Annotated in this window: 50 protein-coding genes and 1 pseudogene; 21 read left to right on the plus strand and 30 right to left on the minus strand. The window is 69.9% G+C overall.

Annotated features, from left to right (window positions below):
- Positions 1 to 287: 287 nt before the first annotated feature.
- The 5 genes from E1284_RS01460 to E1284_RS01485 all read right to left on the minus strand — a co-directional run bounded on the left by E1284_RS01460 (position 288) and on the right by E1284_RS01485 (position 6,994).
- A complete protein-coding gene (locus E1284_RS01460; protein ID WP_131936171.1) occupies positions 288 to 911 on the minus strand; it encodes a DUF6082 family protein in 624 nt (207 codons plus the stop codon).
- 34 nt (positions 912 to 945) lie between these two features.
- The gene (locus E1284_RS01465) at positions 946 to 1,542 is read right to left on the minus strand and encodes a DUF6879 family protein (RefSeq protein WP_131936173.1); all 597 of its coding nucleotides are present in this window, start codon (positions 1,540 to 1,542) and stop codon (positions 946 to 948) included.
- Between the two features lie 525 nt (positions 1,543 to 2,067).
- Complete coding sequence (locus tag E1284_RS01475; RefSeq protein WP_131936177.1) at positions 2,068 to 3,252, minus strand: restriction endonuclease subunit S domain-containing protein; 1,185 nt, start codon at positions 3,250 to 3,252, stop codon at positions 2,068 to 2,070.
- Positions 3,253 to 3,317: 65 nt separating this feature from the next.
- Complete coding sequence (locus E1284_RS01480; RefSeq protein WP_131936179.1) at positions 3,318 to 5,351, minus strand: type I restriction-modification system subunit M; 2,034 nt, start codon at positions 5,349 to 5,351, stop codon at positions 3,318 to 3,320.
- The gene (locus tag E1284_RS01485) at positions 5,348 to 6,994 is read right to left on the minus strand and encodes an N-6 DNA methylase (RefSeq protein ID WP_131936181.1); all 1,647 of its coding nucleotides are present in this window, start codon (positions 6,992 to 6,994) and stop codon (positions 5,348 to 5,350) included. The genes E1284_RS01480 and E1284_RS01485 overlap by 4 nt, the downstream gene beginning before the upstream one ends.
- A 179-nt stretch (positions 6,995 to 7,173) precedes the next feature.
- Here E1284_RS01485 and E1284_RS01490 point away from each other — a divergent pair, with 179 nt between their 5' ends.
- Positions 7,174 to 8,835, plus strand: coding sequence for a DUF6119 family protein (locus E1284_RS01490; RefSeq protein ID WP_131936183.1), 1,662 nt, complete (start codon positions 7,174 to 7,176; stop codon positions 8,833 to 8,835).
- A 239-nt stretch (positions 8,836 to 9,074) separates the two neighbouring features.
- Positions 9,075 to 11,411: an ATP-binding protein gene (locus E1284_RS01495; RefSeq protein WP_207923492.1), complete on the plus strand. Its 2,337-nt coding sequence runs from the start codon at positions 9,075 to 9,077 to the stop codon at positions 11,409 to 11,411.
- Here E1284_RS01495 and E1284_RS01500 read toward each other — a convergent pair.
- The 4 genes from E1284_RS01500 to E1284_RS01515 all read right to left on the minus strand — a co-directional run bounded on the left by E1284_RS01500 (position 11,315) and on the right by E1284_RS01515 (position 13,547).
- Positions 11,315 to 11,887 (minus strand): GNAT family N-acetyltransferase, encoded by a 573-nt coding sequence (locus E1284_RS01500; RefSeq protein ID WP_243714187.1) that lies wholly within the window; start codon positions 11,885 to 11,887, stop codon positions 11,315 to 11,317. The genes E1284_RS01495 and E1284_RS01500 overlap by 97 nt on opposite strands.
- Entirely contained in the window at positions 11,884 to 12,717 is an 834-nt protein-coding gene (locus E1284_RS01505) for a phytanoyl-CoA dioxygenase family protein (protein ID WP_131936189.1), read from the minus strand. The genes E1284_RS01500 and E1284_RS01505 overlap by 4 nt, the downstream gene beginning before the upstream one ends.
- Positions 12,690 to 13,289: a DUF6879 family protein gene (locus tag E1284_RS01510; protein WP_131936191.1), complete on the minus strand. Its 600-nt coding sequence runs from the start codon at positions 13,287 to 13,289 to the stop codon at positions 12,690 to 12,692. Before E1284_RS01510 ends, E1284_RS01505 begins: the two co-directional genes overlap by 28 nt.
- Positions 13,290 to 13,352: 63 nt before the next feature.
- On the minus strand, positions 13,353 to 13,547 hold the full coding sequence (locus tag E1284_RS01515) for a hypothetical protein (RefSeq protein WP_131936193.1): 195 nt from the start codon (positions 13,545 to 13,547) through the stop codon (positions 13,353 to 13,355).
- 520 nt (positions 13,548 to 14,067) lie between these two features.
- On the opposite strand from E1284_RS01515, the gene E1284_RS01520 reads away from it, so the two are divergent.
- Together E1284_RS01520 and E1284_RS01525 are read left to right on the plus strand one after the other, a co-directional pair.
- The gene (locus E1284_RS01520; RefSeq protein ID WP_207923493.1) at positions 14,068 to 14,922 is read left to right on the plus strand and encodes a GON domain-containing protein; all 855 of its coding nucleotides are present in this window, start codon (positions 14,068 to 14,070) and stop codon (positions 14,920 to 14,922) included.
- 92 nt (positions 14,923 to 15,014) lie between these two features.
- A complete protein-coding gene (locus E1284_RS01525; protein WP_131936195.1) occupies positions 15,015 to 15,353 on the plus strand; it encodes a TraR/DksA family transcriptional regulator in 339 nt (112 codons plus the stop codon).
- A gap of 66 nt (positions 15,354 to 15,419) precedes the next feature.
- Here E1284_RS01525 and E1284_RS01530 read toward each other — a convergent pair whose 3' ends face one another.
- A complete protein-coding gene (locus E1284_RS01530) occupies positions 15,420 to 15,644 on the minus strand; it encodes a hypothetical protein (RefSeq protein WP_131936197.1) in 225 nt (74 codons plus the stop codon).
- Between the two features lie 200 nt (positions 15,645 to 15,844).
- On the opposite strand from E1284_RS01530, the gene htpG reads away from it, so the two are divergent.
- From htpG to E1284_RS01545, 3 genes are all read left to right on the plus strand, one after another.
- Positions 15,845 to 17,716 carry a molecular chaperone HtpG gene (gene htpG / locus E1284_RS01535; protein WP_131936199.1) on the plus strand — a complete coding sequence of 624 codons (1,872 nt, stop codon included), beginning with the start codon at positions 15,845 to 15,847 and terminating at the stop codon, positions 17,714 to 17,716.
- Between the two features lie 192 nt (positions 17,717 to 17,908).
- Positions 17,909 to 19,282: an FAD-binding oxidoreductase gene (locus E1284_RS01540; RefSeq protein WP_131936201.1), complete on the plus strand. Its 1,374-nt coding sequence runs from the start codon at positions 17,909 to 17,911 to the stop codon at positions 19,280 to 19,282.
- Positions 19,283 to 19,296: 14 nt separating this feature from the next.
- A complete protein-coding gene (locus E1284_RS01545; protein ID WP_131936203.1) occupies positions 19,297 to 20,838 on the plus strand; it encodes an acetolactate synthase large subunit in 1,542 nt (513 codons plus the stop codon).
- Positions 20,839 to 20,901: 63 nt separating this feature from the next.
- Here E1284_RS01545 and E1284_RS01550 read toward each other — a convergent pair whose 3' ends face one another.
- The 3 genes from E1284_RS01550 to E1284_RS01560 form a co-directional block, all read right to left on the minus strand.
- Positions 20,902 to 22,455, minus strand: coding sequence for a xylulokinase (locus E1284_RS01550; RefSeq protein ID WP_131936205.1), 1,554 nt, complete (start codon positions 22,453 to 22,455; stop codon positions 20,902 to 20,904).
- A gap of 17 nt (positions 22,456 to 22,472) precedes the next feature.
- Complete coding sequence (locus tag E1284_RS01555) at positions 22,473 to 23,861, minus strand: pyridoxal phosphate-dependent decarboxylase family protein (protein ID WP_131936207.1); 1,389 nt, start codon at positions 23,859 to 23,861, stop codon at positions 22,473 to 22,475.
- Positions 23,862 to 24,025: 164 nt separating this feature from the next.
- Positions 24,026 to 25,168, minus strand: a complete 1,143-nt coding sequence (locus E1284_RS01560; RefSeq protein ID WP_131936209.1) for an acyl-CoA dehydrogenase family protein — start codon at positions 25,166 to 25,168, stop codon at positions 24,026 to 24,028.
- A gap of 78 nt (positions 25,169 to 25,246) precedes the next feature.
- Between E1284_RS01560 and E1284_RS01565 the strand changes: the two genes are divergently transcribed.
- Entirely contained in the window at positions 25,247 to 25,948 is a 702-nt protein-coding gene (locus tag E1284_RS01565) for a MerR family transcriptional regulator (protein ID WP_131936211.1), read from the plus strand.
- A gap of 86 nt (positions 25,949 to 26,034) precedes the next feature.
- Here E1284_RS01565 and E1284_RS01570 read toward each other — a convergent pair whose 3' ends face one another.
- The 8 genes from E1284_RS01570 to fdxA all read right to left on the minus strand — a co-directional run bounded on the left by E1284_RS01570 (position 26,035) and on the right by fdxA (position 32,494).
- Positions 26,035 to 26,982 carry a DUF1259 domain-containing protein gene (locus tag E1284_RS01570; RefSeq protein WP_131936213.1) on the minus strand — a complete coding sequence of 316 codons (948 nt, stop codon included), beginning with the start codon at positions 26,980 to 26,982 and terminating at the stop codon, positions 26,035 to 26,037.
- Positions 26,983 to 27,116: 134 nt separating this feature from the next.
- Positions 27,117 to 28,613, minus strand: coding sequence for a polyamine aminopropyltransferase (locus E1284_RS01575; RefSeq protein WP_243714188.1), 1,497 nt, complete (start codon positions 28,611 to 28,613; stop codon positions 27,117 to 27,119).
- Between the two features lie 128 nt (positions 28,614 to 28,741).
- The gene (locus tag E1284_RS01580; protein WP_131936215.1) at positions 28,742 to 29,185 is read right to left on the minus strand and encodes a DUF350 domain-containing protein; all 444 of its coding nucleotides are present in this window, start codon (positions 29,183 to 29,185) and stop codon (positions 28,742 to 28,744) included.
- A 10-nt stretch (positions 29,186 to 29,195) separates the two neighbouring features.
- Positions 29,196 to 29,630: a DUF4247 domain-containing protein gene (locus E1284_RS01585; protein WP_131936217.1), complete on the minus strand. Its 435-nt coding sequence runs from the start codon at positions 29,628 to 29,630 to the stop codon at positions 29,196 to 29,198.
- Positions 29,627 to 30,142 carry a DUF2617 family protein gene (locus tag E1284_RS01590; protein ID WP_243714189.1) on the minus strand — a complete coding sequence of 172 codons (516 nt, stop codon included), beginning with the start codon at positions 30,140 to 30,142 and terminating at the stop codon, positions 29,627 to 29,629. Before E1284_RS01590 ends, E1284_RS01585 begins: the two co-directional genes overlap by 4 nt.
- Positions 30,129 to 30,746 (minus strand): DUF4178 domain-containing protein, encoded by a 618-nt coding sequence (locus E1284_RS01595; RefSeq protein ID WP_243714190.1) that lies wholly within the window; start codon positions 30,744 to 30,746, stop codon positions 30,129 to 30,131. Before E1284_RS01595 ends, E1284_RS01590 begins: the two co-directional genes overlap by 14 nt.
- 195 nt (positions 30,747 to 30,941) lie before the next feature.
- Positions 30,942 to 32,027, minus strand: a complete 1,086-nt coding sequence (gene dapC, locus E1284_RS01600; RefSeq protein ID WP_131936221.1) for a succinyldiaminopimelate transaminase — start codon at positions 32,025 to 32,027, stop codon at positions 30,942 to 30,944.
- Positions 32,028 to 32,167: 140 nt separating this feature from the next.
- The gene (gene fdxA / locus E1284_RS01605; protein ID WP_067632891.1) at positions 32,168 to 32,494 is read right to left on the minus strand and encodes a ferredoxin; all 327 of its coding nucleotides are present in this window, start codon (positions 32,492 to 32,494) and stop codon (positions 32,168 to 32,170) included.
- A 112-nt stretch (positions 32,495 to 32,606) separates the two neighbouring features.
- On the opposite strand from fdxA, the gene E1284_RS01610 reads away from it, so the two are divergent.
- A complete protein-coding gene (locus E1284_RS01610; protein ID WP_131936223.1) occupies positions 32,607 to 32,876 on the plus strand; it encodes a putative acetyltransferase in 270 nt (89 codons plus the stop codon).
- Between the two features lie 19 nt (positions 32,877 to 32,895).
- Here the strand turns inward: E1284_RS01610 and E1284_RS01615 are convergent, their stop codons facing one another.
- From E1284_RS01615 to E1284_RS01625, 3 genes are all read right to left on the minus strand, one after another.
- Complete coding sequence (locus E1284_RS01615) at positions 32,896 to 33,852, minus strand: polysaccharide deacetylase family protein (RefSeq protein WP_243714191.1); 957 nt, start codon at positions 33,850 to 33,852, stop codon at positions 32,896 to 32,898.
- A gap of 148 nt (positions 33,853 to 34,000) precedes the next feature.
- Positions 34,001 to 34,873 (minus strand): crotonase/enoyl-CoA hydratase family protein, encoded by an 873-nt coding sequence (locus E1284_RS01620; RefSeq protein ID WP_131936225.1) that lies wholly within the window; start codon positions 34,871 to 34,873, stop codon positions 34,001 to 34,003.
- A 47-nt stretch (positions 34,874 to 34,920) separates the two neighbouring features.
- On the minus strand, positions 34,921 to 35,262 hold the full coding sequence (locus E1284_RS01625) for a hypothetical protein (RefSeq protein WP_131936227.1): 342 nt from the start codon (positions 35,260 to 35,262) through the stop codon (positions 34,921 to 34,923).
- A gap of 40 nt (positions 35,263 to 35,302) precedes the next feature.
- Here E1284_RS01625 and E1284_RS01630 point away from each other — a divergent pair, with 40 nt between their 5' ends.
- The 3 genes from E1284_RS01630 (at position 35,303) to E1284_RS01640 (ending at position 38,132) form a co-directional block, all read left to right on the plus strand.
- Positions 35,303 to 36,115 carry a class I SAM-dependent methyltransferase gene (locus tag E1284_RS01630; protein ID WP_131936229.1) on the plus strand — a complete coding sequence of 271 codons (813 nt, stop codon included), beginning with the start codon at positions 35,303 to 35,305 and terminating at the stop codon, positions 36,113 to 36,115.
- Positions 36,116 to 36,157: 42 nt separating this feature from the next.
- Positions 36,158 to 36,817 (plus strand): hypothetical protein, encoded by a 660-nt coding sequence (locus E1284_RS01635; RefSeq protein WP_131936231.1) that lies wholly within the window; start codon positions 36,158 to 36,160, stop codon positions 36,815 to 36,817.
- A gap of 139 nt (positions 36,818 to 36,956) precedes the next feature.
- Complete coding sequence (locus tag E1284_RS01640; RefSeq protein WP_131936233.1) at positions 36,957 to 38,132, plus strand: alpha/beta hydrolase family protein; 1,176 nt, start codon at positions 36,957 to 36,959, stop codon at positions 38,130 to 38,132.
- A 10-nt stretch (positions 38,133 to 38,142) separates the two neighbouring features.
- Here the strand turns inward: E1284_RS01640 and E1284_RS01645 are convergent, their stop codons facing one another.
- Positions 38,143 to 39,096, minus strand: coding sequence for a zinc-binding dehydrogenase (locus E1284_RS01645; protein ID WP_131936235.1), 954 nt, complete (start codon positions 39,094 to 39,096; stop codon positions 38,143 to 38,145).
- A gap of 157 nt (positions 39,097 to 39,253) precedes the next feature.
- Between E1284_RS01645 and E1284_RS01650 the strand changes: the two genes are divergently transcribed.
- From E1284_RS01650 to E1284_RS01660, 3 genes are all read left to right on the plus strand, one after another.
- Entirely contained in the window at positions 39,254 to 39,850 is a 597-nt protein-coding gene (locus tag E1284_RS01650; RefSeq protein ID WP_131936237.1) for a hypothetical protein, read from the plus strand.
- Between the two features lie 248 nt (positions 39,851 to 40,098).
- Positions 40,099 to 40,635: a hypothetical protein gene (locus E1284_RS01655; RefSeq protein ID WP_131936239.1), complete on the plus strand. Its 537-nt coding sequence runs from the start codon at positions 40,099 to 40,101 to the stop codon at positions 40,633 to 40,635.
- Positions 40,632 to 42,392, plus strand: a complete 1,761-nt coding sequence (locus E1284_RS01660; protein ID WP_165965085.1) for a serine/threonine-protein kinase — start codon at positions 40,632 to 40,634, stop codon at positions 42,390 to 42,392. The genes E1284_RS01655 and E1284_RS01660 overlap by 4 nt, the downstream gene beginning before the upstream one ends.
- 83 nt (positions 42,393 to 42,475) lie before the next feature.
- Here the strand turns inward: E1284_RS01660 and E1284_RS01665 are convergent, their stop codons facing one another.
- Together E1284_RS01665 and E1284_RS01670 are read right to left on the minus strand one after the other, a co-directional pair.
- Positions 42,476 to 42,676, minus strand: a complete 201-nt coding sequence (locus E1284_RS01665) for a hypothetical protein (protein ID WP_131936243.1) — start codon at positions 42,674 to 42,676, stop codon at positions 42,476 to 42,478.
- On the minus strand, positions 42,673 to 43,053 hold the full coding sequence (locus E1284_RS01670) for an ATP-binding protein (protein ID WP_131936245.1): 381 nt from the start codon (positions 43,051 to 43,053) through the stop codon (positions 42,673 to 42,675). Before E1284_RS01670 ends, E1284_RS01665 begins: the two co-directional genes overlap by 4 nt.
- 140 nt (positions 43,054 to 43,193) lie before the next feature.
- Here E1284_RS01670 and E1284_RS01675 point away from each other — a divergent pair, with 140 nt between their 5' ends.
- The 5 genes from E1284_RS01675 to E1284_RS01695 all read left to right on the plus strand — a co-directional run bounded on the left by E1284_RS01675 (position 43,194) and on the right by E1284_RS01695 (position 45,303).
- On the plus strand, positions 43,194 to 43,976 hold the full coding sequence (locus tag E1284_RS01675; RefSeq protein ID WP_131936247.1) for a helix-turn-helix domain-containing protein: 783 nt from the start codon (positions 43,194 to 43,196) through the stop codon (positions 43,974 to 43,976).
- Positions 43,973 to 44,143, plus strand: a complete 171-nt coding sequence (locus tag E1284_RS01680; RefSeq protein WP_341770363.1) for a DUF397 domain-containing protein — start codon at positions 43,973 to 43,975, stop codon at positions 44,141 to 44,143. Before E1284_RS01675 ends, E1284_RS01680 begins: the two co-directional genes overlap by 4 nt.
- Before the next feature lie 89 nt (positions 44,144 to 44,232).
- A complete protein-coding gene (locus E1284_RS01685; protein WP_131936251.1) occupies positions 44,233 to 44,445 on the plus strand; it encodes a DUF397 domain-containing protein in 213 nt (70 codons plus the stop codon).
- Positions 44,446 to 44,448: 3 nt separating this feature from the next.
- Entirely contained in the window at positions 44,449 to 44,649 is a 201-nt protein-coding gene (locus E1284_RS01690; RefSeq protein WP_131936253.1) for a DUF397 domain-containing protein, read from the plus strand.
- 42 nt (positions 44,650 to 44,691) lie between these two features.
- On the plus strand, positions 44,692 to 45,303 hold the full coding sequence (locus E1284_RS01695) for a DUF1707 SHOCT-like domain-containing protein (RefSeq protein ID WP_131936255.1): 612 nt from the start codon (positions 44,692 to 44,694) through the stop codon (positions 45,301 to 45,303).
- Between the two features lie 167 nt (positions 45,304 to 45,470).
- Here the strand turns inward: E1284_RS01695 and E1284_RS01700 are convergent, their stop codons facing one another.
- The 3 genes from E1284_RS01700 to E1284_RS01710 form a co-directional block, all read right to left on the minus strand.
- Entirely contained in the window at positions 45,471 to 45,881 is a 411-nt protein-coding gene (locus E1284_RS01700) for a RidA family protein (protein WP_131936257.1), read from the minus strand.
- A 64-nt stretch (positions 45,882 to 45,945) separates the two neighbouring features.
- Positions 45,946 to 46,551 (minus strand): DUF6461 domain-containing protein, encoded by a 606-nt coding sequence (locus E1284_RS01705; RefSeq protein WP_131936259.1) that lies wholly within the window; start codon positions 46,549 to 46,551, stop codon positions 45,946 to 45,948.
- Between the two features lie 105 nt (positions 46,552 to 46,656).
- Positions 46,657 to 47,484: an SAM-dependent methyltransferase gene (locus E1284_RS01710; protein WP_243714193.1), complete on the minus strand. Its 828-nt coding sequence runs from the start codon at positions 47,482 to 47,484 to the stop codon at positions 46,657 to 46,659.
- Positions 47,485 to 47,935: 451 nt separating this feature from the next.
- On the opposite strand from E1284_RS01710, the pseudogene E1284_RS01715 reads away from it, so the two are divergent.
- Positions 47,936 to 48,405, plus strand: a pseudogene (locus tag E1284_RS01715) (hypothetical protein); the annotation flags it as partial.

Here is a 48,405-nt window from a genome sequence, read left to right on the forward strand (position 1 = left end):
CGTGTTGCCCTATGGCTGGGGCGCGAAGGGGCAACACGCCGCCCCCAGGTAGCTGCCGACCGTGCAGCGCCGTTGATCTCCCGGAGCGGTTGCCGTCCCGGTGCCTGCGCTCCCCCAACCCCGCGCAGGCCACCGACCGTCCCCCAGACCGGCAACCGCTCCAGGGCACTCGGCTCTGGACGATCGGCCTATTGAAGGCACAGGCCGTACGGTCGCCGCACCCACCGCATGACGACCGCCCGCCGCCGCTGCTCCCGCGGTTTCGGAACTCTCACGAGGGACGTCCGCTATGGCGCGATGGTGGCGGCGTATGCGGCATCAACTTCGGCCGTGAATTCTTCCTCGGGACCGTCGCTGTCGGTGATGGAGACGTGGGCCGAGCGAGTACGCGACCAGAAGGCCCGCATATCCGGGCTCGTCATGAGAAAACGAAGAGCGCCTCGAAGCTCGGGCAAGTCGATCGTGTGGGTTTCGTAGGCAACCTTCTGCAGGTTGAGAATCAGATTGCAGTAGTGATCCTTGCGCGTGGTCTCGTGCCCGGGTGCGGGCGCCGGCCACACGGAACGAAGCTCGGGATCATCGATCGCCATCTTGATGAGATCGGTGTGCAGCTCGCGCATCGCCAACTCGCTGCTCCGCTGTTGCTCCTCACGGGCGATCGTCAGCTCTTCTCGCTGATTCCTCAGCTCTCGTCCCTGCATGAGGAGAGCAGCGGAAATACCGATGAACGCGACGCCAGAGAAGAAGATTCCGATCGGACTTACGGCTTGGCCTATGTCCGACCACCTGGCCAGTTCGTCCTTGTCGAGCTGCAAGAGCAGAAAGATCGGAACCAGAATGCAGGCGAACACCAAGACAAGCCCCGCCGCAACAAACAACCCCACCCGGACGAACCCACCGTACTTGTTCATTGGCGCACCATGCTCGACTTCCGCCCCTGGACGGCTAACTGCCGGACACGTCCGACATCAAATCGGCCTCCGCCATCGGAGTTCCCTGGAAACGCAGGTCTTCGACGATTCGCGCGAGGGCGTCCAGCGTTTCCGGAACACGCGTGAACCAGCCGCCAGTTTGAAACCCGATGGGCCCGTCTCCGTAGTCGTGAATGAGAGCAGCCTTCGTGTCAAAAAGCAGGAAGTCGAAGTACTCTTCCACGGGAGACGCCGGCGAGATGAACTCGACGCTCTCTCCGAGACGACCACGGATCTCGTAGTTGATCATTTCGTAGCGAAGATAGTCGGTGAGTGGCGGTGTCACCAACCGGACGCGGGTGAACTCCAGGCCGCGCGCCTTCACCTCGTCGCGGAGTGGCTGATCGCCCTTCGCCTCTTCCGCGAGGAAACGCCTGGCCGCCTCGACGTCTCCCTCCTGGAATGCCTCCTGCGACCGCACACCTTCGGCTTCCTTGTACGACTGCCAGCACTCGACCTTGATGAAGCGCCGCTCGATCTGTGACCACGCTTCACCAAACCGAACCTGAAATTCTTCGAGCGAGACACGTTCGCTGCCGGCGAGGGACCATGCAGGCGGCCGATGCATCATATGTCCGGAATATCCTTCTTTGCGGCAGTGAGGGTAGCGCGCGTGATTTGAACAATACGTTCGTTCGGCGCACAACGCGCGTCTTGGAGAGGGTTCGATCCGAGCTGATCCGTAATGTCGACGCCGATAACAGCAAAGGAGCCGTCGTCAAGAGTCAGGATATCCGGAGAACCGGTCGTGGAGGTGGTGTCGCCACGTTCCGTAGGAGTCTTACCAAGTCGGCCAGTCGCCCTCATGATCATCCTCCGAGATGCGGTCACTGGAACGCCTTCAAGTTGCCGGGTCATCCCAGTCTGCGATGACTAACTCATTGAAGCAACGCGCATTCCAGCAACGCGCACGCCAGCAACACCCACGCCGATCAGCGACGCAGACCCGACCGAAACCCACCGAGTTGCGCACTACCAGCACTTACACACAATGGACGTTTGCCCATGGGCTTCGGCCTGTCGCCGCTCCAAGCACCAACCACGTGAGACGCATCCCAACGTCGTCACGTCCATCTTCGGGCCGAGACCACCTATCTCACGACACGCGCCGCGCGGTCGTCACGTCCAACTCCCCTGTAACAGCCGCCGTAACAACCGCCCGCCGCCGCTCCTCCAACAACTCCACCTGCCTTCGTAGCGTCTGCGTCACGCCCTCCGCTGCTGTCCGCATTTGCTCGCAGGTAGCGATGATTTGCTTCTGCCTTGGCAAGGCCATCAAGGGAAACGGCATCGCCGCAATTTTTGAACTGCTAGTTGTTGCGATCCCCACCTGGCTAGATGTCGCCCGAAAGTAGGCTCTCCCATGAAGTGAGGCCAGGGTTAGTGCCAGAAACTCAGGCATGAGGCGTCGACGATCCGCGCGAAGCGCAAAGATGTGGTTCTGGTGAACCATTCCTTTGATTTCACCACGCCACACTGCCCCGCGCCCAAGGTTGTCTGGATTTCCATTAGCTTCCGTGATTACAACATCGCCCTTGATAAGAGTCGCGCGCCTGGCCATTGAGGGCGAGACTTCAATCTCCTTGACCTCGGCAAGGTCAATCTGGCCATCCTGAACGTTAGCTACCCGAAGATATGGTCGCCGAACCGAATCGGCAGCAATATCCCTAGAACCGTCTACTGTGATCCCGGATTGAATTTTTATGAAGTGGCCAAGTCTTGCTGTGCGCAACGTGCCAGGCAACCAGGGGTAGCTGGGGCTCCGTACTGCGCTTGGATCACCGATGCCCGGGGTTACAGCCTCAGAGAGGAAGGCCACATACCGCTCAGCAAATAGGTCAAGCTGCTCACGGCGCAGAGCGACAAGCTGATCGATGCGGGCGGTCTCGGCGTCGAGGAAGTCCGCGATCCGCCGCTGCTCCTCCACCGGCGGCAGGTCAATCGATATTTCAGCTAGGTCTTCCCAATAGAGACGCCATTGAGAGGGCCGTATCCCCTTCGACCTCTTGCCGTATTCGGCGATCATCATTGACGAGCGAAGCAGGTGATGCAGGTAGCGGCCATGGACTGCCGACGATAGGGCGCAGACTAGGTAGTCCGGACTTACAATCCCATGGTAGTCCGATATCCCTAGCGAACCTTGCCATGCCTTCATCTTATTTATAACCAGATCTCCTGCTCGCACCTCTTGATAGCGAGATAGGTCGAGCGGAGTCTTGTTGAAGTTGTCGTCTCGCGATTCTTTGGGAACGATTCCGTGATCCCGGTAGACCGACAACACCCTCGCGTCGTTAAGGCCAGTCACCTCTCGTGGCCGCAAGAGATAACGAAGCCTCATGCTAGAACTCACGCGGTCACCTGGCCGAGGAGGGTTTGGATCTGGGCTTCGATGGCTTTGAGGTCGGCGTCGATCTCTTCGAGGGGGCGGGGTGGGGTGTAGGTATAGAAATACCGCGTGAAGGGGATCTCGTAGCCGATTTTGGCGCGGATCGTTTCCTTGGTCTTGGGGTCCTTGGTCTCGGCGATCCAGGCGTCGGGGACGTGCGGGAGGACCTCGCGGGCGAAGTACTCGTCAATATCTTCGGTGAGGGGGACGTTCTCGAAGTCGCGGAGGTCGGGGTCGTGGACGACCTTGCCCTTGGCCTTCTGGACCTCTCCGTCTGGGTCGGTGACAGAGAACGCCGCCATGACGGCCTTCTCGACCTTGTCCGGCGGGACGGTGACCGAGTTCTCGATGTAGGCCGCGAAGAGCTTCTCGCGGAACTTCGTCCGGTCGGTCTCGGACGTGCCGATGAGGGTCTTGAGACCGGTCAGCAGCTCGTCCCGCAGGTCGGGGTCATAGCCCTGGACGGCCTTCGCCTCGGCGACGGCGGCGAGGGTCTCCTCGCTGACCTCGAAGCGCTGGCGAAGCGGCCGGTCGATGGTGATGCGCTGGTAACCGAACTCTTCGTTGCGGAACACCTTGACCTTGGCGTGGTCGGGGTGGTCCGGGTCGGCGGCGATGGAGAACGCGTCCCGGTAGATGGTGCAGATGTGGGCGCGCTGGGCCTTGCTGATCTCCTTGCGCTTCTCGCCGAGGGACTTGCGGATCTTCGTCCACTGGTCGCGGGCGTCCAGGAGGATGACCTTGCCTCGGTTCTCCGGCCCCTTGTTGTTCGTGACGATCCAAAAGTACGTGGAGATGCCGGTGTTGTAGAAGAGCTGGTCGGGCAGGGCGACGATCGCCTCAAGGTGGTCGTTCTCGATGATCCAGCGGCGGATCTCCGACTCACCGGACCCCGCGCCGCCGGTGAAGAGCGGCGAGCCGTTGAACACGATGGCGATGCGGGAGCCCTTGAGGTCGTCGTCCCCCACGTCGGCCGTCGTGGGCCGCATCTTGTGCATCATGTGCTGGAGGAACAGGAACGAGCCGTCGTTGATGCGCGGCAGGCCGGCGCCGAAGCGTCCGGCATGGCCGAGGTCGTTGTGCTCGTCCTTGACGGCCTTCTCGACCTTCTTCCATTCCACGCCGAACGGCGGGTTGGCGAGCATGTACCGGAACGGGTACGCGGTGTGCTGGTCGTCGCTGAACGAGTTGCCGAACTTGATCGCCGCGCTCTTGTCGTCGTACCCCTTCATCAGCATGTCGGAGCGGCAGATCGCGTAGGACTCGGCGTTGATCTCCTGCCCCGCCAGGTTGATGCGGATCTCCGGGTTCATCTTCCGGATGTGCTCTTCCGCGGTGGCGAGCATCCCGCCCGTCCCGCAGGCGGGGTCGAGAATGTCGATGACCTTCCTGGTGCCGGTCAGCGCGTCGTTGTCGGGGGCCAGCAGCAGCTCGACCATCAGCTCGATGACCTCGCGGGGCGTGAAGTGCTCACCGGCCGTCTCGTTCGACAGCTCCGAGAACTTCCTGATCAGTTCCTCGAACAGGTAGCCCATGTCGTGGTTGCTGACCTTCGACAGGCTCAGGTCGAGCTTCGGGTCGGCGAACTTCTGCACGACCTGGTAGAGCAGCCCGGCCGCGTCCAACCGCTCGATCTGGGTGTGGAACGCGTACCGGTCGAGGATCTCGGCGATCTCGACCGAGAAGCCGTTGACATAGTCGGTGAGGTTCTTCCGCACGTTCGCCGGGTCGGCCCCGATCGTCCGGAAGCTCTGCCGGGACGTGTTGTAGATCGGCAGCCCGGCCGCCGCCTTCAGCAGCGCCGGCGGGGTGTCGCCCGGATACGCCTCATCCCGATCCCACACGACCTGGCGGGTCGGCTCCATCACGCAGTCGAAGCGGCGCAGCACCGTGAACGGGAGGATGACCTTGCCGTACTCCGACTGCTTGTAGTCGCCTCGGAGCAGATCCGCCACCGACCAGATGAAGGCGGACAGGTTCTGGTCAACGCTCACTCGTCATCCTCTTCCTCGCGTGCGGGGGGCGGTTCCAGTGTCCCGCTCGTCAGGCCGTCGTGGGCCAGTTGTGCGGCACGGCGTCCCATCTTGGCCGCCTCTTCGAGGCGCTGTACGAAGGTTTCCAGTTCTCTGAACGCCGCCCCGTACGTCCGCTGCCGGTCCGGGTCCATTTGCGGGACGCGGGCTCCCCTCGGATCCGCGCGGTGGGTGCCGGAGCCGGACGTGTTCCGGCGCGTGTTGACGGCGCTCTTCAAGAACCCGAGCAGGAAGTCGGTATCGAGCTGGTCGGTGGTCGAACTGGCGCGCCCGTCCTCGACCCGGACGAGGCCGCCGCGGATCAGCTCGGACACGTTCACGGTGGCCGCGATGTCCTCCGCACCCTCCGGCAGGCGGGGCAACGCCCCCCTCAGGCCGTCGAGCAGTTCGTCGAAACGGGCGCGTGCCCGGTCGTAGGCGGCGGCGCCAGGCTGACCTGCGGCGACGTGGCGGCCGGGGGTGAGGTCGGCGTCCTCGTCCAGCAGGGAGATGACGGGCACGTCGGCGACGCGGTCGGCGTCGGGAGCAATGGACCCCCCGAGGTCGGCGTCCGTCAGATCGATCATGCGGACGACCGCATCCGGGCCCGGCTGCCGGGTCGGACGCCGCAGCACCCACAGGTGGACGGGCGCGGAGTGCCCCGCGGCGAGGCCGCCCGGTAGCGCGACGAGCGTGTCGAGAAGGCCGCCGCGCACCAACTCGGCACGGATCCGGCGGCCCGACCGGCGGTACGCGGCGGACGCCGGCAGCACCACTAGGGCGCGTCCGCCCGGCGCGGTGTGGAAGTGGCAGTGCTGGAGCCAGGCGAGATCGCCCTCCGCCTTCGGCGGCAGCGCGATCTCCCAGCGCGGGTCGAGCAGCAGCTCGTCGCGCCCCCAGTCGGCCTGGCCGGACGGCGGGTCGCACACGACCAGATCGGCCTTGAGCCGGGGGAACCGGTCGTCGCGGAGCGAGTCACCGCGGGCGGTCTCGATCGTGCCGGGCCGCTCCTCCAGGGCCGCTCGCAGCCGGACGAACTCGGGCAGGTCGCCCGCCGTGTCCTGCCCGACGCGGGTCTTCACCTTGGCGCCGCCGACGGACAGCAGCAGGTCGCCGATGCCGCAGGCCGGGTCGTACACGACACCTTTAACGTCCCCGGCGAAATGGCGGATGACGCGGACGAGCGCCGGTGTCGACACATGCTCACCGCCGCTGTGGGTCGCTGACGCGACGAACCGCTTCGCCAGGTCGCCGACGAGATCCCCCGGCGTCCGCTCCCGTGCCAGTTCGGCGACCAGTTCGGCGGTGGGGGCCGACAGCGGCCGCTCGGCGGGTTCGCCGCTCAGCTCGGCCGCGACGGCGGCGAGCGCGCCGGCCATGTCCGCGCCCCGCTCGGCACGGAGCGCATGCCACAGCCTGACCTCGTCCGCCACCGCCTGGCCCTTGCCCTGCCGCTCCAGCCAGCGGCGGACGTGAGACAGCGGGAACAGCGGCGCCGACGCCGTGCCGCCCGCGGGCTCGGGGAAGTCCGCGTGGCGGCGCCGCCAGTTCGACACGGCCGCGCGGGTCACCCCGGCCATCCGGGCGATCTCCGCCGGCGGAACCAGCGGCTCTTCATCAGGCATAACGGCAACGTACACGGGCGTGAGCACCTGATCAATATTCAAACGCGTTGACAACGCTAACAATCTACCCGACTCTGTTTACGGAGCCAGTGAGGCGCGGACTCCGCGAGGCCCGCGCATGTCCTTTTTCATCCGACCCCGGCCGCTCGTGCCGGGACGTCTTCCTCCGGAGGTCCGCCATGACCGTCCCCACTCGCGAAGTGACCATCTACCGCCGCTCCGAATCCGGAGACGACCTGGCGACGTTCTTCGAACGGCTCGCGGAGGACTTCATGGAGAAGACGATCCGCAACGACATCGTCGACCTCGACCTGCCCGGGGCGTCCGGCGTGATGATCATCTGGCGGTACGGGCCGGAGCCTGCCACCTGGTTCGATGCCGCGACCCGGCTGGCCGGGCCGCTCCCCGCTGACTATGAGACACAGGACTGCGGGGCACTGCTCTGGGTCGAAGTGGACGGCGTCACCTACGTGATCGGTTTCGGCAGCGGCTTCCGCGCCGTCCCCGACGACTTCAAGGACCACGGTTTCGGGCTCGGCTTCACCATCCGTGCGGTGGACGCCGACATCCGCGGCATCGTCCGGCGGTCCATGACCGGGCTCGGGCGGCAGGACGCCACGCGGGTCCCGGGCGGCATCCCGATCGGGCACGTGGGGCTCAGCGAGTACGCCGAACTCGTGCGCAGCCTGGCCGGACGGGTCGATCCGGCAGATCTCGGCCTCGACGGGGACAAGCCCGTGCGCGTGGAGGGTGCGGCCGGACTGCGGATGGCCATCCCGCTCGCTCCCGACCTGCTCGTGGCGCTGCTCCGCCGGATCTCGGAGATCTGCGCGCGGGACGTCCGGGACGAGTTCGCCTTCATCGAGGCCATCGTGCCCGTCCGAGACAAGGCCCGGAGCAAGGAGCTCGACGAGCAGCTCAACGCCTACCTCCGCAACGACCTGGACGCCGACGACACGGTCACGCAGCTCGCACCCGCCGTCCCGCTGGAAGTCACCGAGGCGGCCGGCGAGGCGCAGAGCCTCGTCATCAAGGTCGGCCGCCGCGAACTCCTCCGCCGGACGAGCGAGCCCGATCTGGAGATGCTCCTCACCCAGTGGCGCGGCGGGCGCGAGATTCCGCCGATCGAGGCGCTTCGGCGAGGCGAGGTGCGACTCTGCGAGGACGAGCACGGGCAGCACGCCATCGCGAAGGCGTCGGCGGACCGGTGGCTGGCGGTGTCGACACGCCTCGACACGCGCGACTACTTCCTCATCGAAGGGAGCTGGTACGAGGGCGGAGTCCGCTATCACGACTCCATCCAGCGGCAGATCGCCGGGCTCTTCGCGGACACCCCCGGCGTGCCCCTCCCGAAATGGCCGGAGGGCGATGAGGAGAACTACAACAAGCACGTCGAGAAACTGCTCGGCCCGGAACGCGTTCTCAAGCTGGACAGGGTCATGGTGCCCAGCCCGTACCACGGCAAGAAGGGCTTCGAGGCGTGCGACCTGCTCGGCCCGGACAACGAACTCATCCACGTCAAGGCCGGCCAGGGCACTGGCCCGTTCAGCCACCTGTTCAACCAGGCGCTCATTTCCACCGAGGCGCTCTGCCTCCTGCCTGACGCCCGGGAGGAGTTCGCCGGGCTCGTCCGCAGGACCAGTAACCAAGCACGGACCCTGCCGAAGGGCTGGCGTCCGGAGAAGGTGGTATTCGGGATGATGGTCAAGCGCAAGACCCCGCTGACCGCCGACACGCTCTTCCCGCACGCGCAGATCGCCCTCGCCCGCATGTCGAGCATCCTGAAGGCGAACTACGGCGTAGAGGTTGAGGTGATCCCGATCGCGCGCGAAGCCGACTGACATCGCCGCGTTCCCGTGCCTGGCGTGTGCCTGCGCGCGGCGGTGACATCCCTGAACCGGCCGCGGATGGCCACTGGCGCGCGTTTGCCGGGGGGCGGGGGCGTCGTAGGGTGGGGAAAGGCGGAAAGGGCAGGTGATCGATGCCGGAAGATCAGCATGATCCCACTGCCCACGACACCTATTCGACCATGTCGGGCAGCGCCGGAGATGTCGTACAGGCTCGCGATATCGACGGCGGAGTGCATTTCCATTACGGTCGCGGAACGCCGCGTTCCGCGCCGTGGCAGCTGCCCAGGGGCGTCCGGGTCTTCGTCAACCGGCGGGACGATCTCCGGCGGCTGGACGCCCTCATCACCGGGCCGCAGGCCGACGCGGCGGACGGCCTCGTCGCCTACGTGATCGCGGGAACAGCCGGGGTGGGCAAGACATCGCTGGTGCTGCACTGGGCGCATCGGGTCCGCGACGCGTTCCCGGACGGGCAGCTCTACGTGGATCTGCGCGGCTACGATCCGGGGCCGCCGGTGACGCCGGGGCAGGCGCTGGAGCGGTTCCTGATCGCGCTCGGCGTCCCCGCGACGGCCATTCCTCCCGAGGTGGACGACAAGTCCGCCCTATATCGGTCAATTCTCGCCGATCGCCAGATGTTGGTAATTCTTGATAATGCCGGAACAACTGGGCAGGTCAGGCCGCTCATTCCTGGGGCGGGCCGCAGCCTGGCCATCGTGACGAGCCGCAGCCGGCTCTCCGGCCTGCTCATCCGCGACGGCGCGCAGCGCACGATCCTGGAGACCCTGTCCGAAGCGGAGTCGGTCGCGCTGCTGACCGAGACGATGGCGGCCTACCGGCCCGGCGACGATCCCGCGGACATCGCCGAGCTGGCCCGGCTGTGCGCCAACCTCCCGCTGGCGCTGCGCATCGCCGCCGAGCGCGCCGCGGGGCGTCCGGGCATGCCGCTGGGCGAGCTCATCGCCGACCTGCGGGACGAATCGTCCCTGTGGGACGCGCTGTCCACCGGCGACGACGACGAGGCCGAGGCGGTCCGGACGGTCTTCGCCTGGTCCTACCGCGCGCTTCCCGAGCACGCCGCCCGGCTGTTCTGCCTGCTCGGGCTGCATCCCGGCGGCGACTTCAGCGAGGCCGCCGCGGCCGTCCTCGCCGATCCCGGGGAGGAGCGGGTGCGCGCCTGCCTGGACGTCCTCGCCGGCGCCTACCTGCTGGAGCAGCGGTCACCGGGGCGCTACCAGTTCCACGACCTGCTGCGCGCCTACGCGGTGGCGAGGGCCGGGTACGAGGTCTCGCAGCAGGACCAGCTGGCCGCGGTCGAGCGGATGTGCTCGTGGTACCTGCACGGCGCGTACCAGTGCGCGCTCTCGCTCGCCCACGACACGACACTGCTGTTCGAGCTCGAACCGCCTCCCGGCTTCCCCGCGCCGGCCTTCCGAGACCGAGAGCAGGCCGCCCGGTGGTACGCCGAGGAGAAGGCGAACCTCCTGGGCGCGGTGCGCGCCGCCGCCGAGACCGACCGGCGGGAACTCACCTACCGGCTGGCCGTGGTCCTGGAACGGATCTACGCGACCTACAACCACTTCCAGGACTGGCGGGTCACGTCCGAGCTGGGGCTGGAGGCGGCGCGGGCGCTCGGTCACCGGGAGGGCGAGGCCGTGCTCTGCGAGAGCATCGGCCGGCTCTGCCGGATGACGCTCCAACTGGACGAGGCCGCCCGCTACCACCGGGCGGCGATGGAGATCCACCGTGAGCTGGGCGACCGTCTCAGCACGGTCAAGGCACTGAACGGGCTCGGCTGGGTCGAGCTGTTCGCGCACCGGCCGGCGCGGGCGCGTGCGGGCCTGGAGGAGGCGCTGCCGATCATCCAGGACCTCGGTGACCCCTACTGGACGGCGACCGTCCGCTACAGCCTCGGCTACGCCCTGATCCAGCTGGAGCTGCTCGACGAGGCCGAGCCCGTCCTCGCCAGGTCGCTGGGGGCGTACCGGGACATGGGCGACCACCGCCTCTACGAGTCGATGGTGCTCACCGCGTTCAGCCTGCTGGCGCGCAGGCGCGGGCAGAGCGCGCGGGCACTCGCCACGGCGGAGGACGCGGTGGCCATCGCACGCGACATGGACAACTCGCTGTGGGAGGGCACGGCGCTGCTGTACCTGGGCAAGGCTCAGTTGGCGGAAGGACGCCCCGAAGACGCGCTCGTCACCACCCAGCGCGCCGCCGTGATGTTCCGCAAGGAGGGCGACCCGAGCCGCGAGGCGATGGCGCTGGACGGCACGGGCCGCGCGTACCGCGCACTCGGCAGGCTCCCGGAGGCGGCGGACTTCCATCGCCGTGCCGCAACGGTGCACGGCAGGCTCGGTGACCGCTGGAAGCGCGCGAAGAGCCTGGTACGGCTCGCCGACGCGCTGGCGGCGGGCGGGGAGCGCGGCGAGGCCGCACCATACCTGGCCGAGGCCCAGGCGATCTTCGCCGACTACGACGACGCGCGGTCGGTGGCGCTGCGCGCGGAGGCCGCCGCGGCCGCCGCCGGGCCGGACCCGGGCAGCGAGTCGTCGCGCAGCAGCGAGTAGAGCACCTGGTCATGCCGGCGCCCCTCCCGCCACTGCGCGGCGCGCAGCAGGCCCTCCCTGCTGAAACCGGCGCGCGCGAGCATCCGCTGCGAGGCGGTGTTGCCGGCGTCGGCGATGGCCTGGACGCGCCAGGCCGTCGTGTGGTCGAACAGGTACCCGGTGAGCTGGTTCAGCGCCTGCGTGCCGACACCGCGCCGCCGCTGTGCCGTGAGGACGTGCAGGGCCACCTCCCAGCACCACGACGTCTCGGGCGGCCCCCAGGAGCGGCGGAACCAGAAGGCGCTTCCGGCGACCCGGCCGCCGGCGGTCACGGTCAGCCTGCCGCCCTCCGGGCCCAGCGCCCCCATCTCCGCGAGGCCCCGGCCGGGCGGACCGAACCCGAACCACTGGTGCTCTCCGGAGCCGTCCCGGGTGGCGTAGGCGCGTTCGAAGACCGGGAGGTCGGCTTCTTCGAGCGGGCGCAGACTGACGGTCACCACTGGAACTCACCGAGCAGCTCGCGGGTCTCCGCGTCTCCGTCCCGCGCGAGTTCCTCGGTGAGCGGGCGTTCGGCGCGCACGCCGCGGCCGGTGTCGGCCCTCTGCCAGGACGGGACGAAACCGAGCAGCAGCAGCCGGCGGTAACCGGCGGCCGCCTCGGACGGGACGGTCCGGTGCCACAGGCCCGCGTGGATGAGGACCGCGTCGCCCGGTTCGAAGAACAGCTCGACCTGCCCGTCCCGGTCGCTCCGGTCACCGAGCGGGATGCGCACCGCGCCGTCGCGATGCGATCCGGGCAGCAGGCACAGGGCGCCCTCCCGCTCGGTGACCGGATCGAGGTAGATCAGGCAGTGGATCTGGTGCGGGTGGCTGAAGAGGGGCGGCAGGGGGTCGGGGATGACCGGCAGATGGGCGTGCCAGGGCACCGCGACACCGGGGCGGCCCGCGTGGTTCAGCCGGGCCTCCAGGTCGATCCACACCTGCGGGCCGAGCAGCGTCCGCGCGATCGACAGCGCCGGCTCCAGGCGCAGGAGCGGGTGGAACAGCGGGTCCTTGTCGAGCAGCGACCGGATGTAGGCGCTGTCACCGGGAAGCTCTTCGGCCTCGGGCCGTCCCTCCTCGGCTTCGGCCAGGCGCAGCACGGCGTCCGCGAGGACCCCGGCCGCCGCCTCGTCCAGCAGGCGCCTGCGCACGAGGTAGCCCGACCGGACGAGCGCGTCGAGGTCCTCGGGCGTCGCCGTGGTGGTGACCGTGCGGCGGGGGTATCCGGCCGCCTGGTCGCTGATGACGAACTCGGTGCTCAGGTGCGTCCGGCCCCCGGCGCGCATGCCTCCTCCTCCGCCTGTGGGGTGCCGAGGACCATCGGCGGGCGCCGCGGCACCGTCAGCTCGTTACCGCGGATCTTGGCCAGGAGGTCGGCGAGTGGGAACGAACGGTCGTGGAACTCCCGCCAGGCGGCCCTGGCCTCCGCCAGACGCGCCGGATCCTCGTTCTGGTTGACGTACAGCAGCCGGCCCTCGTCGTCATAGCTCAGGTCGACGACGGTCTCGTCGTCGAAGAGCCACGTGTCGGTGTGGACGACGTCCGGGACGTCCTCGCGGAAGATGAACCGGATGTCCTCCCCGGCCGCGCCGTTGATCGCGTAGTACCAGTCGATCTCGAACTGGAGGTACGGCGTGAGCACGTGGTCGATGATGTGCACGCGCCCCATGTACTTGCCCGCGGCGGCGCACTCGCGGATGTTCCGCGCCCATTCCTCGTTCCGGTCCGGCGGGAGCGGCGCCCCCGACAGGTAGAGCTCGAAGTGCTCGCGCTCCTCCGGAACGGTGTAGACGGCGAGCGTTTCGATCCGGGTCGCCGACGACCTGAACTCCGCGAAAAGCCGACCGAACTGATCCATGTTGAGAATAATGAGAATTCTCCCATTTTCGGGCCGGCCCGCCACTGGCCGCCGGCCTCGCGGTCATTCGGCGGCGAGCGCCCGCTCCAGGATGTAGCGCGGGATCTCCACGGCGGCCTCGCCGGGCGGCAGCGAGAGATCCACCCTGTCGGGGTCGACGACGAAGCCCTGTACGACGATCGTCTTGTTCTCCGTCTCGTACACCGCGGGACACGGACCGTTGCCGCAGCCCGAACCACCGATCAGTTTGAGTGTCATGACGCGGACCTCGCCTCGCCGATATGCATCTGTACGGTCTATATATATCGATCAAGTGAGAGCGTCAAGCGGCTTCTCACGGAAAGCATCCACCGCAAGGACCGCATGGCGGATTCTATCGGTCCATAACCAGTCTAGTTACTTCTCATCCGGCACACGGATGGAATTCCAGCACTCATCCAGTGATCATCCTATGGCCTTGACCGGATACGGACGCCTTCCCCGCGCCATGGGGGCGGGGCGGGGATCGGGCTCGCGGGACGGAGCCAGGCCACGGCGAGCAGTACGCGTCGTCCGGGGCCGTATGCTGCCCGCGGCCCCGGGTTCCGGCGGGTTCCTGGGCGGGATCGCGGCCGCCGTTTCGCGGGCAGGATACGGGCTTTAATGGAATTAGTCCTATTTGCCGGTCGATGATTCTTACCGCTTAGTTCGTTCGTCGTGCCGGATATTGCCCGGAACGCCGAGGGCACTGTTGGCTTGCGGATGCCCGCTCTCCATCCCGATCCGACGGGGGAATTCCATGGCAAGATTGCCATTCCGGACGTCCGTGGTTCTGGCGGCCCTGTGCGCCGCGGTGCCGATGGCCGCGGCGGTTCCCGCCCATGCCCAGCAGCCGGGCCTCCTGCCCGGCACCTGCCAGAAGGTGCACGAGCGCATTCCGATCGCGCCGGACGGCAATTACCTGCTCGCCGGCGGCGGCCGGCTCTTCACGGTGTACTGCGCCGGGATGAAGAGCACGCCCCGCGAATACATCACCCTCGTGAAGACCGGCCAGTCCGCCAACTTCTCGCAGTACACGGCCGGCGGCGCGTCTCCCGGCACGAACGTCCGGACCGCGTTCACCCGGCTGCGCATCGACCCCGCCGCATTCACCGTGGACATCGGCGACCTGACCTACGCCTCGTCCACCGGCTCGCTGAGCCACGCCGGATCGGACACCGTGACGAGCATGCCCTACGCCGTCGCCATGGCGTGCACCAGCGCCCCGGACGGGCTGGCCAACATCGACCTCCAGGGGACGGCCGTCCGCGTGGACAACCCCTTCGCCCTCGGCGGCGCCGGTCCCAGCGGGACGGCCACCGTGAGCCCGTCCGGCCAGGTCGCCGACCTCACCGGCGGCGGCTTCTGCGGCTGGAACATGCCGACCCCGGTGCAGTACAACCCGTACAACCCGTCCCCGGGCATGGCCAACCTCAAGCTGGCCTGCGCGAAGCCGAGCGTCGCGGGCGCCGGCCTCTGCGTCGACCTCAGCACCGCGGCCAGAGGCACACCGCAGATCGAGCGCCACGGCGACCGGCGCGAGGTACGCCTGCGCCCCGGCGCCCGCCCGATCGCGGTCCTGGACGCCTACGGACGAATCACATCCGCCAACTGATCCGTGCACCCGGCGACCGCCTTGCGGGCACACGTCCGCAAGACGGTCGCCCCAGCGGAATTCGGCCCGGCGGGATCGGCGTTGAACCTGAGATGACCACGGCAGAAGAACGTCTGATCACGGCTCGCGCCGGCACGCTGGAGCTCATCGCATCGCTGAACGGCGACTGGGACGGCGTCGTCGAGGCGTCGTCGCAGGCCAACGTGGACGACGAGCACGACCCGGAAGGCGCGACCATCGCCTTCGAACGCGCCCGGATCGAGGCGTCCCTGCAGCGGGCCCGCGCGCAACTGGCCGACATCGACGACGCACTCGGCCGGCTCCGCGACGGCACCTACGGCACGTGCGAGCACTGCGGCGGCCCCATCGCGGCGGAACGCCTGGCCGCGCGCCCGGCAGCCCGCACCTGCATCACCTGCGCCTCACGCTGACTTTCGGACGAGGCCCGGCGGCGCCCCGCCCGGGCGGTCGCGGCCCGGACGGGACGGGATGCCGCGTCAGAGGCGCTGTTTGAGGAGTTCCTTGCCCTGCTCGGCGCCCTTGCGGCTCTCCCCCTGCGCCCGGCGGAAGAAGTCGGCGAGTTCGACGTCCCCGTCGCGCTCGGCGTCCTCGATGAAGGTGTCGAGCCGGAGCGCGTTGCTCAGGCACTGCTCGACGAACCAGGTGATGTCGTAGTCCTTGTCCTTGGTCCCCGTGACGTGACCGGTCTCCTGGACAGGCATGTTTCCTCCCCGATTGTGGTCGTCCTCCGGCGCGTACCCCATATGTCCGGAGCCACACGACCGGCCGCCATCTCCTGGACGACCTGCGGGAACGCGGCGCGGCGGCGGCCCGCTCGGCCTCCGGGCGCGCGGTCGGTTGACCGGTGGGCGACGGCATTTCTATTCTGATGGGTCGTCCGGACGGCTAAAGGAGGTAAACGGTGACCCTGCCCGCGGAGGAGACGTTCAGCTTTCAGGCCGAGGCGGCCCAGATCCTCGATCTCATGGCCAATTCCCTGTACAGCGACAAGGAGATATTCCTGCGCGAGCTGATCTCCAATTCGTCCGACGCGATCGACCGGTTCCGGATCGAGCGCTTCACCGCCCCGGAGGCGACCGGGAAGGAGACGGACGACGAGCCGCGGATCCGGGTCGGCTTCGACCGGGACGCCCGCACGATCACCATCGCCGACAACGGCATCGGCATGAGCCGCGACGAGGTGATCGGCAACATCGGCACGATCGCCCGGTCCGGCACCGCCGAGTTCCTCCGCGCGATGAGCGGCGACAAGCGCGGCGACACCGCGCTGATCGGGCAGTTCGGCGTCGGCTTCTACTCGGCGTTCATCGTCGCCGACCGGGTGACGCTGACGACCCGGCGCGCGGGGCTGCCGCCGGACGAGGGCGTGCGCTGGTCGTCCGGGGGCAGGGGCGAGTACACCGTGGAGTCCGTCGAGCGCGCCGAGCGCGGCACGACGATCGTCCTGCACCTGCGCGACGGCGAGGACGACCTGCTGAACGAGCACCGGCTCCGGACGATCATCAAGCGGTACTCCGACCACATCGGGCGGCCCATCCTGCTGGGCGACGACGACACCCCGGTGAACCGGGCGACGGCACTGTGGGCGCGTCCCAAGAGCGAACTGAAGGAGCAGGACTACACCGACTTCTACCGGCAGCTCACCAACGATTTCGCCGAGCCGCTCGCGCACGTCCACGCCAAGGTGGAGGGACGGTACGAGTACACGCTGCTGCTGTTCGTCCCGTCGCAGGCGCCGTACGACCTGTGGCTTCCGCAGTCGCTCCAGGGCGTGCGGCTCCACGTGCAGCGCGTCTTCATCCTGGAGGACACCGACCGGCTGATGCCCCGGTACCTGCGGTTCGTGCGCGGCGTCATCGACTCCGCCGACCTGCCGCTGAACGTGTCGCGCGAGATCCTGCAGGGCGGCCAGGCCATGGACCACATCCGGTCCAGCGCCGTGAAGCGGGTGCTCAAGCTGCTCAAGGACATGGCGGACGGCGAGCCCGAGAAGTACGCGACCTTCTGGAAGGAGTTCGGCGCCACCCTGAAGGAGGGCGTCCCCGACGACCCCGCGCACCGGGACGACATCGCGCGGCTCCTGCGGTTCACCTCCACCGAGCGGACCGGGATCTCGCTGGCGGACTACGTGTCCCGCATGAAGGAGGGGCAGGACAAGATCTACTACCTGCTCGCGCCGGGCCTCTCGGACGCCGCGTCCAGCCCGCACCTGGAGGCGTTCCGCGAGAAGGGCATCGAGGTGCTGCTGCTGGACGACCCCGTCGACACCTTCGTCGTCACCGCCCTGCCGCGCTTCGAGGACAGGCCGCTGCAGTCGGTCGCCCAGGGCGCACCCGACTTCGGCGGCATGGCGGACGCGGCGGACGAGGAGGCCGCCGAGCAGGCCGGCGCCGACTACGCCGCCCTCGTCGGCCGGCTCAAGGAGCACCTGGACGGCAGGGCGTTCGACGTGCGCGTGAGCAGCCGCCTCACCACCTCGCCCGCCTGCATCGTCGGGGACGGCGCGGAGACCGAGTTCGCCCTCGCGCAGCGGCTGCGCGGCTCCGGGCTGCCGGGCCGGCCGGTCCTGGAGATCAACCCGCGCCATCCGCTGGTCGAGCGGCTGAACGGCGGGCAGGACGACCCGCGCCTGGCCGACTGGGCGCACGTCCTGTTCGACCAGGCCGTCCTCACCAGCGGGGCCCGCATCGAGGAGCCCGGCGCGTTCGTCTCCCGCCTCAACGACCTCCTCGTCTCCCTCACGTCCCGAGCACCGGAGGCGCCCGGCCGTTGACCGCACCTTGCGCACGGCGCCGAGCCGTACGACCTTGTCCTCAGATGCGTTCACGCCGCCGACCCGGCGCCCACCGGGTTTCCGCGAGGTGAGCGCCGGGACCTTCGGCCCTCAGATCAGGGGCGGAGGTCACCCCGCCGTCCGTGGGCGGCGGGGCCAGACTTGGCCGGGCGGGGCACCTGGAGGGAAGCCATGGCGGATGTCCGGACGGCGCTGGCGGAGGTCGTCGGCGAGGAGCATGTGCTGGCAGGTGACGCGGTGCCGCCGGAGTACGGGCGGGACGAGTCGCTCGGCGTGACCGGCGTGCGGCCCGATCTGGTGGTGCGGCCCGCGGACGCCGGGCAGGTCGCGGCCGTGCTGCAGGTGGCCGGTGAGCACGGGCTGCCGGTGACGGCGCGCGGATCGGGGACGGGGCTGTCCGGAGCGGCGGTGCCGCGTCCGGGCGGGCTCGTGGTGTCGTTCGAGCGGATGAACCAGATCCTGGAGATCGACACGGACGGCCAGGTCGCGGTCGTGCAGCCCGGCGTCACGCTCGCGGAACTTGACGAAGCGACCGCCGCGCACGGCCTCGTCTACCCGATCTTCCCTGGCGAGGGCAGCGCCAGCATCGGCGGGACGGTCGCGACCAACGCGGGCGGCATGCACGCGGTGAAGGAGGGCGTGACCCGCCACCACGTGCTCGGGCTGGAGGCGGTGCTCCCCACCGGCGAGGTGATCCGAACGGGCGGCCGGTATGTGAAGACGTCCACCGGATACGACCTGACGCAGCTCATCGTGGGGTCGGAGGGCACGCTCGCCCTGGTGACCGAGGTGACGCTGCGGCTGCGCGCCCGGCTGCCGCACCGGGCCGGGGTGCTGGCGCCGTTCCCCGACACGGAGGCGGTCACGGCGGCCGTGCCGCGGCTGACGGGCGGCGGGCTCGACCCGCTCGTGCTGGAGTACGTGGACCTCCTCGCGATGTCGGCGATCATGCAGAACGCCGGACTGGACCTCGGCGTGCCGCAGGAGATCCAGGACGCCGCCGGCGCCTACCTGCTGGTGGTGCTGGAGAACCGTTCGGCGGACCGGCTGGACGAGGACGTCCAGACGCTCGGCGAGCAGCTGGCCGGGCTGGGCGCCGCCGACGTGTACGTCCTCACCGGCGACCCGCTCCGCAAGCTGATCACGGCGCGGGAGGGGGCGTTCTGGGCCGCGCGGAACGCCGGGGCGAACGCGATCGTGGACGCCGTCGTGCCCCGCGCCGCGCTGGCCCGGTTCTTCGCCGCCGTCCCCGCCATCGCCGACCGGCACGGCGCGCTGATCGGCGGCTGCGGCCACGCCGGCGACGGCAACGTGCACCTGTCGGTGTTCCAGCCCGACGAGGACGCCCTGGCGAAGGTCATGGACGAGCTGCTCGCCGCCGCGGCGGAGCTGGGTGGGACGATCAGCGGAGAGCACGGTATCGGACGAGAGAAGATCCGCCATTTCCTCGCCCTGGAGGACCCGGCGAAGGTGGCGCTGATGCGGCGGATCAAGACATCCTTCGACCCGGACGGGATACTCAACCCGGGCGTCCTGTTCGGCTGAGATCGGAGTTGCGTATGAACGGCGCGCAGGCCATGGTGCGGACGTTGGCGGAGGCCGGCGTCGGGGTGTGGTTCGCCAATCCGGGTACGTCCGAGCTGCATCTGGTGGCGGCGCTGGACGGCGAGCCGCGTGCGAGGGGCGTGCTGTGCCTGTTCGAGGGCGTCGCGACGGGTGCGGCCGACGGGTACGGGCGGATGGCGCCCGATCCGGCCGCCGTGCTGCTGCACCTCGGGCCGGGGCTCGGGAACGGGCTCGCGAACCTGCACAACGCGCGGCGGGCCGGGACGCCGGTCGTGACCGTCATCGGCGACCACGCGACGAGCCATGAGCGGTTCGACGCGCCGCTCCAGTCGGACATCGCGGCGGTGGCCGGGTCGGTGTCGGCCTGGATGCGGCGCCCGGTGGACGTGGCCGAGGCGGGCAAGGCGGCGGCCGAGGCCGTCGCGGCGGCGCGGGCCGCGGGCGTCGCCACCCTGGTGGTGCCCGCCGACGTCGCCTGGTCGGAGGGCGGCGACGTGGCGGTGGAGCCGCCCGCCCTTGCCCGCGAGCCGGTGGCGGAGGGCGCGCTCGAACCGGCCGCCGCCGCGCTCGCGAGCGGCGAACCCTGCGTCGTGCTGATCGGCGGCGACGCGACCCGGCGCGGCGGGCTGGAGGCCGCCGGGCGGATCGCGGCGGCGACCGGGGCGCGGGTGCTGTGCGAGACGTTCCCGGCGCGGCTGGAGCGGGGCGCCGGGCTCCCGGCGGTGGAGCGGCTCGCCTACCTGGGCGAGATGGCGGCGGCGCAGCTCGACGGCGCCCGGCACATCATCCTGGCGGGCGCGCGGCGTCCCGTGACGTTCTTCGCCTACCCCGGCAAGCCGGGCGACCTGGTACCGGACGGCTGCCAGGTGCACGACCTCGGCGCGGACGCGCTGGGCCCGCTCGCCGACGCGGTCGGCGGGGACGCGGTTCCGGCGCTGCAGGTGGCGGCGCGGCCGGACGTCCCGACCGGGGCGCTCACCGGGGAGAGCGCCGCCGCCGTCATCGGCGCGCTGCTGCCCGAGGGCGCGATCGTGTCGGACGAGGCCAACACGTCCGGGCTGTGGCTCCCGGGCGCCACCGCCGGCGCGCCGCCGCACGACTGGCTGTCGCTGACCGGCGGTGCGATCGGGCAGGGCCTGCCCGTCGCGACCGGCGCCGCGATCGCCTGCCCGGACCGCCCGGTCGTCTGCATGGAGGCCGACGGCAGCGCCATGTACACGCTGTCCGCGCTGTGGACGCAGGCCCGCGAGGGGCTCGACGTCACGACCGTCGTGTTCAACAACGGCTCGTACGCGATCCTGTCGATGGAGACGACGCGGGTCGGCGCCGTCCCCGCGCCGCCCGAGGAGGGGACCATCACGCGGGACATGGTCGACCTGTCGCGGCCGGCCCTCGATTTCGTCGCGCTGGCGTCCGGGATGGGCGTGCCGGCGTCCCGCGCGCACACGGCCGAGGAACTCGCCGACCAGTTCGGCAAGGCGCTCGCCGAACCGGGCCCGCACCTCATCGAGGCGGTCGTCCCACCCCTGGGCTAATTCCGCGTTGACCTGCGGCGTGTTGTTGTTATCCGCCTTGCCATAACAACAACACGCCGCAGGTCAACGCATTGCGAGGCGGCGGAACATGCGGCGCTGGCTCCGGTAGAGGCCGGGGAACTCCCGGTAGAGGCGCTCGTACTCCGCCCCGGCAGTGGCGTCGGGGCGGAAGACGCGGTCGACGCGGGTCCGGACGTCCTCGCGGCGGACGGCGCCCAGCGACAGCGCGGCGAAGACCGCCTGGCCGCGCAGCGTCGCGTTGATCGGGTCCTCGACCCGTTCGACGGTGCGGCCGAGCACGTCCGCGTGGATCCGGCACCACAGGTCGGACCGGGCGCCGCCGCCGATCATCCGGACCGGGTCGAGGCGCCGCCCGGCGAACCGCTCGACCGCCTCGTGCAGCCACCGGCTGTTGTAGGCGACGCCCTCCAGCACCGCGCGGACGAGGTCGTCCTGCGTGGTGGTGAGCGACAGGTTGTGGAAGCCGGCGCGGGCGTCGCGGTCGTCCACCGGGGACCGCTCGCCGTCCAGCCAGGGGGTGAAGATGACGCCGTGGCTGCCCGGCGGGACGGCGGCGGCGCGGGCCACCAGGCGCTCGTAGTCGGAGTCGCCGGTGGCGGACGCGCCGAGCACGGTCTCGTTCAGCCATTGCAGGCACCGGCCGCCGGTCTCGTGGTTGTCGGCGACGACGTAAGAGCCCGCCGCCAGCCCCGGCACGCTGGCGATGGAGCGCAGCACGTCGGTCTTCTTGAACGGCACCGACAGCCCGATCCAGGATGTCGTGCTGATCGCGAGATGGGCCTGGAAGTCGTCCAGCGTCCCGGCGCCGCAGACCGCCGCGTGCAGGTCGGGCAGGCCGGTGACCACCGGCAGGCCCTCCGGCACGCCGAGTTCGCCCGCCGCCCGGGCGGAGACGGTGCCGACCACCGAGCCGATGGGGCGCAGCGGCGGGAGCCTGCCGGTGTCGATCCCGGCGCGGCGGGCCAGTCCGCCGTCGTAGCGCAGGACGTCCGGGCGCCGGTTGTCGGTCAGCCACGCCGCCGTCATGGACGCGTGCGTGGCGGCCGGGACGCCGGTCATCCGCATCGTCAGGTAGTCCACGGGCTCCAGGAACCAGCGCGCCGCCGCGTACACGTCCGGCATCTCGTGCCGCAGGAACAGCAGGTGCCCGATCGGGTCGGCGCCCGACGGCGACGGGGCCCCGCCCGTCCGCCGCACCCAGGCGAGGGCGTTGCGCGGCGCGAACCCGGCGACCGGCCCCGCGATGACGTCCCGGGAGTAGGGCGCGCCGCGCGTGTCGTCGTACAGCAGGCAGTCGCCGACGGGACGGCCCTCGGCGTCCACCGGCACGGTGCTGGCCCACTGCCCGGTGCAGGACGCGGCGACGACCTGCTCCGGCCGGACGCCTCCGGCGGCCATGGCCTTCCGGGCGGCCTCGGTGAGCAGCCGCCACCACTCCTCCGCGTCCTGCGTGGACGCGCCGCCGCCCGGCCGGCGGGTGGTGAGCAGGGCGAACTCGCAGCTGAGGATCTCGCCGGTCAGCGAGACCAGGCCGGCCTTCAGCCCGGTCGAGCCGAGGTCGGCGGTGAGGACGCAGCGCTCGCGCGGCGCGGACATGCCCCTGCCCCGCCTCGTCAGCGGGCGGACGGCGGCAGCGACTGCTGGGTGTCGAGCATTCCGGCCATGACCTGCCGGATGAAGTCGTCCGCCTCATGGGTGAGCCCGCCCGGCACTCCCCCGTACACCGCGCCCGACATGGGCGCCTCCCCCGCCTTCTCCTGCTTCAGTGCGTATTCGACGGCTTCGGCGAGGTCGGCGGCGAAGGCCTCCGCGACGCCCGGCCGGGTCTGCGGCCGGGTCACCGCCATATGGACGGCGTTCGGGTACTGCTGCCCGTTGAGCCGCCAGCCGCGTCCCGCCATGGAGTCGTACACGTGGTAGATGTCGAACTCGTCCGAAGTGAAGCTGAACAGGAACGTCGGCTCGCCCAGCACCCGCAGTTCCGGGTGCGACCGGACCGCGCCGATCATCCGGCGGGCCGTCTCGAAGATCCGCGCGGCGTGGCGCCGGTACCCCGAGCGCCCGAGCCTGACCATCCCGGCCCAGGTGGCCGCGAGCAGGCCGCCCGACCGCGAGCCCTCGATGCCCGGCGAGAGGTACTTCCCGCCGCTCCATCCCGTGTCGAGGAAGTAGAGCGCGTTGCGCAGCGCGCCGTCGCGGAACAGCAGCGTGGACGTGCCCTTCAGCCCGTACCCGTACTTGTGGGTGTCGGCGGAGATGCTGGTGACGCCCGGCAGCCGGAAGTCGAACACCGGGACGTCCAGGCCCAGTTCCTCACCGAACGGGAGGATGAACCCGCCAAGGCAGGCGTCCACGTGCAGGCCGACGCCCCGGGACAGGGCCAGTTCGGACAGCTCCGCGATCGGGTCGATCGTCCCGTAGCCGTAGTTGCCGGCCGAGCCGACCAGCGCGACCGTGTCCGCGTCGATGAGGTCCGCCGCGGCGTCGACGTCCACCAGGGTCGTGCGCGGGTCGACCGGCGCCCGCCGCACCTCGATGCCGAACAGGTGCCCGGCCTTGTCGAACGCGGGATGCGCGGTCTCGGGCTTGACGATGTTCGGCCGTTCCAGGCCGGCGGCGTCGCGGTAGGCGAGCATCGCGTGCAGGATGCTGCCGGTGCCGCCGGTCGTGACGATCCCGGCAGGCTCCGTCCCGGTGACGGCGCCGGCGTGCATGAGGTCGAGGGTCATGGCGAGGATCTCGCCCTCGAACTTCGTCGCGCTGGGGAACATGTCCCGCTGCAGGACGTTCGCGTGGCCGAACAGCCCGTACGTCTCCGCCATGAAGGCGTAGTGGCGGTGGTCGCCGCAGTAGACCGTCCCGGACGCCTTGCCGGTCTCCCAGAAGGCGTCCTCCGCGCCCGCCATCTCCCGCAGTTCGGCGAGGATCTCCTCCGGGGGCCGGCCGTCCTCGGGGAGCCGCTCGTGGACCTCGAACCGGTCGGCGTAGGGGTAGTCCGTCACGTTTCCCGCCCTCCGTGCCCGCGCGTCCGCCTCGGCACGGCGCGCCGTGCCCACGATCGTCGGCCGGACGGAAACGCGAAGGTAGGGGCTTTCGTCCCCCCGGCCGGTGCCGTTCGGCCCGGCCGGAGGGACGCCGTGACGCGGGACGCCGTGACGCGGGAGGGTCAGACGCCGAGGCCGCGGCCGATGATCTCCTTCATGATCTCGGTGGTGCCGCCGAAGATCGTCTGGATGCGGACGTCCTGGTACGCCTTCGCGATCGGGTACTCGGTCATGTAGCCGTAGCCGCCGTGGAGCTGGACGCAGCGGTCGACGACCCGCTTGAGCAGCTCGGTGTTCCACCACTTGAGCATCGCGGCCTCGTCGGCGGTGAGCTCCCCCTCGCTCTCCTTGAGGATGCACTCGTCGGTGAACGAGCGGGCGATGGTCAGCTCGGTCTTCATCTCGGCGAGCGTGAAGCGGTTGTGCTGGAACTTGCCGATCGGGCGGCCGAACGCCTCGCGCGTCTTGCAGTACTCGAGGGTCTGCGCGAACGCGTCCTCGGCGGCGGCCATCGCGGTCGCGCCGATGGACAGCCGCTCGCGGGCGAGGTTCGTCATCAGGTAGATGAAGCCCATGCCCTCCTCGCCGAGGAGGTTCGCCTTCGGGACGCGGACGTTGTCGAAGAACAGCTCGGCGGTGTCCTGCGCGTGCATGCCGACCTTGTCGAGGTTGCGGCCGCGCTCGAAGCCGGCCATCCCGCGCTCGACGGCGAGGAGGCTGACGCCCTTGGCCCCGGCGGACGGGTCGGTCTTCGCGACGACGATGACGAGGTCGGCGAGGATGCCGTTGGAGATGAACGTCTTCGACCCGTTCAGGACGTAGTCGTCGCCGTCCTTGACCGCGGTGGTCTTGATGCCCTGCAGGTCGGAGCCGGCGGCGGGCTCGGTCATCGCGATCGCGGTGATGATCTCACCGGAGCAGTAGCCGGGGAACCAGCGCCGCTTCTGCTCCTCCGTGCAGAGCTGGCGCAGGTAGCCGCCGTTGATGTCGTTGTGGACGGCGAAGCCGGGGCCGTGGACGCCGGCCTTCGCCAGCTCCTCGTTGAAGATGACGTAGTAGCGGTAGTCGTCGTTGCCGCCGCCCCCGTACTCCTCCGGCATGTCGATGCCGAGCAGGCCCGCGCGCCCCGCCGCCAGCCACACCTCGCGCGAGACGATGCCGTCCTTCTCCCACTGCTCGTGGTGGGGCGCGGCCTCCTTCGCGATGAAGGAGCGCACCATGTCGCGGAAGGCGTCGTGCTCGCCCGTGTAGATGTCCCGTCCCATCCGGCGGTCTCCCTCATGTAAGTACGTGCTGATACAGAGTTAATGTAACACTGGTGCTGTCACATAGAGGGAGGCGGGATGGAGCTCACCGTCGACGAGCTGGCCTCGCGCGCCGGGGTCACCGTCCGGACCGTGCGGTTCTACGCCGGGCGCGGCCTGCTCCCGCCCCCCAGGCTGCGCGGGCGCACCGGGCTCTACGGCCCCGATCACCTCGCGCGGCTCGAACTCGTCCGGGAGCTCCAGTCGCTCGGCCTGACGCTCGCCTCCATCGAGAAGCACCTGCAGAGGATTCCCGTGGACGCGCCGGCCGAAGACCTCGCGCTGCAGCGGGCGCTGCTGTCGCCGTGGGCGCCGGAGCAGCCCGAGGACCTCGACCGGGCCGAACTCGACCGGCGGGCCGGGCGGCACCTCGACGACGAGACGATCAAGCGGCTGGAGGCCCTCGGCGTCGTCGAGCGGGTGGCCGGCGACGTCATCCGGGTCGTCAGCCCGGCGCTGCTCGGCATCAGCGCCGAACTGGCCGAGCTGCCGATGCCGCTGGACACGCTGATCGCGTCCCATGAGGCCGTCGACCGGCACACGACCGCGCTGGCCGCCGAGCTCCAGCAGGTCTTCCAGGACACCGTCGTCCGCCCCTACCGGGAGGGCGGGCGGTCGCCGCAGGAGCGCGAGCGGCTCATGGAGATGGCGGGGAAGCTCAAGCCGCTGATGATCCAGTCGCTGGTGACGTCGTTCCAGCGGGCCGTCGACAAGGCCATCCGCCGGTCCGTGCCGGACTGACCCGCCTGGCGCGGCGATGCCGGCCCGCGAACGTGGACGCCTCCGGGCCGGCCTGCCCGCCCTCCCCGGGGACCGGGGACCAGGGATCAGGCGCGCTGGGCGGCGGTGTGGTTGAGCCCCTCGCGGACCTGGCGAGCGAGGGTGACCGGGTCGCCGACCTTGAACATGTGGGAGAAGAACAGCTGCGGGTGCTCCGCGGTCTCCTGGTTGTAGAGGCATCCGACCTGCCAGCGGTGGCGGCGCATGGTCCTCATGACCGGCTGCACCTCCCCGGAGGTCATCGAGAAGTCGGGCACCACGGCCGCCATCCCCTTGCCGACCGGCTGGAACTGCACGTTGGTGGACACGCCCAGGTCCGGGTCGACGCGGATGCCGCCGAGGCGGATCTTGTCGGTGCGCCGCACGGTCACGGTGACGATCCCGTTCTCGCCGACCATGGCGTCCCCGCCGAGGATCTTGCCCAGCCGCTCCGCCGGAAGCGGGGTCTCGGGGTGCTTCGGCAGGGTCTGCGGCAGCGGGGTGGAGGTGTCGCGGCGGATGACGTCGTGGATGGCCCCGGCCAGCTTGCGCGGGTCGCCCACCGCCCTGAAGTGCGTGAACCAGACCATCGGCTCGAGATCGTAGAGGTGCTGGTGCTGGGCCTGGAAGACGATGCCGTGGGCGAGATACCCGTCGATGACCCGCTGGATCTCCTGCGGGCGCAGCGCCAGGTCGCCGTTCATGATCGCCCTGTTCCGGCCGATCGACTGGAAGAACACCTCGTGCTGGATCTGGAAGCCGTCCTCGAACCGCACCCGCGGCTGCCCGCCGGTGACCTTCAGGTCCTTGCGGTCGATGTCGATCTCGAGGACCCCGCTCTTGCTCACGGTCCCCTCGGCCTGCATGATCCTCTCGATCTCCTTGACCGGGAGCCGCCCGGTATCCGCGGCGTTGGCCGGCGCACCCGCCGTGGTCAGCCCCACGATGAGGGGGACGGACGCCAGAAGGCCGCCCCACGCCCGGCGCCGCGCGCCACCTGTCAGGAAACCTGTCACTGAATCCTCCTTCGGGTCTTGCTTCGCCCCCTTCCCGGAGCCGGGTCGCACAAATCCGAAGAGTAGTCAAGTGTTCACTCAGAGTAGCCAAGCCTCGACGTTGCGGACTATGCCGCGAATCGGAGGCCGGCCGGTCAGGCGTTCTTCCACTCCTCGCCCTCGTACTCGACGAGGCGCGGGTGGACGAGCGTGTTGACCTCGACGTCCCGGTGCCGCCGGTCCTTGGGGAACACCGTCGACGCCTGCAGCACCCCGCTGTCGAGGAAGCGGAGGTCGGGGACGTTGGGCGCGAGCTTGAGCGCGGGCGCCTTCTTGCCGGGGGACGCCAGGACGAACCCCCAGTCGCCGAAGCTCGGCACGTCCACGTGGTACGGCGACACCGCGAAACCGGCGGCGGCGATCGACTTCTCGATGCTCCAGAACGACTTGGGCGCGAAGTACGGCGACCCCGACTGGACGACCATCCGCCCACCGGGCGCGAGGGCCCGCTTCACCATCCCGTAGAACTCGACCGAGTACAGCTTGGCGGTGGACACGTCGTCCGGGTCGGGCATGTCCACGATGACCGCGTCGAACTGCCGGTCCAGGGCGCGCAGCCACGAGAACGCGTCGGCGGCGACCGTCGTCACGCGCGGGTCCTCGAACGAGCGGTGGTTCAGCGACACGATCGGCTTGTAGGTGCGGGCCAGGTGCAGCATCTCCGGGTCGAGTTCGACCAGCGTCGCGCTCTGGACGTCCTTGTAGCGCAGCACCTCGCGCAGCGCCAGCCCGTCCCCGCCGCCGAGGATCAGCACCCGGCCGTGCGGGCCCGACATCAGCGGGTGGACGAGCGACTCGTGGTAGCGGTACTCGTCCACCGACGAGAACTGCAGGTCGCCGTTGAGGAACAGCCGCAGGTCGGACGGTCCGAGCCCCACCTGCCGCGTGATCACGATCTCCTGGTACTTCGTGCGCTTGGAGACCGCGATCGGGTCGCTGTAGAGCGCCTGCCGCGCCGACACCTCGAAGCGGTCGGCCAGCGCGTACGTCCCGCCGAGGACGGCGAGGACCGCGACCATGCCGAGCGCCAGCGCAGCCCGCGCGACCCGCCCGACCTGGCGGCGGAACAGCCACAGCACGACCGCCATCCCGGCGACCGCGTTCACGGCGCCGACCAGCAGCGCGCCCTTGATGTGCCCGAACGCGGGCAGCAGCAGGAACGGGAACGCGAGCCCGCCGACCAGCGCGCCCACGTAGTCGGCGGCGAACAGGTCGGCGACCGCCGACCCCGCGTCCTGCTTGCGGATCCGCTGCAGCAGCGTCATCAGCAGCGGGATCTCCGCGCCGATCAGCGCGCCGACCGCGAACGACACCGCGACCAGCGCGGGGACGTACAGGTCGAGCCACGCGAACGCCGCGTACAGCGCGAGGACCGACACGCCGCCGATCAGCGCGAGCGCGCCCTCGACGACCGCGAACGCCACGACCGCGCGGCCCTGCAGCGGCTTCGCGGCGAGCGACCCGACGCCCATCGCGAAGACCATCACCGACAGGACGATCGACGCCTGCGTGACCGAGTTCCCGACGAGGTAGCTGCCGAGCGCGACCAGCGCCAGCTCGTACACCAGCCCGCACGCCGCGCACGTGAACACGGCCGCGAGGACGAGCGTGCGGGCGAGCCGGGCGGGAACGCGCGGCCTCCCCGGCCCGTCCGCGGGGGACGGCTCCGGGGAGGACGGCCGAGCGGCGTCGGCGACGGCCCGGCCGGTGTCGCGGGACGTCAGGAGACCGCCCCGGCCACGATCGCGGCGACGCCGAGGTCGGCCGCGGCGACGACCCACCCGGCCGGGTGGATGCCGGTCCCGCTCCCGGTGCCGTCCGCGCCGACGAGCGTCGCCCCGAGCTTGCCGGGCGTGATCACGTCCAGCAGGAAGAACGCGATGACCATCAGCACGATGCCGCACGCGCCGAACACGGCGGTGTCGATCAGCCCGTCGCGCAGGTCGTTGTCGCTGGTGACGATCGCCGTGAAGACGATGCCGCCGATGCCGAACAGCTTGACCGCGAGCAGCAGCGCGGCGCCGCGGTTGCCCTCGGTCCAGATCTGCTTGCCGAGCCGGCCGGGCGTCGTCACCTCCACCACCAGGTAGCCGAGCGCCATCAGCGCGATGCCGACCGCCCCGTAGGCGAACGTCGCGCCGACCTCGTTAAGGATGTCGTTCAATTGTCGCTCCTCATTTGCCCGAACCCGGGCCGCCGCCCCGGAACGACGCGGCGCCTCTGCTGTTCCATCCGTTGCTGCCGGGGCTCGCCCAGTACCCGCCGATGTGGGAGTAGTAGCGGTTGTAGCCGCGGCGGGGTTTGTCGACCGTGATCCGGCTGCCGGCGCCGTTCGGCAGGACGCCGACGACGAGCTTCGGGTAGCGCAGGAAGATGCCGCCCGCGGCCCCCTTGGTCGCCATGTCGTCCACCCGGTCGATCGGTTTGAACTTGCGGCTGATCTCCGAGGCGACCGTCCCGGGTGCCTTGGAGGACCGGTAGGTGTCCGCTCCCATCCGGGTGTATTTGTCGCCGATCCACGACGACTGCGACTGCCCGCAGGCGCCGAGCGCCACGGTGGTCAGGGCGGCAGCGGCCACCGCGCCCGCCGCCCGTCTCCTGCTGTTCATGAGGGTCTCACCAACCGGCTTCGCGTCATCACGATCTCCCGGGTCTGGGGGTAGGCGTGCCAGGTCCGCCAGCCGAACCCGGGTTCTTGCGTCTCTTCCAGGGCCAGTGCGGTGACGGCGTGCGGGGAGCCGGGGAACGCCCCGGTCAGCGCGTCACCGCGGTCCGCGAGCCGCGCGCACACGGCCTCGACGGCGCGGGCGAACGCCGTCCCGTCGCTGTGCGCGGCGGTCGTCGCGGCGAAGTCGTACGCCCAGCCGGGCACGTTCACGGCGGCGCGTCCCGGCAGCGGCTCGGCCCGGCCGGCCAGGCACGCCACCGTCTCGCTCAGCGGACCGGCGATGACCTGGTGGGACGCGCCGAGCAGGCGCATCTCCACGGTCAGGCCCGCCCGCTCCACCGGCAGGACGGCGAGGGCCGCCAGCGGCGGCAGCCCGAGCGCGAAGGAGAGCCCGTCGGCGCGCACGTCCGCGTAGGGGGTGTCGAGGGTCGCGCGCAACTCAGCTACCGCCACCCGGGTAGATCGTCATCGATCCGGTCGGGACGCGCTCGCCGAGGCCCGCCTCCCACTGGCCGCCGCCGTACTGCTCGAACGACAGGTACTTCCCGCGCGGGCCCTCGTAGTCGACGTACTCGACCCGTCCCTGGACGCCGACGCCGGTCGTGCCCTCGCTGGTGTAGTCGGCGGTCCCGTGCTCGTCGCGGCGGTACTCGACGCCGTCCACGACGATGGTCTTCTCACCGGGGGTGAGGTCGCCGATGTCGTGCTCGGTCCACCAGACGACTTCGAGGTCGGGGTCCTCCTCGACGGAGATCCACACCTTCTGGCCCTCGATGGTGTCGGCGTCGAGGAGGTGCTCGCTCCAGGTGAAGCCGCCCTCCTTCAGCCGCAGCGAACCGCGCACGAAGTAGCGGGTGCCGAGGTACTCGACCATGTCGCCGGCCTTGAGGGTGCGCGGGTCGCCCGCCACCGAGTCCTCCGGGGCGAACGGGTCGTGCGGTGCCGGCGGGGCAGCGGGCGCCGGGGCGTTCGAACGACGTCGCAGCAGGACGAGGATCAGCACGACCAATGCGACAAGAATCAGCGCGAGAAGGATGACAATCGCTGTTCCGCCCACGGACACCTCCATCGTTTCGTCGACAGCAAGGGCACAGACCAGCGGGATCCTACCGACTGTGGTGCCTCACGCCCATACCGCGATGAGACGTATCAAATGATCCACGGGTTTCATAGGTGTACCCGCGATCCGATGCAAGGCCGGAACCGGAGCCGCGCCGAAGCGGCGCGCGGGGCCGCGCGCGGGCGGGCCGGATCAGAGGCGGGCGGCGGCGGCGGCCACGCGGTCGTCCGTGGCGGTGAAGGCGATCCTGATGTGGCGGGCACCGGCCGGGCCGTAGAACTCGCCGGGGCCGACGAGGACGCCGAGGGAGGCGAGGTGGGCGACCGTGTCCCAGCACGGCTCGTCCCGCGTGGCCCACAGGTACAGGGACGCCTCGGAGTGGTCGATGCGGAAGCCGTGCCGCTCGAACGCCTCGCGCAGGGCGGCGCGGCGGCGCGCGTAGCGGGCGCGCTGCTCGTCCACGTGCGCGTCGTCGGCGAACGCGACCGTCATCGCGGCCTGCACCGGCGCCGGGACGATCATGCCGGCGTGCTTGCGGACCTCCAGCAGCCGCTTCACGATCGCGAGGTCACCGGTGACGAACCCGGCGCGGTAGCCCGCCATGTTGGAGCGCTTGGAGAGCGAGTTGACCGCGAGCAGGCCCTCGTGGGAGCCGTCGCAGACGTCCGGATGCAGGATCGAGATGGGCGGCTTGTCCTCGTCCCAGCCGAACTCCAGGTAGCACTCGTCGCTGACGACGATCGCGCCCCGGCCGCGCGCCCACGCGACGACCTTGCGCAGGTGCTCGGCGGGCAGCACCTTGCCGGTCGGGTTGGACGGCGAGTTCACCCAGACGATCTTCGGGTTGACCGGGCCGAGCGCGAGCAGCCCGTCCGTGGAGACGGGCGTGGCCCCGGCCAGCCGCGTGCCGACGTCGTAGGTCGGGTAGGCCAGTTCGGGGAAGACGACCTTGTCGCCGGGGCCGGCGCCGAGCAGCGTCGGCAGCCAGGCGACCAGTTCCTTGGTGCCGATGACGGGGAGCACCGCGTCCGGGTCGGCGCCGGACACGCCCGCGCGGCGGCGCAGCCAGCCCGCGACCGACTCGCGCAGCGCGGGCGTCCCGTAGGTCTGCGGGTAGCCGGGCGCGTCGGCCGCACCGGCGAGGGCCTCCCGGATCGGCGCGGGCGTCGGGTCGACGGGCGTCCCGACGGACAGGTCGACGATGCCGTCCGCGTGCGCGAGCGCCCGCTCCTTGTACGGGGCGAGCCGATCCCACGGAAAGTCCGGCAACGTGAACACTGTCCCTGCTCCTCCTCTGGAGACCCGGCGGGCCGCGGCCTTCCCGAACTCGGGGAGACCACGGCCCGGAAAATCGACGCGGGAGACCTCGGACGCGCCCGCGGGCGCGCCGTCCGGTCCCCCGGCTCAGTCGTCGTGGCTCAGTCGTCGTGGCTCTGCGGAGGCAGCGCGGCGACGATCGGGTGGTCCTTGTCGATCTTGCCGACCTTGGACGCACCGCCCGGCGAGCCGAGGTCGTCGAAGAACTCCACGTTCACCTTGTAGAAGTCCTTCCACTGGTCGGGGACGTCGTCCTCGTAGTAGATGGCCTCAACCGGGCAGACCGGCTCGCACGCACCGCAGTCGACGCACTCGTCCGGGTGGATGTAGAGCTGACGCTTCCCTTCGTAGATGCAGTCGACCGGGCACTCCTCGATGCATGCCTTGTCGAGCAGGTCCACGCAGGGCTGCGCAATGACGTAGGTCACGTCAGTGACTCCTCTCGGATTTCCGGCCCCGCCGCACGTCACGGCTCACCGCAAGCTCGCTGTGAATAGTATGGCCACCACGGCTCAGTCGATTCGACATGGGGGTCCTCACATGTCCGCCCGCTTCGCCGCGCGGCTGGTGGTGTCCATCAGTGGCGCGGACGTGGGCCAGCGGATCTCGCTGCGCCGCCGTCTGCCTACGGGAGAGTACAGCGACGTCGTCGGCGTACTCGAATCGTGGTCCGATAAGCGGCTTCTGGTGCGCCGGCGCGACGGCGAGCTGGTCGAGGTGCCCGAGGAGATCATGGTCGCGGCGAAGGTCGTCCCGCCGCAGCCGCCGCCGCGCCGCCGCCCCCGCCGGCAGGAGCCGGGGGACGGCTGACGCGGCCGGCCCGCTCCGCTCAGCCGGTGCTGGACGGCACCGGGCCGGACGGGGCGGGGCTGCCCGGCACGGCACTGCCCGGCGCGGGCCCGCTCGGCGCGGGGCGGCCGGACGGCGAGCCGCCCGATCCCGAGTCCGCGGGCGCGGGGCTGCCGGCACCCGGCCCGGCGGGCGAGCCGTAGGGCGGCGGTTCCGCCGTCACCTCGGTGGTCCGCTCGCTGTAGGTCTCGCCGGGTTTGAGGTCGCGGCCCTGGAACAGCTCCGACACCGTGACGAACGTGAACCCGCGCTTCTTCAGGCCGTCCACCACCTGCGGGATCGCCTCGACGCTCGTCTTGTGGATGTCGTGGAACAGGATGATGCCGCCGCTCTTCGGTTCCTTGGTCCCGACCCTGACGTCCCGGGCGACGTTGCGGTAGCGCCAGTCGAGCGTGTCGACGCTCCACAGGATCAGCGGCATCCCGATGATGCGTCCGACGTGCTTGTTCGTCGCCCCGTACGGCGGGCGCATCAGCGTCGGCTCCACCCCGCCGGACGCCTCCTTGATGGCCTTCTGCGTCCGCTCGATCTGCGACCGCACCTCCGCCGGCGACAGTGCGGTGAGCTGCGGGTGGGACCAGCTGTGGTCGGCCAGCTCATGGCCCTCCAGGGCCATCCGGCGCACCACGGCGCGATGGCTGCCGACGTTCTGGCCCAGCATGAAGAACGTGGCGCGCACGCCGTCCTTCTTCAGCGTGTCGAGCAGGCCCGCCGTGTACGGGCCGGGGCCGTCGTCGAAGGTGAGCGCGACGCACTTCACCCGGTCGCAGTCGATCCTCCGCGGCGGCGGCGGTGTCGGCGACCGGCTCGCCTGCGCCTTCTCGCCCAGCGCGGCTCGCTCCCCGGCCGTCCGCGCCTGCCGCTTGTCGGTGTGGCTGCATCCCGCGATGAGCAGGAGGCCGGCGCCGCCGATAATGGCGAATTTCCTGATCCGCACCACGCACCCCCGAACGTGTCGCTTTCGCGCCGCTAATACCCTGCGTCACGCTGAAGACACACGGCGCTGACATTCCGGATGCGTGAACTCTGTACGGAGATGCGGGTGAAGACGGGTGACCGTGCGGTGTCCCGCACGGCCACGCACGTCAGCGGAGGGGCCAGTCGGGGACTTCGGGCGGGAGGTCCTTGCTGACGCGCATCGGGAAGGCGGCGTCGCGCTTGTCCAGGAAGGACGACACGCCCTCGATCGCGTCGGCGGCGCCGCCGAGGGAGGCCATGAGGCGGGAGTCGGCGGCGTGCGCGTCCCACGGGGACGGGGCGGACAGGCCCGACCACATCAGCCGCCGGATCGCGGCGACCGACACGGCGGAGGTGTTGTCGGCGATCTCGCGGCCGAGGGCGTAGGCGGCGGGGAGCAGCTCGTCCGGCGCGTGGACGCGGGAGACCAGGCGGCCCGCGAGGGCCTCCTGCGCGTCGAAGACGCGGCCGGTCGCGGCCCACTCCATGGCCTGCGCGATGCCGACGAGGCGCGGCAGGAACCAGCTGGACGCGGCCTCGGTGACGATGCCGCGGCGCGCGAACACGAACCCGAACTTGGCCTTCTCGCTGGCGAGCCGGACGTCCATCGGGAGGGTCATGGTGACGCCGACGCCGACCGCGGCGCCGTTGAACGCGCCGATGACGGGCTTGAGGCAGCGTGCGATGCGCAGCGCCACCGTGCCGCCGCCGTCGCGCGGGGTGCCGTCCTCTAGGACGTCGTCCTCGCCGGCGAACATGTCCTTCGACTTCTCCTTGTCGAAGGTGTCGCCGCCGCCGCTCAGGTCGGCGCCCGCGCAGAACGCGCGGCCCGCGCCGGTCACCACGACCGCCCGCACCTCGTCGTCGGCGTCGATCCGGTCGAAGACGTCGAGCATCTCGTTGCGCATGGTGAACGTGTAGGCGTTCATCTTCTGCGGACGGTTCAGCGTGACGGTGGCGATCCCGTCGCGAACCTCGTACTCGATCTCCCTGTACGGCACGTCCGAACCCCTCTCCACTGGACAGAACCCGATTCTAGAACGAGTCTTCAGATGAGGGCTTCGGGGAAGAGGCGGAGCAGGACGTCCCGGCGCCACTCGGCCAGGTCGCGGCCGGGGCCGGGCGGCGGGACGGGCAGCAGCGCGCCGTCCGCCGCCGTGGTGAATTCGATCTCAATACCGGGGGCGATCTCGGCGGGCGGCTCGCCGGTGGCCGCGAGGCTCCGCGCCAGGGCGCCGAGGACGCGCGCCCAGCCGTCGCCCAGGTAGGGCGGCAGGGCCTCGGCGCGCAACTCCGGAAGGCCGCGCGCGGACAGCCCGATGGTGCGCAGGGTCAGGCCGTCCGGCCCCGCGGCGCCGACGATCCGGACCTCGGACGTGACGTCCGCCATGCGCAACACCGCCTCCCTACAGGACTTTCTCCGATAAATTATGACAGTGAACTGGGCCGTGACGACGTACGACTCCGCCTTCGGGTACGTCTCCGCGCACGGTGCGCCCCTGGTCGACCTGCTCGATCCGCAACCCGGCGAACGGGTCATCGACCTCGGGTGCGGCACCGGGACGTTCAGCGCGGAGATCGCAGAGCGGGGCGCCGAGGTGCTGGGCATCGACGGCAGCCCCGACATGGTCGCGCAGGCGACCGCCATGCATCCCGGGCTGTCCTTCATCGTCGGCGACGCCCACGACTTCACGGTCGGCGGGTCCTTCGACGCGGTCGCCTCCAACGCGGCCCTGCACTGGATGACCCGCGACCCCGACGCCGTCATCGGGCGCGTGCACGCCGCGCTGCGCCCCGGCGGCCGGTTCGTCGGCGAGCTCGGCGGCGCGGGTAACTGCGCCGAGCTGATCGTCGCGATGCAGACCGCGTGGCGCGTGTTCGGCCTCGGCGAGCCCGAGCTGCCCTGGTACTTCCCGTCCCCGGCCGCGTACGCGACCAAGCTGGAGGAGGCCGGGTTCACGCTGCGGCTGCTGGAGCACGCCGACCGGCCGACCCGGATGACCGAGGGCCCGAACGGCGCCGCCGACTGGGTCCGCGCCTACGCGGCGCGCGCGCTGGCCGACGTCCCGCCGGAACTGGTCGACCCGCTGCTCGACCGGGTCAACGACCTGGCCGCGCCGGCGCTGCGCCGCGAGTCCGGGTGGGTCGCCGACTACGTGCGGCTGCGGTTCGCCGCCGTCCGCCGCTCGGACGGCGCCGCCCCGACCCCGTTCGGCCCCCTGGCCGCCGACCGCCCCCTCTGACCCGCCGGGCCCGTCGGCGGCTCCGGCGCCTAGGGTGGAGGCATGCTGCGGTTGTACGACCATCGGACGGGCCGGGTGGAGCCCCTGCCGGCCGGGCCGGGCCTTCGGGTCCAGGTCCTTCCCGGCTCCGGGTACCGGACGCTGGTGGTCGCCGATCTGCTGCGGCGCGTCGTGCAGCGGTCGGGACGCCGCGTGCGGCTGGTGAGCACACCCCTCGCCGCGGGCGACGACTACACGGACTACGCCGTCGCGTCGGTCGAGGTGCTCGGCGAGCCGCTGGCGGACGCCGACGTCTACGTCACGGCCGGCGAGCCCGTGGCCGCGCTGTCCCTGGCCGTCCCCGCCGAGACCGGCGGGAGGCCGTCGGACGCGCTGACCGCACGGCTGGCGATGCTGGAGGTCCCGTACCGGGAGCCCGTGGAGTTGTCGGACGCGCGCCTGGCGGCCGCGGCCGAGCGGCTGGACGCGTGGCGCGGCAAGGTCGCCGAGTGGGCGACGTCCCCGGGCCGTCCCATGAGCCGGGAGTACGCGGACCAGGCGGACGCGGCGCTGGCGGACGACCTCGACACCCCGGGTGCCCTCGCCGTCCTCGACCGGCTCGCCGCCGACCCGGACGTGCCGCCGGGCGCGAAGCTGGAGACGTTCATCCACCTCGACATGCTGCTGGCGCTCGGGCTGGTGGCGGCGATCGGGAGCGCCTGACCGCGCGCCGGTCACGTGCCGGCTTGTACGTCGGTGAGCATCTCGCGGGCCTCTTCGATGGCACCTGTCCGGCAGGTGAACCGCACCGCGGGGTGACCCGGGCTTTCGCGGTCGCTGGGAGAAGCTAACTTCGTATGTCGTGTCGACCGAAGCCCCGGAATCACCGGCCCCGACGTCCCCCGAGCCGCCGGTCCGCGCGCGGCGCCGCCGCCGTGCCCGCCCGCTGATGGCGGCCTTCGTCGCGCTCGCCGTGCTGCTGTGCACGGCCGTGGGAGGGGTCGGCTGGTACTTCGCGGGCGTCGCGATCGAGGTCGACCACACCGCCGAGTACCCGCTGACCATCGCGGACACGGCGGACGGCACCGTCACGCTGCCCCGCGAGCCGGTGACGGAACGTCCCGGAACGTGGGCGCTTGTCTGGAAGGACGGGCGGGCCATGCTCGGCCCCGTCGTCGGCGGCGACCGTGACCACGTGGTGCGGAAGGTGACGTCGGTCGTTTCGGGTTCATTGCGGAAGGGCGCACCGGCGGCCATCGACCACTGGATGTACGACGGCGACCCCGAGAAGGCCGTGGGCCTGCCGTTCGAGGACGTCACCTATCCGTCCCGGGTAGGGCCGATGCCTGCGTGGCTGATTCCGGGGGCGTCCTACAAGGGGACGTGGGTCATCGCCGTCCACGGACGGAACGCGGACAAGGCGGAGACGTTCCGCGTCATGCGGCCCGTGCACGAGATGGGTCTGCCGATGCTGTCCATCGCGTACAGGAACGATGTGGGCGCGCCTTCGTCCGGCGACCGGAAGAACCATCTCGGCGACACGGAATGGCAGGACGTCATCTCCGCGATGGGCTACGCACGCGCACACGGCGCGACCGGTGTCGTCCTGTACGGGTGGTCGATGGGCGGCGCGATGGTCATGACGGCCCTGCGCAAGGACCCGTCGTTCGTGCGCGGCATCGTCCTCGACTCCCCCGTCCTGGACTGGAGCGCCACCCTCGACAAGCAGGGCGACGCCCGCAACCTGCCCGGCTTCATGACGGACGTGGCCAAGCAGGTCCTGGAATGGCGCATCGGCATCGACCTCACCGACTACGACCAGCGCCGCTTCGCCCCCCGGCTGCGTACGCCCGTCCTCCTTTTCACGACGCAGGACGACGCCACCGTCGCCAACGGCCCCGCCTACACCTTTGCCAGGACGGCGCCGCCCGGCATGGTCACGCACATCTCCACACCGGGCGACCACACCGAATCGTGGAACGTCGACCCGTCCGCCTACGAACGCAACCTTGAGTCCTTCTTGAAGAGGGTCGGTTAGCCGGCGCCGGTCAGGCGCGGCGAACCTCAAGCAGCGTCTTGCCGACGGTGGAGCGCGACTCGATGGCCCTGTGCGCGTCGGCGGCGCCTTCGAGCGGGAAGCGCTGCCCGATGACGGGCCGGAGCCGTCCCTGGGCCGCCTCGTGCAGGGCGCTGATGGTGAACTCGCGGAGCTGCTCCGGCGTGGCCTTCGGCTGGACGAGCGTCACCCCTCGTTCGGCCGCCTGCTCCTCCGGGACGCTCGCCCACTCGCCGGACGCCAGCCCGAAGCTGACCATGCGCCCCTTGGGCCGGACGAGAGTGAACGCCTCGCGGGCCACATCGCCGCCGACCCCGTCGAAGACGACGTCCACCGTGCCGGCCTTCTCGGCCCAGCCGGGCTCGCGGTAGTCGACCGCCTCGTCCGCACCGAGGCGCATCGGGACCTCGGTCTTGTGCGCACCCCCGGCCGCCGCGACGACGGTCGTCCCCCTGGCCTTCGCCAGCTGCACGAGAAGCGTCCCGACCCCGCCGGCCGCCGCCTCCACCAGCACCCGCTCCCCCGGCCTCGGGTCGGCCGCACGCAGCATCATCGTCGCCGTCCGGCCGTCGGCGAGAAGGGCGACCGCGTCGTCGAGCGCCAGGCCGTCCGGGACGTCGAAGAGCCCCTTCGCATCAACGGCCGCCTTCTCCGCGTAGGCGCCCGTCCCGCCGGTGCTGCTGACGACCCGCCGTCCGACCAGCCGTCCGTCCACACCGGCCCCGACCGCCGTCACCACACCGCCGACCCCGTTGCCGGGGATGACCGGCGGTTCCAACTTCACCGGCGCCGGACCCGTGCCCGCCCGCATCTGCGTCTCGACGAACGTGATGTTGACGAACTCGACCTCGATCAGCACCTGCCCCTCACCCGGAACCGGATCCGGCGCCTCTTCCGGGACGAGCACCTCCGGCCCACCGAACTCCTTCAGCCACACCGCGCGCATGTGAACCCCTCCGATCAGCGGTAGCTCCTCCAGACTGCTACCTCAAGCAAGGTCGAGGTCAACTCGTTCGCAACGAATCTCTTTTCTCGCCCCACGAGGCTCTGTAAGCTTTCGCGCGAGTTCTGCCCCCGTTGTCGGCTGCCGCTCAAGGAAGACGATGCGCGCCCGGTTGGTACGTTCCTCCCCGCTCGGGTCGCCCCGCGCCGCCTCCGTGCTCGTCACGGCGGCCGCCGTGTGCGCGGCCGCCGGCTGCGGCTCGTCCGGCTCGTCCTCGAACGGCGAGTTCGCCCCGAACGGCTCCTTCGACACCGGCTCCGCCGCCCCCGCCCCGGCCGCCGCAGCCCCCTCGGCGATCCCGACGGCGGAGCTTTACAAGACCGTCCTCGAGCGGTACCGCGCTTACCAGGACGCCTACAAGAAGGCCTACGACACCAACGACCCGTCCAACCTGCCCGACGTCGCCATGGACCCCCTCCTCACCGAGGTCACCAACGACGTAGAGGCGACCAAGGCCAAGGGCGTCATCTGGCGCTTCACGAACACGTTCAATCCTCGGGTCTACGCCCGCTCCAAGGACAGCACGAAGGTCTACGTCATCGACTGCATCCGGACCCTCGCCGCCTACCGCTACTCCGCGAAGACGGGAGAGCGACTCAACGGTGGACCGGGCGTGGCCCACATCCAGCGGACGACCCTCCAGTACGACTCCGGTGTATGGAAGGCCGCGGCAACTGCCCAGGACAAGACATGCTGAAGGCCGGCAGGGAAGGACAGACAATGCCTCCCAACCCACCCACTCGACGCCGTGCGGCCTCCTGCATGGTCATCGCTGCGACTCTCATTGCGCCTGCCCTGGCCGCCGTCCCCGCTAGGGCCGATGATTGCGGAGCCCCGAAAGACCTGTATTGCAACCCGAAGACGAGCAAGACCATCACCACTGGTGGCGGCGGTGGGACGGGCGGAGGAGGCGGCGTTTCCGGGCCTGTCGATCCACCCGACCCAGTGGGGCTGACTGACAACGAGGCGGTGGATGCCGTCAACGGCCCAGGCGGTAACGCGCCACCGGCCCAGGCACCGCCGACCACGTTGCAGCTTGTCGACGAGGCCCTGACCACCAAGGGCTTTCCTGTTCCCGTAGTGCACACCGCACCGAACGGGAAGACATATGTGCGTGTTCGGACAGCTCTGTGGGTGGACAACTTCGACGTCGTACAAACGGAGCCGGTGAGCGCGGGCGACCAGACAGTCCAGGCGACGGCCAAGCCCGTCTCGGTCAGATGGAACATGGGCGAAGACGAGTTCACCTGCAAGAGCGCCGGCAGCAAGGACGGCAAGTCCTGCAACTACACCTACAAGCAGTCCTCCGCAAGGCAACCGGGCGGAAAGTACCAGATCACCGCGACCATCACCTGGAACATCACCTGGACGTGTGAGGGTGACGACTGCGACAACGCTGGGGGCGACCTCGGGGAACGGCCCATCTCCTCGGGGCCCACACCACTGGTCGTCAGCGAAATCCAGACCAACACGGGCCAGTGACAGATCGCGAACATCGGCTGCCCGGGTTCATCGAACTCGCGGAGCTGGGGACAGGCGCCCAGGGCGAGGTCGTGCTCGCTCGGCACGAGTCGGGCGGCGGAGCGGTAGCGATCAAGTACCTCGCCGCCGACCTCCTCGGTGATACGGCCGCGAGGAGCGTCTTCCGCGAAGAGGCTCAGATGCTCAAGCGGGTGAACAACCCGCATGTGGCGCGATTACTCGATTATCTGGAGTCGCCCTGGGGCGCGGCGATCATTTTGGAGGCGGTGCCCGGCCGTGCCCTCCGGAAGGTACTGGACGAACTTGAAGGGGCGCTGGCACCCGAGGCGGCCTTGGCGATCCTCAAAGGCTCACTGCTCGGCTTGGCTGCGGCACACTCCGTAGGCGTCGTCCACCGCGACTACAAGCCCGGGAACGTACTCGTGCAGGACGACGGGCAGAGCAAACTCATCGACTTCGGCATCGCCGTCCTCACCGGGCAGGGCGGCCAAGCCGGGACACCCGCCTACATGTCCCCGGAGCAATGGGCGGGCGGACCCGCCACCCCGGCGACCGACCTTTACGCGGCAACGTGCGTGTTCGTCGAATGCGTCACGGGCAAGAGGCCCTTCACCGGAGCAACTCTCGCCGAACTGAAGACGGCGCACGAGGAGGGCTTCACGTCCTTCGAGAGCATCTCCGAGCCGCTGCGTCCTCTCGTCCAACGTGGCCTGGCGAGAAGACCGAGTGACCGGATCTGGAACGCCTACGAGTTCGTCAGCGAGTTGGAATCGGTCGCCGCACAGGCTTACGGGCCCGACTGGGAACGGCGGGGCTTCCTCGCACTCGGCGCGGTCGCCGCGACCGTCGTGACGGCCGCCCCACTGGCAATGCTCGGCGGCGCCCTCCTGACTCCCGGCGCATCGGCGACCGGCACCGCAGCGTCCACGGCACTGGGCCACGTCGCCACCGGCCTCGCGCAGAGCGCCACCTCGGTGGACGTGATGGCGAAAACCGGCGCGTCCATGTCCAAGGGCTTCCTGAGCAAGATCGGCGGGGCGAAGGGCGCCGCTGCGATCGGGGTCGCGGGAGTGGGCGGTGTGATCGCTGCATGGTTGCTCTGGCCCGGCCCGAGCGTGGGCGGGACGAGCCACGCCGGAGTCCACGCGTACTTCACCAAGCCGGGCGTGCTCCTCGGGCAGGCTTACCTGCCCGCCTCGGAGACCCCGTACATCGACTTCAAGTACTCGCTCAGCCCGGCCAGGGCCAAGACCGGCACCGAAGTGCGCCTCGTCGAGGAGTTCCGAGGACGCACCACTGGAGCCGTCTACTACACCCCGAATGGTGAGCGCCAATGCCTCGGACATGAGGCAAAGCCTCCGAAGACCCATGCATACGAATGGGCGATCGGACTCGGCAAAGAGCAACTCGATATTGAAAGCTCTGACTACATGGCCTTTTACCGCATCCCGCCGGCCAAGCGGAACGACATCCCTCAGAAGACGACGGGCGCCATAATCCTCCCCGTCCGCAGCGACACGAGCGGTGAACAGCAGCCGTTCGTCCAGGCAGAATGCGCCACCATGAGCCGCTGGACGACCACGTCCAGGATCGTCCTTCCGGACCATGACCTCCTACCACCGGGCACATACTTGGTGGCACCGCACGCACCGATGAAGGTGACCAAGACAGTACGGGAGGACGAGGCGATCCCTCCGGAGTCGGCAGGGGCGCGGATCGACGGAACACTGCCGGTGATCGAGGTACTGGACGGCTGACGCGCCGGCCCGCCCCAGCCCGGCGTCACGCGGTCCGTTGCAGGACGCGGCAAGCACCGGCCAATCACGGTCGGCGGCTGCCCTCACAGCGCACACACCCGCACCCGGCGCGCTGTGAGTTCGTCCGGGAAGGGGGTTTCACCGTTCATCGCCGCTTCCAGCAGGTCCGGTGACGAAGCCGTGATGAGACGTCGCCCAGCCGCCCGCCACATGCCGCCGTCCACCCAAACGGCCCACCCGGGGAAGCGTCCCCGCAGATCGGTCAGCAGCTCGGCCTCGTTCACGCGGGTCCCTCGGGCAGGAGCGCCCAGACGGCCTTGCCGCCACCTCCGAGCGGCTGGGCGCCCCACTCCTTGACGAGCGCACCCAGCATCGCGAGCCCGCGGCCGTCCTCGCTCAGCAGTTCAGCCGAGCCGGCGACCGGCAGGACGTCGGAGGAGTCGAAGACCTCCACGACCGTCCCCTTGTCGGCCTGAAAGAGCCGCACCTTCGCCGTGGTGCTGCCGGTGTGCCGCAGGACGTTCGTCACGAGCTCCGACACCACGACTTTCGCCACGTACGCGTCCTGCCCCCACTTCTCCAGGACGTTCTCCACCCAGTCCCGAGCGGCCTTGATCGACTCGGCCTGCACCGGCACAACGATCTCTGCGGGCTCCTGCATGAAACGATCACCTCCGAGTTTCGTGACTCAATGCACAGAATCCACTCCGAGGAGTAATCTGACTATGCAAGCTCCGAACCGCACACCGAGGACTTAAGGCCACTTACAAACGGTTCAGATCTGCTGGAGGTCCCCCCGCCATGGCCAAGCGCAAGCCGTCCCCCGCCCTCAAAGCTTTCGGTGCAGAGGTCAGACGCCTGCGAGAAGAGGCGAACATCACCCGAACGGAACTCGCCCAGCGGGTAGCGGTCACGCCCTCGTACATCTCGCAGGTCGAAAGCGGCAACACGCGCTGCCGCATGGACTTCGCCCAACGCCTGGACCAGGCACTGAACACGGGCGAGCAACTCACGACGGCCTGGACCAAGCACCTCCGCAACGCCAACTACCCGAAGTTCTTCGCCGACTACCCCGAGGCCGAAGCCACGGCCGAACTCCTACGCGCCTACGAGGCAACATTCGTCACCGGGCTTCTACAGACGCCGGAGTACGCCCGCGTCCTCCTCCCCAGCGAGGCCGCCGTCGATCGGCGTCTCCTGCGTCAGCAGATACTCTCCCGTGAGGCACCGCCCAAGCTCATCGTCGTCCTGGATGAGAGCGTGCTTGCACGCGAAGTCGGCGGCCCCGAAGTGATGCGGGCGCAGTGCGAGTACTTGCTGACGATGTCACAACAAAAGAACATCACCATCCAGCTAGCCCCCATCGCCTACTACCCCGGTATCTCCGGATCGTTCAACATCGCCACACAGCCAACACGCGAAGAACTGGTCTACCTGGAGACCTCACCCGGAGGCCTCACGTCTGATGATCCAAGGGATATCTTGCACGTAGTCAGCGCGTTCGCGGAGTTGCAGGCGCGCGCCATGAGCGTCAGTGACTCCAGGGACTCCATACGAAGGGCGATTGACCGGTGGACGATGTGACCTGGCGCAAGTCGCGGCGAAGCAACGACCAAGAGGGAGCCTGTGTGGAAGTGGCAGCCCTTCTCACTGGTGTGGGAGTGCGGGACTCCAAGGACCCGGACGGCCCCAAACTCCTCCTCACCCCCACCACATTCCGCGCACTCCTCACCGACATCAAACAGCAGTAACCCTCCAACCAGCCAGGAAGCCCCGGTTTTCATCCGGGGCTTCGCCACATCCAGACAACTCGACTCCGCGTCCGTACGCTGAAAGGGAGATGCCGCACAGCAACGGCAGGAGCTCCGTGGATCAGGTGACGTGGCATAAAGCACAGCGCAGTAACGACCAGGGCGGTGAGTGCGTGGAGGTCGCTGCCGTGGCCGGAGGTGTGGGTTTGCGGGACTCCAAGAACCCGGGCGGGCCCAGACTCCTCCTCGACCCCACCGCGTTCCGCGCACTCCTGACCGCACTCAAGGACACGCGGGCCTGAGCATTGTCACTAAAGGCGGACTCAACGGACGAGTCGGGGTGGCGCAGGTCCAGCCACAGCGACAACCTCGGGGGTAACTGCGTGGAACTGGCAGAGCTCGCAGGGGATGTGGGCGTGCGGGACTCCAGGGATCCGGGCGGGCCCAAGCTCCTCCTCGATCCCCCCACATTCCGCGCACTTTTGAGCGACCTCAAGCGGCAGTAGCCCCCAGCCGGTCTCGTCTGCCGGCTGCATATCCTTGGGGCCATGAGTGCCCAGCCCCCGGAGTCGTCTCCGCGTACTGTTCCGTCCGGTGAGCTTCGCGCCTCCCATGCCGATCGGGATGCGGTGGTGGAGCGGTTGCGTGATGCGGCGGCCGAGGGGCGCATCGATCTCGATGAACTCGATGCGCGCGTGGAGCAGGCGTTGAACTCCAGGACCCACTCCGAGTTGGCCGTCCTGACCGCCGACTTGCCGAAGGCCGAATCCGCTGCGGAGCGGTCGCCGCTGGTACTCAAGGGCGGTCTGCACGGCGCGTCTCGTGGTCCTGGGCGCTGGGAGGTTCCCGAGCGGGTGGTCGCTCACGGAGGTCTGGCGGGTGTGAAGATCGACTTCACCCGGGTCGAGTGCCGTCTCGCCGAGGTCGCGGTGGAGGCGTACGGGGAGGCAGCGGGCGTCACGATCGTCATCCCCGACGGCTGGGCCGCGGACACCACGGGCATGGATCCCGGCCTCGGCGGCCTGAAGGACAAGACCACTCCCGACCGGCTCCCGGGCACCCCGCTGGTCCGGCTCACGGGGTCCGGCGGCCCGGCCGGAGTGGTCATCCGCCACCCCAACCGCCGGGAACGGCGCAAGCTGCAGAACAACCCGACGTAGGGGCAGGCCCTCACGCACTCGGGGCCTCACGACGCCGCGCGGTTCAGGCGTCAGTCGCGGTGTCGGAGACCACCCGGTCGCCGCCCGGCGGCACGGCGTCCATCAGGGTCCGCACGATCTGGGACGGTTCAGAGCCGCCGGGGCCATCACCGCGAACATCAGCACAGTCAGTCGGGCAGGGCGGCGGTGAGGTCCACCTCGACGAGCTGGCCGGGGAAGCCGAGCTGCGCGACGCCCAGGAGAGTGCTCGCGGATGTGAACGCCGGTCCGAGGGCGGAGGCGGTGAGCCGGGTCCACGCGGTGCTCAGGTCGTCCCGGACGTCGCTCCGCACGTAGACCACCGAACGCACCACGTGCTGCGGCTCGGCGTTCACCGCCGCGAGGGCGGCGAGCGCGTTCGCGACGATCCGGTCGACCTGCGCTTCGATGGATCCCGGGCCGACGAGGGAGCCGCCCGGGTCGAGGGGGCACTGTCCCGCCAGGTAGGCCGTCCGCCCGGTCTCGGCGACGGTGATGTGGTGGTATCCGGGTGTCCGGTGCAGCGACTCGGGATTGATGCGGGTGATCTCGGCTGTCATGGCCGCAAGTCTGGCCGAGACGCCGGGAGCGGCACATCCCGTTTCCCTGCCGCGGGTTCCGCGGTCAGCGGCGGTTCGCCTCCGCGTACAGCTGGGGGCGGGCGAACCAATCGGCGTCGAGGCGCTGGCCGGTCAATGACTCCAGGGTGGCCATGGCGGTCTCCCAGTCCGGGCCCGGAAGGTCCTGTGCACTGAGGTCGCACAGCGCGCCGAGGTGGTCGGTCAGGGCGTCGGGATCGGTGCCCCATCGGGTCAGCGGGTCGAGCATGTCCAATTCGGTGATCACCACACCGTCGACGAGGTGGTAGAGCCTGTTGAAGTTGTTGATCAGCCAGAACACCGAGTGGACCGTGGCGTCCCTGCTGAGCCGCCGCAACGCGTCCGCCTCGGCCGTCGCGGTGCCGTATCCGACGATGACGAAGGCGTCGCCGCGCTGTTCGAGGAAGACCGCGTCGTCGAAGTCGTAGTCACTGTCGTCGTCCGGGCGGCGGGTGGTCACGGTGTCCGGGTCCCCGTGCAACCGGCGCACCAGTTCCCGCACTGTCACGTCGGCACTGTGCGGGCGGACGACGGTCCAGCACAGGTTCTCTGCCGGGTGCGGCGAGACATGGTCCAGTTGCCGGAGCATCCGTACGTAGTGCTCGACTTGCTCCGGTACCGGGCCCGTCATGATCGGCTCCTTCGGTCGTCGGCCGGCCGCCCCTGCCGGAACGCCGAGACCGCCACCGGCCCGGACGCCGCCCGGTAGCGAGCCGGTCGGGTCGCAGCGGGTGGTTCAGGTGGGTTTGTGGGCCATTCCGCCCCAGAGGGCGGCGGGGGCGGCGGCCTCCAGATCGGAGCGGGGGCGCCATCTTGAGACCTCGACGACGCCGGGCTCGATGAGTTCCAGGCCGGTGAAGAAGCCGGTGACCTGTTCGCGGTCGCGCAGTGTCACCTTTTCCGTCGAGTTCTCGTTCATGGCCCGCGCGAACGCGGCCATCTCCTCGGGGAAGATGTCGTTCGCGGTGTGGGACACCACCAGGTGGCTGCCCGCGGGCACGGCGTCCATCAGCGTGTTCGCGATATGGGACGGGTTCGACTCGTCCGGGATGAAATGGAGGACGCCGATGAGCATGACCGCCACCGGCTTGGTGAAGTCCAGCGTGCGGGCCGCCTGCTGAAGGATCGTGGCGGGGTCGCGCAGGTCGGCGTCGATGTAGTCGGTCATGCCCGGTTTGCTGCTCTTCAGCAATGCCTCGGCATGCGCCAGGACGATCGGGTCGTTGTCGACGTAGACGATCCGGCACTCGGGGACGAGCGCCTGGGCGACCTCGTGGGTGTTGTCGGCCGCCGGCAGCCCGGTCCCGATGTCCAGGAACTGGCGGATCCCGGCCTCGGCGACCAGGTACTCCACCGTCCGCGCCAGGAACGCACGATTGGCCCGCACGGATTTGACCGTGGACGGAAACGCCTTCAGGCCGGCCTCGGCGGCCGCTCGGTCGACCTCGAAGTTGTCCTTGCCGCCCAGCCAGACGTCATAGACCCTTGCGGGGTGAGGGATGTTCGTGTTGACCCGGGAGAGTTTGTCCTGACCCGATGACTCTTCTGGCAGGTCCGATGCCACGAACGTCTCCTCACACACCGCCATTGATAAGGCAAAACCACCATATATCCGCCACGCCTTTCCCTCGCACCGCTCAGCAGACAGGGCTGCCGCGAGGTCCACCCCGACGAGCCGATTACCCCTCACACTCCGTTGACCTGCGGCGTGTTGTTGTTATGAAGGCGCTCATAACAACAACACGCCGCAGGTCAACGGGATGGGACGGGGGGGAGGTGGGCGTCTTTCGCCGGGCCGGTGGACGGGTGCCGCGCTGCCGGTGCCGGTGTGGGCTCGTCCGAACCCGGGGCGGGGCTCGGACGTCGGAGGAGGGTGACAAGTGCGCTGGTAGGATCTCGGGCGATGCGTGGGCGGTAGCGGTGACGCAGCCAGGTGGCCCGCCCCGGCGTGATACGGCCGATATTCGCTCGGCGCGGGATTCCGTCCGCCCGCATGTCCACAGTTAGGTTCCCCGGTGCTGCTCTCCCCTCTGGCCGATCGTCGTTTCAAGGCCGGTGCGTTGCCGGCCGCCGCCAGGGGCAACTGGTTGTTCGTCGTGGTGCTGCTCGCGGGTGTCGTGCTGCGGGTCGTCACCATGCTGGGGTTCCGGGGCGTGCTGTGGTTCAACGACAGCTACGACTTCCTGCGGATCGCCGACGACCCGTTCCCGCATCCGCTGCGGCCGTCCGGTTACGGGCTGTTCCTGTGGGGGTTGAAGCCGTTCCACAGCCTGGCGCTCGTGACGTTGCTGCAGCATGCGGCGATCGTCGGGCTGGCGGTGGTCGGCTACCGGATGCTCGTCCGCGACTTCGAGGTGCGGCGGACGTGGGCGGCGCTGGCCGTCACGCCGATCCTGCTGGACTCGTACCAGATCGAGCTCGAGCATCTGCTCCTGTCGGACACCTTGTTCACCGTGCTCATCTTCGGGGCGCTGCTGGTGCTGGC

It is taken from the genome of Actinomadura bangladeshensis, assembly GCF_004348335.1.
Lineage (GTDB): Bacteria > Actinomycetota > Actinomycetes > Streptosporangiales > Streptosporangiaceae > Spirillospora > Spirillospora bangladeshensis.

Coding starts and splice junctions, on each gene's coding strand:
- E1284_RS01460 (WP_131936171.1), bottom strand. CDS start 911: ATGAACAAGTACGGTGGGTTCGTCCGGGTGGGGTTGTTTGTTGCGGCG.
- E1284_RS01465 (WP_131936173.1), bottom strand. CDS start 1,542: ATGATGCATCGGCCGCCTGCATGGTCCCTCGCCGGCAGCGAACGTGTC.
- E1284_RS01485 (WP_131936181.1), bottom strand. CDS start 6,994: ATGCCTGATGAAGAGCCGCTGGTTCCGCCGGCGGAGATCGCCCGGATG.
- E1284_RS01490 (WP_131936183.1), top strand. CDS start 7,174: ATGACCGTCCCCACTCGCGAAGTGACCATCTACCGCCGCTCCGAATCC.
- E1284_RS01505 (WP_131936189.1), bottom strand. CDS start 12,717: ATGCGCGCCGGGGGCCGGACGCACCTGAGCACCGAGTTCGTCATCAGC.
- E1284_RS01510 (WP_131936191.1), bottom strand. CDS start 13,289: ATGGATCAGTTCGGTCGGCTTTTCGCGGAGTTCAGGTCGTCGGCGACC.
- E1284_RS01515 (WP_131936193.1), bottom strand. CDS start 13,547: ATGACACTCAAACTGATCGGTGGTTCGGGCTGCGGCAACGGTCCGTGT.
- E1284_RS01520 (WP_207923493.1), top strand. CDS start 14,068: ATGGCAAGATTGCCATTCCGGACGTCCGTGGTTCTGGCGGCCCTGTGC.
- E1284_RS01525 (WP_131936195.1), top strand. CDS start 15,015: ATGACCACGGCAGAAGAACGTCTGATCACGGCTCGCGCCGGCACGCTG.
- E1284_RS01530 (WP_131936197.1), bottom strand. CDS start 15,644: ATGCCTGTCCAGGAGACCGGTCACGTCACGGGGACCAAGGACAAGGAC.
- E1284_RS01540 (WP_131936201.1), top strand. CDS start 17,909: ATGGCGGATGTCCGGACGGCGCTGGCGGAGGTCGTCGGCGAGGAGCAT.
- E1284_RS01545 (WP_131936203.1), top strand. CDS start 19,297: ATGAACGGCGCGCAGGCCATGGTGCGGACGTTGGCGGAGGCCGGCGTC.
- E1284_RS01550 (WP_131936205.1), bottom strand. CDS start 22,455: ATGTCCGCGCCGCGCGAGCGCTGCGTCCTCACCGCCGACCTCGGCTCG.
- E1284_RS01560 (WP_131936209.1), bottom strand. CDS start 25,168: ATGGGACGGGACATCTACACGGGCGAGCACGACGCCTTCCGCGACATG.
- E1284_RS01565 (WP_131936211.1), top strand. CDS start 25,247: ATGGAGCTCACCGTCGACGAGCTGGCCTCGCGCGCCGGGGTCACCGTC.
- E1284_RS01585 (WP_131936217.1), bottom strand. CDS start 29,630: ATGAACAGCAGGAGACGGGCGGCGGGCGCGGTGGCCGCTGCCGCCCTG.
- E1284_RS01610 (WP_131936223.1), top strand. CDS start 32,607: ATGTCCGCCCGCTTCGCCGCGCGGCTGGTGGTGTCCATCAGTGGCGCG.
- E1284_RS01625 (WP_131936227.1), bottom strand. CDS start 35,262: ATGGCGGACGTCACGTCCGAGGTCCGGATCGTCGGCGCCGCGGGGCCG.
- E1284_RS01630 (WP_131936229.1), top strand. CDS start 35,303: ATGACAGTGAACTGGGCCGTGACGACGTACGACTCCGCCTTCGGGTAC.
- E1284_RS01635 (WP_131936231.1), top strand. CDS start 36,158: ATGCTGCGGTTGTACGACCATCGGACGGGCCGGGTGGAGCCCCTGCCG.
- E1284_RS01645 (WP_131936235.1), bottom strand. CDS start 39,096: ATGCGCGCGGTGTGGCTGAAGGAGTTCGGTGGGCCGGAGGTGCTCGTC.
- E1284_RS01650 (WP_131936237.1), top strand. CDS start 39,254: ATGCGCGCCCGGTTGGTACGTTCCTCCCCGCTCGGGTCGCCCCGCGCC.
- E1284_RS01670 (WP_131936245.1), bottom strand. CDS start 43,053: ATGCAGGAGCCCGCAGAGATCGTTGTGCCGGTGCAGGCCGAGTCGATC.
- E1284_RS01675 (WP_131936247.1), top strand. CDS start 43,194: ATGGCCAAGCGCAAGCCGTCCCCCGCCCTCAAAGCTTTCGGTGCAGAG.
- E1284_RS01685 (WP_131936251.1), top strand. CDS start 44,233: ATGCCGCACAGCAACGGCAGGAGCTCCGTGGATCAGGTGACGTGGCAT.
- E1284_RS01695 (WP_131936255.1), top strand. CDS start 44,692: ATGAGTGCCCAGCCCCCGGAGTCGTCTCCGCGTACTGTTCCGTCCGGT.
- E1284_RS01700 (WP_131936257.1), bottom strand. CDS start 45,881: ATGACAGCCGAGATCACCCGCATCAATCCCGAGTCGCTGCACCGGACA.
- E1284_RS01705 (WP_131936259.1), bottom strand. CDS start 46,551: ATGACGGGCCCGGTACCGGAGCAAGTCGAGCACTACGTACGGATGCTC.